We start from the raw sequence: 57,060 nt of genomic DNA, 5'->3' as shown, positions 1-57,060 counted from the left end.
CGAGACCTACGGAGTAGAGATCGTCACGCTTGATCAGTTGTGTGAACGAGGACCGGGCATGCAGGCGGCCGACGTCTTGCGGGCGATTCCTGCCGACGCCTATATCCTCGTCCACTTTGACGTCGACGTGATGCACAAGGAGGCAATGGCGGCCGCCTATTCGCCGAGTGAAACCGGCCTGTCGCTGGCGCAGACGGAGGAACTGCTGACCGCTGTCCTGGCCGATCCACGCGTCGTCGGGGCGAACGTGACGGAATTTTCCGCATTGCGGGACGTGACAGGCGAGCAGGCCAGCCGACTGGTTCGGCTGCTCGGCCGCGCACTGGCTGCTCGCACAACCCCCTCTGGATCTGATACAATACAGATATAAACGTTTGCTTATATGAAGGAGGAGAGGGTCTTGCTGAAAAAGTGGATGGCCAAACTGGGAGTGGGAGCGGCGACGGTCGATCTGCGGCTGGATCGCCCTGCGTACCGGTTGGGAGAGACGATCACGGGCGCGATCCGCATCGAAGGGGGCAGCGTGGAACAGCGCATCTCCGAGCTGAGTGTCCTGTTGATGATGAAGGTGTACGTGCAGGGGCAGGAGGTAACGCGTCCGGTGCAAACGTACCCGGTCAGCCGCAATTTCACCGTGCAGCCGAAACCGTTTGTGCAGGAGATTCCGTTTGCCTTTGAACTGCCGGCAGGGCTGGCCGTGTCGACGCCGTCCGTTCAGTACTACCTGCACACCAAGCTGGATGTGGAAAGGGCGCTCGACCCGACCGACCTGGATGCGGTGCAGGTGCTTCCGCCGGAACCGGTGGAACGGGTGCTGGACGCACTGGCCCGCCTCGATCTGCGGCAAAAGCCCGACTCCGGCAAGCTCACGCCGTACGGTCAGGAGTTTTCGTTCTTCATGGGACGGCCGCTGGGCATTCCGCTCAAGGAACTGGAGGTCATCTTCTTCTCCATGCCGGGCGAGCTGCGTATGCTGACGGAACTGGATTTGGCCGTACCCGGCATGTTTGGCGGCGAGATGGAGCGCAAGGCGGAGATCGTCGTACCGCAGGACCTGCTGGCCGCCGGCCGGGAAGAGGAGCTTTCCCGCTTCCTTCTGGATACGCTTCGCACCTACGCGGAAAATCCGCAGGCGATCCCGTACGTGTCGATGGCGTCCTACGGCCAGCCGCTGCACGGTCATCAGGGCCACTACGGTCACCGCGGCCACGGCATGGGCGGCATGATCGGCGGCATGGCGGCCGGCTTCCTGGGCGGCATGCTGCTGGGCGAGGTCATGTCGGAAATCGGAGAGTCGGCCGAGGACCTGTTCGAAGAAGCGGGCGGCGGATTGGATTTCGATGTTGACGGCTTTGACGAACTGTAATCACAGGCGCGGATACGGCCACCGTTCCCCTTCCCGGGGGAGGCGGTGGCTTTTTCGTGTTGACGTGCGTGGCGGCCATCCAGTACCACCCCCACCCGATTCCCCGGCGGAGAGCGGAATCACGGACGGCGCGGCCGATGCGCATAACGGTTCAGGCGAGAGCACCGGTTTTTTGTGCGCGTGTCCGCCCGGAAGGAGTCCGGGCCCGCCTGGAGTAATATGTAACCGGGGGGAAGATGCATGTACACACTGCTGCTGATTGACGACGAAGAAGACGTAAGGGAAGGCGTTGTCCGCGAGATTGACTGGCAGGCGTACGGGTTCGCGGTCGTCGGGACGGCGGAAAACGGCCAGGAGGCGCTGGAGAAGATGGAACGAAGCGTACCGGACATCGTCGTCACCGACATCAAGATGCCGTTTATGGACGGGCTGGAGCTGGCCGCCGTCGTCAAAGAGCGGTATCCCACCGTCAAAATCGTGATTCTGACGGGCTTCGACGAGTTTGAATACGCGCGGAAAGCGGTCAAGCTGCAGATCGACGAATACGTGCTCAAGCCGTTTTCTGCGGGTGAACTGATCGATGCCCTCTTGAAAGTGCGGGCGCGGCTTGACGAAGAAGCCGCCGAGAAGAAAAACATCCGCCTGTTGAAGGAGCACTATCAAAAAAGTTTGCCCGTGCTGCGGGAAGTGTTCCTCACGTCGCTGATTACCCGCAGGCTGCCCGAGGCCGACATCCGGGAAAAGGCGCACGCGTACCAGATCGATTTGGAGGGAAATGGCTTTGTGGTCGGCGCCGTCAGCATCGACCGCCCCTGCGTCGGAGAAGATCCGGCGAATCGCTCTGCGCCGCCGCCCATCCGTCAGGCGTGGGGAGAGGATCGGGAACTGCTGCTGTTTGCCGTCCGCAACATCGTGCAGGAAGTGGTCGACAAGCACCGTCTGGGCATCGTCTTCACCAACAACGACCACGTGGTGCTGATTGCCGTCCACCAGGACCGGGAGCGGGAGGCGGTCCTCCGGAAAACGGCGGCCGTGCTGGAAGAAGCACGGCAATTCGTTGAAAAATTTTGCGAATTCACCGTGACGGCGGGGATCGGGACGGTCACCGGCGAGCTGGCGGACCTTTCCTTTTCCTACGAGGACGCGGTCGCCGCGCTCGACTACAGGGTGGTGCTCGGAAACAACCGGGTGATCTGCGTCGATGACGTGGAAAAGCGCTGCGTGGAAAAGGTCCGCTTCGACGAGCGAAAAGAACATGCGCTGATCCGCTGTCTGAAGGTGGGAACGCCGCAGGAACTGAAGGACATCGTGGACGAGCTGTTTGCCGAGATCGCCGATGCCCGCGTGTCCATCAAGGATTATCACATCTACCTGCTGGAGATCCTGACCGCCATCCTGAAGGCGGCCAAGGGGGCCAATCTGGACCCGGAGCGCGTCTTTGGCGAAAACCTTCAATGGTTCACGGACATCCACAAGTCCCAAACGCTGCAGGAGACGAAGGACAGGCTGCTGCACATCTGCTCGGGCATGATGAACAGCATCGCCAGCGACAGACAGTCCTCCTACAAACGGCTCGTCGCCCAGGCCGTCGAATACGTCAAAAACCACTACCACGAAAGCGACATCTCGATCCACAAAGTGTGCAGGCAGCTTCACATCAGCGCGGGGTATTTCAGCAGCATTTTCAAAAAGGAGATGAATACGACATTCGTCAACTTTCTGCTGCAGGTCAGGATGGAAGCGGCCCAGGAACTGCTGCTGACGACCGACCTGAAAACCTTTGAGATCGCGGAACGGGTCGGGTATGCCGACCCCAACTACTTCAGCTTTTGCTTCCGCAAGAAGTGGGGCATGTCTCCCAAGGAGTACAAAAACATGGCCAGAGGGGTACGATGAAAAATCCGGTTATCGCGCTGGTTCACACGTTGAAGATGAAGAGCATCCAGTTTATCATCACGGCCTCGTTTACGCTGGTGACCGTCGCGGTCATGCTCTTTGTCGGCGTCATGCTGTACAGCAAGTTTTCCGAAACGGCGGAACAAAACGCCTTTCTGCACACCCAGCAAATCATCGACCAGGTCAGCTTCAACCTGAACAGCTACCTCGACGGCATGACGGACATCTTTGAACTGGCCGCGGAGAAAATCCGCCGAAGCGAGAACGTGCCGGACGACAAGCTGACGGAACAGTTGGGGACGATTCTGGAAACCCGGGAGGATCTCGTCTCGGTGGCGGTGTTTTCGCGGGAGGGCGAACTGATCGCCGGGTTTCCGCAGACGGCGATGCGGAAAAACACGAGACTGCGGGAACAGAGCTGGTTCCAGGCGGCGTTGAACAACCCCAGCCACATCTCCTTTTCGCTTCCGCACATTCAGAACCTGTTTCAAGGCGAGTACAAGTGGGTGGTCTCCATGAGCAGAGGCATCTCGGTCGCCCAGAACGGCGAAAGAGAAGACGCGATCCTGCTCGTGGACGTCAATTTCAAGACCATTGACGACCTCTGCCAGCGGGTGGGCCTGGGCAAAAAAGGGTATGTGTACATCATCGACCTGGCCGGCAACATCGTCTACCATCCGCAGCAGCAGTTGATCTACGTCGGATTGAAAAACGAGAATCGGGCGATTGCCCTGAAAAACTCGTACGGCAGCTACGTGGACGAGTCCGGCGGGGAGCGGCGGCTGGTCACGATCAAGACGCTGGATGACATCGGCTGGAAAATAGTCGGCGTCTCGTACATGGACGAGATCGCCACCACGAAAAAGGAGATCAGCGGGTTTATCTTCTGGCTGCTGTTTGTCGTCATCGCCGTGGTGCTGTTTGTCCTGACCTATATCTCCGCCGCAATCTCCCGGCCGATCCGCAATCTGGAACGCTCCATGGAGCAGGTGGAGAAGGGGGATTTTACGGTCAACCTGGCCGTTCGGGGTAGTCACGAAGTGGAGCAGCTCTCGCGCCGTTTCAACCACATGGTGATCCGCATCAGGCAGCTCATGGATCAAATCATCCGGGAGCAGGAAGCCAAGCGGAAAAGCGAGCTGGAAGTGCTGCAGGCGCAGATCAACCCGCATTTTTTGTACAACACGCTCAACTCGGTCGTGCGCATGGTGGGGATCGGCAAAAACGAAGACGTCATCACCACCATTACCGCCCTCTCCAAACTGTTCCGGATCAGCCTCAGCAAGGGGAAAAACATCATCACCGTACAGGAAGAACTGGAGCACGTGCGGAACTATCTGGTCATCCAGAAAATGCGGTACAAAAACAAATTCACCTACGAAATCACAGCCCAGGAAGAGGTGCTTCCCTGCAGGACGCTGAAGCTCCTGCTGCAGCCGATCGTGGAAAACGCGATCTACCACGGCATCGAACCGATGGCGGAGCAGGGGAAGATCACCGTGACGGCGGAAATGGCGGACGGCAGCGTGCTGTTCCGGGTGCGCGACAACGGGCTGGGCATCCCGCCCCACGTGCTGGAGCAGATCGGCTCCGGCCAGATCAAAAGCAAGGATGGGTCGGGCGTCGGCATCAAGAACGTGCACGAGCGCATCCGGCTGTTTTTTGGCGAAGCGTACGGTCTTTCCATCGAAAGCGACGAGGAGACCGGCACCACCGTGACCATACGAATACCGATGATGACGGAAGAGACGTGAAGAGGGACGCAATGAACCAGTCAAGCAAACAAGGATGGCGTACGCTTCTGTTCCTGCTCCTGGCGGCGGCCGCCGTCCTGGGTGCCTGCGCCGGTCCGGCCGACGACCATGTCAAACAGAAGAACGTGGCGCTCATCGTCAGGATGAAGCACGGGGATTACTGGCGGACGGTAAAATTGGGGGCGGAGATGGCCGCCAGGGAGTTTGGCGTCAACGTCAATTTCTACGCCCCCGACTACGAAGAAGACGTGAAGGGGCAATTGGCGCTGGTCCGGCAGGCGTTTGCGGACGGAACGGATGCCGTGGTCATCGCCCCCGACGGCCAACAGGTCCTGGACGAAGCCGCGGCGCGGGCGAAGGAGCAGCGCATCCCCGTTTTGACCATCGACTCCGAACTGACGGGGCCGGGGGTGGCAAGCTGCATCGGCACCGATCATTACGACTCGGGCAAAAAAGCGGGAGAGAAGCTGATCGAACTGGTCGGGCCGTACGGCAGGATTGCCGTCCTGGGAGCGGGCGGGGGAAACGGCGGGCAGCGGGAAAAGGGACTGCTGGATGCGATCGCCCGCTATCCGGGGGTAACCATCGCGGCCAGGGAGTACGCCGTCTCCGATCAAAACCAGGCCAGTGAGCTGGCTGCAGGGATCATCGCCGCCCAGCCGATCGACGGCATCGCGGCGCTCAACGCCGTCTCCGCGCTCGGCGCCGCCCACGAGATCGAAAAAAGAGGGCTGGCGGGAAAGGTGAAAGTGGTGGCCATCGACAGCCCGCCGGACGTGCTGGCGTACATTCAGGAGGGCGTGATCCAGGCCACGATCATGCAGAAGCCGTTCAGCATGGGCTACCTGGGCGTCAAGCACGCGGTGGAGGCGATAAACGGCCTGCCCGTCCCGGCCCGCGTCGATACGGGAACGAAAATCATCGACATGGACAACATGTTCTGGTCGGAAAATCAAAAGCTGCTGTTTCCGTTTGTCAAGTGAGGGACTGCGATCCGCAGGCGGGAAGATGGCGGAACGAGCCGATCCCCGTGCCGGACGGCGCAAAGGGGAGACGGGAGAGAAGGACTTTGCGCAGGCGGGCGAAATCGGATGTAATAGAGAGAGAGATAAAAGGTCGCCGCAAGAGCATAAGGAGGCAGCAGATGATCAAGAGGTACACGGATATTTACGAAGACATCAAAAAACAGATACTGGACGGGACCTACCCGCCCGGGGAAAAGCTGCCTTCGGAAAACGAGTTTTGCCGGATGTACCGGACAAGCCGGGGCACCGTAAGGCGTGCGCTCGATTTGCTGGCGAAGGAAGGACTCGTCAACAGCGTCCACGGCAAGGGCGTGTTTGTGCTGGACGCGAATTTGATCACGTTCTCGTTTGGCGGTCTGGTCAGCTTCAAGGAGGCCAGTGAAACCAGCGGACAAGCCTTTGTCACGACGGTTCCGCTGTTTGAGGTCATCACCATTGACAAGCCGCTGCAGGCGAAAACCAAACTGCCCCTTGGACAGGAAGCGTACCGATTGTTTCGCGTGCGCAGCTTGAAAGGCGAGCGCATTATTTTTGACATCAACTACTTCCGGAAAGATATCGTCCGCGATCTGACACGGGAGATCGCGGAACAGTCCATTTACGAATACCTGGAAGACACGCTGGGCGCAAAGATCGGGTTTGCCAGGCGGATCATTCACGTGGAGCCGGTGACCGCCCTGGACAAAGCCCATTTGGATGTAAAAGCGTACAACCTGGTGGCGGTGGTCAAAAACTTTGTCCATCTGCACGACGGTACGCTGTTTGAATACACCGAATCCCGGCACAGGCCGGACCGGTTTGAATTCACGGATTTTGCCCGACGCCGATAAGGCGTTATTTTTTTTGCTCACGCTTACTTGTTTAAACAAGTATTGACTTACTTGTCTAAACAAGTGTATGATTCTGAATGAAAACGATTACAGGAGGGGAAACCATGGAGCTCAACAAGCGGGAAGTAGAGCAGATACTCCAAGCCGTAGGCGGCCGGGACAACATCGCGGCCGTATCCCACTGCGTCACCCGGCTGCGGTTTGCCTTGAAGGATGAGCGTCAAGTCGACAAGACGCTGCTGGAATCGATCGGGATCGTCAAAGGTTCGTTTTCTTCGAACGGTGAATTCCAGGTGGTCATCGGCCAGGGATTGGTCAACAAGGTGTACGACGCGTTGCTCCACATCGCCGACATCACAGGCGCCACCAGGCAGGAGACCAAGGAAGCGGCCGTGAAAAATCTCAATCCGTTCCAGCGCGCCGTGAAAACGCTGGGAGACATCTTCATTCCCCTCCTGCCCGCCATTGTCACGGCGGGGCTGCTGATGGGCATCAACAACGTGCTGACCGGGAAGGGAATCTTCTACCCCGACGCGTCCCTCGTGGACGTTCACCAGCAGTGGAAAGACTTTGCGGGCATCATCAATCTTATTGCGAATACGGCGTTTGTATTCCTGCCGGGCCTCATCGGCTGGTCTGCCGTCAAGCGCTTCGGCGGAAGCGAACTGCTGGGAATGGTCCTCGGCCTGATGCTGATTCATCCCGATCTGTTGAACGCGTGGGGCTACGCCCAGGCTGTCGCGGAAGGAAAAGTGCCGTACTGGCATTTGTTTGGCTGGGATATCGCCAAAATCGGCTACCAGGGACAGGTGCTGCCGGTGCTGATCTCTTCCTACGTGCTGGCCAAAGTGGAAACGTATTTGGCCAAGCGGATTCCCGACATGTTTCGCCTGCTGCTGGTTGCCCCCATCAGCCTGCTCGTGACCGGCTTCCTGTCCTTCACCGTGATCGGTCCGCTGACGTTTGGGGTGGCCAATGCGCTCACATCGGGGTTCGTCACCCTGTTTGACACATTCAGCATCCTCGGTGGACTGCTTTACGGCGGGCTCTATGCGCTGCTGGTCGTAACCGGCATGCACCATACCTTCCTGGCCGTGGATCTGCAGCTCATCGCCAGCACCGGCGGCACCTTCCTGTGGCCGATGCTCGCGCTGTCCAACATCTCCCAAGGGTCTGCGGCCCTGGCGATGATGTTCGTCACCCGGGAGGAAAAGCTGAGAGGCATGTCGCTGACCTCCGCCGTCTCCGCCTTCCTGGGCATTACGGAACCGGCCATGTTTGGCGTCAACATTCGATATCGCTACCCCTTTGTGTCCGCGATGATCGGATCGGCCATCGGGGCGGTCATTCTCACGATGAGCAAGGTAAAAGCCGCGTCGATCGGCGTGGGCGGGCTTCCCGGTTTTCTCTCCATCTTTCCCGAACACTGGGGGCCGTTCTTCATCGGCATGGCAGTCGCGCTGCTGGTGCCCTTCCTGCTGACGTTCCTGTTGGGGAAAACGAGGAAAGCACAATAAAAAGAGAGACAGTGAGCATAGCAACCGATCATCGGGCGGTTTCCGCGGATTGGTTGCTATTGTCCATTATGGAAAAGGAGTGGATCAACAATGGAGAAACCATGGTGGAAAAAGGCGGTCGTGTATCAGATCTACCCGAAGAGTTTCAAGGATACCACCGGCAGCGGAACCGGCGATCTGCAGGGAGTCATGGAAAAACTGGATTACCTGCGGGAACTGGGCGTCGACGTGATCTGGCTGACCCCCATCTACCCGTCGCCGCAACGAGACAACGGGTACGACATCAGCGATTACTGCGGGATTGATCCCGCGTACGGTACGATGGAAACGTTCGAGCGGCTGCTGCAGGAGGCCCATGCCCGGGGCATCCGGGTCATCATGGACATCGTCGTGAACCACACCTCGACCGAACACCCGTGGTTTCGCGAAGCGTCCCGCTCCAAACAGAGCCCGTACCGCGACTTCTACATCTGGAAGGACGGGAAAAACGGCGGTACGCCCAACAACTGGCGCTCCAAGTTCGGCGGCAGCGCCTGGCAGTACGACGAGACCACGGGGCAGTACTATCTGCATCTGTTCGACGTCACCCAGGCGGATTTGAACTGGGAGAACCCGGAACTGCGCCAGCGGATCTACGATATGATGAACTTCTGGCTGGACAAAGGGGTGGACGGGTTTCGCCTGGATGTGATCAACCTGATCTCCAAAGACCAGCGCTTTCCCGACGACACGTTGGAGACGCCGACGGACGACGGGCGCAGGTATTACACGGACGGCCCGCGGATTCACGAGTTTTTGCAAGAGATGAATCGCCGCGTGTTCGCCAGGAATCCTGACCTCCTCACCGTGGGCGAGATGTCGTCCACCTCGATCGAAAACTGCGTGAAGTATACCCGGCCGGAAGAACACGAGCTGAACATGACTTTCAGCTTTCACCACCTCAAGGTGGATTATCCCAACGGAGAGAAGTGGGCTCTGGCCAACTTCGATTTTCTCCAACTGAAAAAAATCCTCAGCGAGTGGCAGTACGGAATGCAGAGCGGCGGGGGCTGGAATGCGCTGTTCTGGTGCAATCACGACCAGCCGCGGGCGGTCTCCCGTTTTGGAAACGACCGGGAGTATCACCGGGAATCGGCGAAAATGCTGGCGACCACGATTCACCTCATGCAGGGCACCCCGTACATCTACCAGGGGGAGGAAATCGGCATGACCAACCCCTATTTTGACGAGATTGCCGCGTACCGGGATGTCGAGTCGCTCAACGCCTACCGCCTGCTTCGGGCGCAGGGGAAACCGGAGCAGGAAATCCTGGCCATTCTGCAGCAAAAATCGCGGGACAACGGGCGCACGCCCATGCAGTGGGACGACAGTCCGCACGCCGGTTTCACGACGGGAACCCCCTGGATCAACGTGGCGCCGAACTACAAGGAGATCAACGTGAAGCGCGCGCTCGAAGACGAGGACTCCATTTTTTACCACTACAAAAAACTGATCCAACTGCGGAAGGCATACGATGTCATCGCCTACGGCGACTTTCGGTTGATTCTGGACGATCATCCGCAGATCTTTGCGTATCTGCGGACGTACGGGAACGAAACCCTCCTGGTGGTGAACAATTTCTACGGCAGCGAAACGTTCTTCGCGCTTCCCGGCGATATTCGCCTGGCGGGGGCGCCGAACCTGCTTTTGTCCAACTACCGGGACACGGGGCTTGACGTCCGTTCCCTGCCCCTGCGTCCGTACGAATCGGCTGTCTTTTACTTCGCCGGTTGAGGGGGGACGACTTGTGACGAATACGGAGAAACGCTGCCGGGTAAAGATGATCGCGATCGACATGGACGGGACTCTGCTGAACCGGCATGGCCAAGTCAGTGCGGAAAACGCCTGGGCGGTTAAGGAAGCCCAGGCGAGCGGCATAACGGTGGTCGTAGCGACCGGCCGATCGTACAAAGAAGCCCTGCCGCCGCTTATGGCCGCCGGCATCACCTGTCCGCTCATCTGCGTGAACGGGGCGGAGGTACGCGCGGAAACCGGGGAGATCGTCCGGAGTGTGCCCATCCCCCCGCAGACGTATGAGGAAGCGGAGGCCATCCTGCGGCAGGAAGACCTGTATTACGAACTGTACACGAATCGGGGGACGTTTACGAACGACCGCGAAAAGGCGTTTGGCGTCCTGCGGGATTTTATCCAAAGCGCTTTTCCCGGCACGGATGAACAGGCGATCCGGGAAGCGGATGAGCGCCGTTTTTCCACCGGGGAAATCTCCCCTGTGGACACGTATGCGGCAGTGCTCGGCCGCTCCGGTGAACATCTCTATAAATTGCTGGTCTTCTCCAGGGACGGGCAAAAGCTGGCCCGCGCGTCCCGCAGGCTGGCGGCCGTAAACGAGCTGTCCGTCAGTTCGTCGGCGAATCACAATCTGGAAGTCACGCACAGGCATGCGCAAAAAGGAATCGCGCTGCAGGAACTTGCGGACAGGCTCGGCGTCGCCCTGGAGGAGACGATGGCCATCGGCGACAACTTCAACGACTTGTCGATGCTGCGCATGGTCGGCCTAAGCGTCGCGATGGGAAATGCCGAAGACGAGATCAAGCGGGCCTGCGCCGTTGTGACCGGGAACAACGATCAGCACGGGGTCGCTCGTGCGATCCGGGAATGGGCGCTTTCACAGAACTGTTCCAAACTACAATGACATACCAGTACAGTGGATTCAATCGGTCCATGGTTTTTTGGAAAAGTGTCGAGAGGAAGGAAGAAGCCAGATTGCTGCATTAGAGGTAGCTAATTTTATTGCTCATGAATTTGGTTACGAGCAGGATCGTTATCTGATTGGTAAACCAAGAACCTATTTCTTGGTAGCAAGATACATGGACAGTATTTCATCAGAGAAAGGTGACCTTCGCCTGATTGAAGCTGGCGCCGAGAATAGATGGTATTGGTTACATTACAAAATCCGCGTTTTGTTGGCTATACCCCAGATTCAGCCTAAAACAACGAAAGTCTTTTTACAAATCAGCAGCAGCGTGTCAGGGGCGGTGAGGAATAGTGGAGCGCGGAGCGTGAGCATATGCCGCAACCGGCGAAGCGCACCCTTGACCTCGCGGATCCCGCCCCGTACCCTCTGGTTCCCCTGGCAACCTAGTTGCCGGGGGTGCCTCCCGGCGAGGGAATTGCGGTCCAGCGTGCTACGCTGGGCGCCCGCCCTTGGGGGCGAAGGCGAAAGGGGGGGCTTTTGTAGGGATACTATTTGGGGGTTCCGCCAGCAAAACTCGGATTTACAACGCTAAAGGATGTCCAATGTCAAAAAGCCGATTTTCTCATTTTGACATATGTCCATTCCTTAATGCGCCTTATGACACGGCTATTCCAAATGCTTAACGTGGATTTTTTGCGTTTCGCTGGTGCTACCCCAAATAAAGGTTAATTAAGTTTAGACAAACTTGTTGACAGACCCGCGTGATGCCGTTTTCGATCAGATGTTGCTCGAACATCTTGGTTTGCTCCATGTTTTTCCTCCCTTCCGAACACAATGCAAAAATGCCCTCCATCCATTCAGGGACGAGGGCTGCGGGTTTTAACCGCGTAGGTAATCAAGAGTCTAAAGCGTTATTCACCCTATCAATAAATTCTTGTCCTCTTTTGAATTCGAGATCTCTCATGCTTAGCTCATATATGTATTTCTGAACTTCAACCCATCGTTTTTGGTCACCATTGTTGATTAACTCTTGTAATTTACTTAGCGACCGTTTTAATTGAATCGTATATTCTGGTTTTTCATCGTCACGAAATGCAATCGTTCTTTCTTCAAGCTCGCTCCAAGAGTAACCCGTATTAAAATACCCTGTAACGAAATACTTGAGCATCTCAAATTCTTTTAATTTGGTATCTTCCGGTTTCAGAGCATTCGTCCATTTATTCAACACATTAATCCCTCCATCTCAGTGCAGGATATGATGTTAATATGCTAAAACCTTCAGGAGCATTACGATCTCTCATTAGTATGGTAATAGCCATATTGACATTTTTTTCTACCGTCGTTTTTCCCTTGTATACTCCTTTTCCTAAACTATAATCGGAATCATATCTGATTGCAAAAATATCACTGCTATCTCCTAGTAACCACTCTGCAATCTCATCAGAGTGTTGCCTAAGTGATTTTTGAATCGTATTAATAGCCGTACTTTTATTTGTGTATGACGTTACATCTGTATTTTCCTTGATCGCTCTTCTGATTAATTCGTTATCAGTTAGACCAACATGTTTTTGTAAGGTGTGACCTACCTTTCCACCAACTTTTCTCCCTTCGGAAAAATCCAACAGCTTTCCTGCATCTATCTTTGAAATACGCTCTGCTAATATCCGTTCCGCCGCTCTATCCAATTTTCTGGATTGTTTAGAAGATATTCGATACACATCCGCTATCGCATCTTTTAACTTTGATATTTTCTTAAGATCACCCAATCCCGGAACAAATCCAAGGATAGCGGTCGCAACCTCACCAGCACTAGAATCTGGATTTTTCAGTACTTTGTATAAATTGTACGCATCTTTTACCGTACCCACCACGGGAATAAAATCAGTGACAACATCAATTAACTCCTTTGCTAGCTCCCTTCCTTCATCCTCCTGTTCTTTTGTCGTTATTGAAACCGTCCTCGTGTTATTATTCCATTTGACTTCTGCATTCATCGCTTTCTCAAAAAATCGGGATGTAATCATTGTCTTACCATTTTTCAACTCGACTTCATCAGATAAATAAATTCTCTCTCCATTTTTTAGAACATAATCCCGCCCGATTCGTACGTCAATTTTATCGCCGTCATTCGTTAAAGTTGCAGTTTGAGTCCTTGAACTCCAAGAGACATCCCATCCCAGCGCCCGTGCAATGTCACCTAACGGAACCATGGCTCTACCATTTTCATTAATATAGGCTCGTTCAGATAATGAGAGTCTCCGGCCATTTACCTCTACCGTGACACTGTTATTCGCTGCACGAATTGCAGCGGAACTAATCTCAACAGTATCCTGATTAGTCCGAGTCTTTGACACGTTGTTCTGGGACTTAGCAACCTCTTTGTTGACACTTATTTGGCTACTTTGTATCTGACTGTAGTTATTATAACGTACGGATGATAGTTGCATGATTCTTCCTCCCTAAAAATGTATGTATTGTTATTCATTGATTGTATCGTCTTATTCCAGGGATTTTTTTACACTTTATACCTACTTTGTTTTTCAGAGAATACTCCTGCAAAGCGTCAGTTTATGTCCTCAACCATTTTTCATCGGAGTGGACACGCTGAACTTGATCCTATCCTATTGGCAGAGTGGCTCTTGCTCACAACGCTGAATCGCGCTAGATCAGTTTCGTTCTCCACACTGATCTGAGGATGGGACTCGTAGAATTTTTTGACGTTTCGTACATAAGATTCGATCATTTTCGGCGAGATGCCGTTTTCAATCAGCTGTTGTTCGAATAGCTTGGTTTGCTCCATTTTTTCCTGCAACGCAAAATACCCAACATCCACTCAGGGACGTAGGGCTGTGGAACCGTCTCTATACATAACCGGTAGCCCTAGCCACATTAGCGCTCATTAAAATATGTTTTTGGACAAATTCATGACCCCGTTTAGCGGACATTCTTAGCGTACGCAAAAACCACGCTTTTCAATGGTTTGCGTCCTTAGCGTATAAAACCGTCAAAATGTTGGCGCTACCCCTAATAGAAGTTCTGATGGCTATGTCCAAAAAGTAGGTAGGGAAACATTGATTTGCAAAGCGTTCGCTTTTCAGCTTCCTGGAGAGCCTTTTTTACTTCTCGAAGCTCTCGGACAGTCATCTCATCGATCGTTTTGGTTTCTCCGGTGGAAGGGATGAAGTGTGGTTGAGTTAACAGATTGTTTCTTATGTCGTTATCAATTCTGGCGAGCAAAAGAGACTTCGAATGACCGAGTTGACGGTACGTACCGTCAAAATCTTTTTCAGACCCAAATGCTTCAGCGATCATAATCCTTTCATTCATGTAGTCGCGGTCAACGCACCAAGATGCTTTACAGTAGTCATCAAAGTTTGCAAATCCGAGTTGCTTATACAGCCTTTCATCACGGATTTTTTAACTTCCATGATGAATTTGTACCCGTACTCTTCGGCCACTCGGAAATAACTCACAGCTCTTTCGTGCGTTTCCTTTGCAAGGACTTCCAGCGTCAGTTCATTCATTTGCTACACCGCCATTCACAGATAGCATTAATTCAATTGCGTCCTTAACAGCAGGAGGAACGGCTCCTCCTTTTTTCGTTGGGACGTTTGCTGAGAATTTTGATAGAAAATCATATGATTTTTCATTAATTTTTGGGTTGGAATCGCTTACATTGGAATGGTGAGCACCACCATACAGATCGAAAAGGGGGATTTCAGGGTGAACAAGCTTGTTTCCACAGCGACAGCGGCCGTACTGGCCCTTTCCATTGCCGGATGTTCGGGATCGGGCGGCTCCCAGCCGACAGCGGGCGAGGGAGGAGGCGGAGGTGCTTCCACCACTCCCAAAATCGGTGTCGCCATCTACAAATTTGACGACACGTTCATGACGGGCGTGCGCAACGCCATCTCCCAAAGCGCGGAGGGGAAGGCCGAGGTTGACATCGTCGACAGCCAAAACTCCCAGCCGACGCAAAACGACAAGGTGGATCTGTTCATCACGAAAAAGGTCAACGCGCTGGCCATCAACCCGGTTGACCGCACTGCGGCCGGCGTCATCATCGACAAAGCGAAGCAGGCCAACATCCCGGTGGTCTTTTTCAACCGGGAGCCGATGCCGGAGGACATGCAGAAATGGGATAAGGTGTACTACGTCGGGGCCAAGGCGGAAGAGTCCGGCACCATCTCCGGCCAGTTGATCGCCGACTACTGGAAAGCCCATCCCGAGGCGGACAAGAACAAGGACGGTGTCCTGCAGTACGTCATGCTGAAGGGGGAACCGGGTCACCAGGACGCCGAACTGCGCACCAAGTACTCGGTGAAGGCGATCGAGGACGCCGGGATCAAAGTGGAGAAAGTGGCGGAAGACACGGCGATGTGGGACCGGGTGAAAGGGCAGGAAAAAATGGCGGCGTTCCTCGCTTCCGCGGGGGACAAGATTGAAGCCGTGCTGGCGAACAACGACGACATGGCGCTCGGCGCGATCGAGGCGTTGAAGGCGGCCGGGTACTTCAAGGACAACAAGTACATCCCCGTCGTGGGCGTGGATGCGACGGCACCGGCCTTAAAGGAGCTGGAAAACGGCACGCTGCTGGGCACCGTCCTGAACGACGCCAAAAACCAGGGGAAAGCCACCCTCAATATCGCCGCCGTGCTGGCGCAAGGACAAACGCCGACCAAGGAAAACACCGGGTACGAAATCACCGACGGCAAGTACGTCTGGATTCCGTACAAGAAAATCACCAAGGAAAACATGAACGAGGCGAAATAAGGCTCTCTGCCGGCGCCCGAAGGCTTGGCAATCGCCAAGTCTTCTTTACATTCCATGCAGACAAGCGGGGGAGGGGTTTGCCATGACTGATAACGGTTTTGTACTGGAAATGAGGAACATCTCCAAGGAATTCCCCGGTGTCAAGGCGCTCGACGGCGTCACGCTGAAGGTGAGGCCCGGCACCGTTCACGCGCTGATGGGGGAAAACGGTGCGGGAAAATCGACGCTGATGAAGTGCTTGTTCGGCATCTACAGGCCGGACGCGGGCGAGATTCTGCTCGACGGCCAAAAGAAGGTGATCAACCACGCCAAGGACGCGCTGGCGAACGGCATCGCGATGATTCATCAGGAGCTTCACCCCGTTCCGTTTCGCAGCGTGATGGAAAACATCTGGCTCGGTCGGTTTCCGGTCAAACAATTCGGCCCGTTCGCGTTTGTCGATGAAAAAAAGATGTACCGGGACACACAGGCGCTGTTTGCCGATCTGGGCCTGGAACTGGATCCCCGCGAGATTGTGAAAAACCTGTCCGTCTCCAAGGTGCAGTCCCTGGAGATTGCCAAAGCGGTCTCCTACCGCTCCCGCGTGATCGTGATGGATGAGCCGACCTCATCGCTCACGGGCAACGAAGTGGAGCAGTTGTTCCGGATCATCGCCGAACTGAAGAGCCGGGGCGTGGCGATCATCTACATCTCCCACAAGATGGAGGAAATCCTGCGCATCTCCGACGAGGTGACGATCATGCGGGACGGCAGGCTCGTCGGCACATGGCCGGCTGCGGAGCTGACCACCGACCTGATCATTTCGCGCATGGTCGGCCGCGACCTCACCCAGCGTTTTCCCAAGCGGGAGAATGTGCCGGGAGAAGTGGTGCTGAAGGTGGAGGGGCTGTCATCGCCGCATTCCCATTCCTTCCAGAACGTTTCCTTTGAGCTGCGGCAAGGGGAGATTTTGGGCATCGGCGGGCTGGTCGGCTCCCAGCGGACGGAGCTGGTCGAGGCGCTGTTCGGGCTGCGGGCGGTGGCGTCGGGACGGATGTTCATCCACGGCAAAGAGGTGAAAATCAAATCGCCGATCGATGCCAAAAAACACAAGATGGCGCTGCTGACGGAGGAGCGGCGCGTCACCGGCATTTTTCCGGTGCTGTCCATCCTGGAAAACACGCTGATCGCCAACCTGTCCCGTTATGAGAAGCCCTATCTGCTGCTCGACGAGAAAAAGCGGAAGGAGGAAGCGGGCAGAAGCATCGACCTGCTCCGGGTGAAAACGCCCTCCCTGAAGACGCTGATCAAGAATCTGTCCGGCGGGAACCAGCAGAAGGTGCTGCTGGCCCGCTGGCTGCTGACCGAGCCGGACATTCTGCTGCTCGACGAACCGACGCGGGGGATCGACGTCGGAGCCAAATACGAAATCTACTCCATTATTGCGGATTTGGCCAAAGCAGGAAAAAGCATCATCATGATCTCTTCCGAAATGCCCGAACTCCTGGGCATGTCGGATCGGATCATGGTCATGTGCGAAGGGCGCCTCTCCGGCTTTCTCGACGGGAAAGAGGCGTCGGAGGAACAGGTGATGCGCCTCGCCACAGCGTACGCGGCGGGGTAGAGGAGGAGAAACCATGAGAAACCTGAATGCGACATCCATACGTGAATTTTGCGCGCAAAACGCCATCTACATCGTGCTGGTGGCGCTAATCGTGGGGATTGCCATCTACGACAGCCAATTTTTATCGGTGACCACCATTCGCGACATTTTGCTGCAGTCCTCCACCCGGGCGATCATCGCCCTTGGCGCGGCGTTCGTGCTGATCACGGGGGGCGTCGATCTCTCGGCGGGCCGCGTGGTGGGACTGACGGCGGTGCTGTCGGCCTCCATGCTGCAAATGCAGGATTATCCGCGCCGCTTCTTTCCGGATCTGCCTGATCTGCCGCTGCTGGTGCCTGTGCTCCTGGCCATTTTGGCGGGTCTTATCGTGGGGCTAATCAACGGGGTGATCGTCGCCAAGTTCAGCGTCCCGCCGTTTATCGCCACCTTGGGCACCATGGTCATCGTCTATGGGGCAAACTCCATCTACTTTGACATGGAGCCGAACGAATCGCAGCCGATTGGCGGCCTGCGGCAGGATTTCAGCCATCTGGGCACCGGGTACATCGGTCCCGGCGGCCCCTACTCGATTCCCTACATCGTCATTATCGCGATCGTCGTGTCCGTCGTGGTGTGGGTGATTTTCAACAAGACCCGGCTGGGCAAAAACATGTACGCGATCGGCGGCAACATGCAGGCGGCCGCCGTATCGGGGATCAACGTGGGGCTGAACCTGATCGTCATCTACGCCATCGCCGGGGCGCTGTACGGTCTGGCAGGGGTGCTGGAAGCGGCGAGAACCGGCGGGGCCACCAACAACTACGGCAACATGTACGAGCTGGACGCGATTGCCGCCTGCGTCGTCGGGGGCGTCTCCACGTCGGGCGGCATCGGGACCGTGCCGGGCATTCTGGCCGGGGTGCTCATCTTCGGGGTGATCAACTACGGCCTCACCTTCATCGGCGTCAATCCGTACTGGCAGTTGATCATCAAGGGATTGATCATCGTGGCCGCCGTCGCCGTTGACATCCGCAAGTACCTGGCGAAACGGTGACCGGTCGTGCGGAATCGGAAGGGGGAACAGGGCGGAGCCGCGCACAATGGATAAGCCTTCGGCGTATATCTAGAAGGCAACGGGAAAAGAGGTGACTCCATTGAGCGGCTGGTTTTCGCTCCTTCTCGTCTCCCTGGCGATCAGCATGGACAGCGTCAGCGTCGGGTTGACGTACGGGCTCAGGAACATGCGGATGCCGTTTCTCTCGCTTGCCGTCGTGGCAGGCTGCTCGTTTTCCGTGGTCTACGCGGTGATGGCGGTCGGTTCCACCCTCACGTTCTGGCTGTCTCCGGAGTGGGGCAAACGGGTGGGGGCGGCCGTGTTGGTGGGGCTGGGGCTGTTCACGCTGTGGCGGCTGTTTTCTCCACGTGCCGACAGCGGCGGTCGGGACGAAGACGGCCATCGCCCGGAGGAAGCCGGAGAGGCGCTGGTTTCCCAGTTTCGCGCGTTTGGGCTGATCGTCCAGATCCTGCGGGATCCGTCCCGGGCGGACGCAGACCGCTCCGGCCACATCATGGGCTGGGAGGCGGTCATGCTGGGACTGGCGCTGTCGCTGGACGCCTTTGGCGCTGGCATCAGCCTGACGTTTTTCGGCTATCCGCCGCTGTCGGTCGCCCTGTGCATCGCCGTCATGAGCGCCGCGCTGCTCGCCTTGGGCATCGCCCTGGGCCGCCGCGCTGGTCAATCCCGCTGGCTGTCCCGCCTGACCTGGCTGCCGCCGATCCTTTTGATTTGTATCGGACTGGCCAAGAGCATCACGTAGTCCGGGGAGATACGCCCCGTCCTTCGCAAGCGGAGGACGGGGATTTTTTTTCGGCGAAAACGGGGTCGGAATTCGGGGACCGGCCGAGGCGGGGCGCCTGCCGTCAGAACATCCGCCTGCGGGGCGCGATCAGGCCGACGATGGACGAGTGGGTTATTTTGAGGCTCGTCAGCATACATATGAGATGAAAGCGAAGGGGATGGAGGAGATTCAGGTGGACACACAGCCGAATCAAAAGTGGTACATGCTGGCGTCAGCGGACGTGGCAGATGTGCTCGACAGCGACGCGGACCGCGGGCTGTCGCAGGAGGAGGCGGAGCGGCGGCTGTCCCGCTTTGGCCCCAACCAGTTGGCGGAAACCAAGCGAAAGCCGCTGTTCACCGTCCTGATCGACCAGTTCAAAGACTTCATGGTGCTGATCCTGTTCGTCGCCACGCTGATTTCGTACGCGCTGGGCGAGTACCTCGACGCCATCACGATCATCGCCATCATCTTCATCAACGGGGTGCTGGGCTTCATCCAGGAAGCCAAGGCGGAGCGCTCGCTGCAGGCGCTCAAAGAGCTGGCCTCCCCGATGGCGCGGGTGGTGCGCGACGGCCAGGTGCACATGATTCCCGCGTCCCGGCTGGTTCCGGGCGACCTGGTGATGCTGGAGGCGGGGGATCGCGTGCCGGCAGACATGCGTCTGTTTGCCGCCAGCCGACTGGAGATCGAAGAGTCCGCGCTGACCGGGGAATCGGTGCCGGCCGGCAAGACGGCGAAAACGCTGTCCCCGGCGGGCGGGGAGAACATTCCGCTGGGCGACCAGAAAAACCTGGCGTTCATGGGCACGATGGTGACGGGAGGGACCGGACGGGGACTGGTCGTCTCCACCGGGATGGGAACGGAAATCGGCAAGATCGCCCATCTGATGAATGCGGCGGAGGAGATGGCGACCCCGCTGCAGCACCGCCTGGAACAAATGGGAAAAATCCTCGTGGTCGTCGCCGTTCTGTTGACGTTGGTCGTCATCGGCGCAGGCGTATGGCACGGGCACGAACTGTTTACCATGTTTCTCGCCGGGGTCAGCCTGGCGGTCGCGGCGATTCCCGAAGGACTGCCGGCCATCGTCACGATCGCGCTGGCGTTGGGCGTACAGCGGATGATCAGGCGCAATGCCATCGTCCGCAAGCTGCCGTCGGTGGAAACGCTGGGCTGCGCCTCCGTCATCTGCTCCGACAAAACCGGGACGCTGACGCAGAATAAAATGACCGTCACCCGGGTGTGGCACAGCAATACGGCCTACGAGGTGACAGGCAGCGGCTACGAACCGGAGGGAGCGTTTCTCCTGGGGGGGCGTCAGGTGTCTCCTGCCCGCGACGGGGGGCTGTCCCAAATCCTGCGCATCGCCGAGCGCTGCAACAACGCCCGGCTGTCCTGCGAGGAAGAGACCGCGCGCAAACTGCTCGGCATCGGCAAAACGGTGCGCCGGTGGCAGGTCGTGGGGGATCCCACGGAGGGAGCGCTCAAGGTGCTGGCCGCCAAAGGGCAGGGAGGCGGCGCGGAGCGCGTGAAAGGCGGACAGCAGGAGACGCGTGTGGAGGAACTGCCGTTTGACTCCGAGCGCAAAATGATGTCGGTGGTGGAAAAAGGCGCGGACGGCGGATACTCGCTTTTGACCAAGGGAGCGGCGGAAGCGGTGCTGGCCCGCTGCAGCCACATCCTCTGGAACGGAGAGGTGCAGCCGCTGAGCGCGTCGCTCCGCCATCAGGTGCTGAACCAGACGGAAGAGATGGCGTCGCAGGCGCTGCGCGTGCTGGCCTTCGCCTACAAAACACTGCAGGGGTACCGGCCCGGCCATCCGTCGGGGGCGTTGGAGAGCGGGCTCGTCTTTGTCGGGCTGGCGGGCATGATCGACCCGCCGCGCGAAGAGGTGAAGCCGGCCATCGACCTGTGCCATCAGGCTGGAATCAAGACGGTGATGATCACCGGCGACCACAAGGTGACGGCGGAAGCGATCGCCCGGCAGATCGGTCTCATGCGCGGGTACGGCCAGGTGATGGAAGGGCGCGAACTGGACGGCATGAGCGACGAGGAGCTGGCCGAGATCGTGGAACGGGTCGCCGTGTACGCGCGCGTCTCGCCGGAGCACAAGCTGCGGATCGTCCGCGCCCTGCAGAGCAAAGGCCACGTCGTCGCGATGACCGGGGACGGGGTAAACGACGCGCCGGCCGTCAAAACGGCCGACATCGGCATCGCCATGGGCCTCACCGGCACGGATGTGACCAAGGAAGCGGCCGATCTGGTGCTAAGAGACGACAATTTTGCCACCATCGTCGCCGCCGTGGAGGAAGGGCGCAATATCTACGACAACATCCGTAAATTTATCCGCTATCTGCTGGCCTCCAACGTCGGGGAGATCCTCGTCATGTTCTTTGCCATGCTGCTCGGACTGCCCCTGCCGCTGGTGCCGATTCAGATATTGTGGGTCAACCTCGTCACGGACGGTCTGCCGGCCATGGCGCTGGGCGTCGATCCGCCGGAAGCGGACACGATGTACCAGCGGCCGCGCCACAAGCAGGAGAACATTTTCGGCCGGGGACTCGGGTGGAAGATCATCAGCCGCGGTTTCCTGATCGGGGGGATGACGCTGCTGTCCTTCTGGCTGACGCTCCGGGAAAACGCCAACGATCTGGCGCACGCGCAGACGGTCGCGTTCGTCACCCTGGTGATGGCCCAACTGATTCACGTGTTTGACTGCCGCAGCCAATACAGCGTGTTTCACCGCAACATCTTTGAAAACAAGTACCTCGTCTGGGCGGTCCTCTCATCCGTGCTGCTGGTGTTGGGCGTGGTCTACATCGATGCGCTCCAGCCGGTCTTTAAAACCACGGACCTGTCCTTCCGCGATTGGGCGCTGATCCTCGTGGCCGCAGGGGTGCCGACGTTTGTCGCGGGCATTGGCGGGGCGCTGCGGAGCGGACGGCCGCGGGGCACGGCAGAGCGGTCGTCGATGAGGGCGGTCCGTTCCTGAGGAGCATGTCGGATAGCGGGAGAGAACGACGTGTGGGGCTACAGGAGAGGCGGTTGGCGCCGGCGGGGCCGGCGTCTGCTCGCGCTGCTTTTGGCCGTGATGGCCGGACTGCTGGCGCTGTTTGTGATCGTCGAGCGGCGGATTGAGCCGACCCTGATGCTGATTGCCGCGCAAAAAACGGATCAGATGGCGAAGCTGGCCATAAGCGATGCGGTCACCAAGCGGCTGACACAGCAAGGGGTCGATTTCAACGACATTGTCGTTCTGGAAAAGGACCAGGACGGCAACATCATGGCCGTCAATTTCAACTTCAAGCAGTATGCGCGGATTGTGGGGGAGACCACCTCCCGGATTCAAACCCGGCTGAAAGAATTTGAGGAAGAAAACGTCGTGGTGACGGTGCCGCTGGGGCTGGCCACGAAAAACGTTTTTTTGGAGCACTACGGCCCGGAGATCCCCGTTTCGTTCGTGCCGGTCGGATCGGTCAAAACCCGGCTGGAGACCGGGCTGAAACAGGCGGGGATCAACATGGTGCTGGTCACCGTCTACATTTGGGTGGAGGTGGACCTACGGATCGTCATCCCGTTTGCCACGGAGCAGCGGACCGTGACCACGCAAATCCCGATTACGGAAGCGCTGATTGTCGGCAAGGTGCCGGATTACCTCTACAACAATCCCGCCGGCAAACCGGACGTTCCGCTGCCGCGAAACGCCCCCAACGTCACCCAGCCGTGAAACGTTTGGCGGATGCCGTCGTCCCATAAACAGGAAAGACAACACCACATCATCAGAAGGATGGGAGACATGAACAAGATCCAAACCCTGACCATGACGTTTTTGACCGTGGCCGTCCTGACGGCAAACGGAGCGGGCGCAGCGGCGGCACCGGAACCGGTCCGCGCACTGTCCGTCCAGGTAAACGGCAAGGCGATTCAGCAGCAGGCGATGTTTGATCACCAGCAGCAAACCGTGCTCGTCCCGCTTCGCCCGGTGGCGGAATCGCTGGGCTTTGCGGTGACGTGGAACGAATCGCGAAACGTGGCGGAAATCCAAAAAGGGACGATCTGGAGCTATGCCAAGGCAGGCGAAGACGGCTATCCCGATGCCAATGTGATGAAGAAACTGGGGGCGAAACCGCGCCTGTTGAACGGAAGTACCTACGTGCCCATCGCCTTTGTGCGGGACATCATGAAAACGCCGGTAGCCGTCTCGGGCGATGACGTAACCGTAGGCGGTGCAGCGGCGGACGATCCCCTGAAAAAAGCGGGGACGATCACCGGGGTGCGCAGCGACAACGGGAACGTGTCCATCCACGTGAACGGGATTTGGCGCGGCGTGGTGCTGTACGTCTCGGCTGACACCGAGATTGTGACGGAGGACGGCAAGGTGCTAAAACCGGAGGACTTGAAGCTGGGCATGGAGGTGGAGGCCACCCATGCCGAAGTGATGACAATGAGCCTCCCGCCGCAGACGGCGGCGAAGCGCATCGTGGTCAAAAACAGCCTGCCGGATCGCGTGCTGGGTACGGCGGGCGAACTGCAAAGCGTCACGGCCGATTCCGACGGCACGCTGCGCGTCGAGCTGAAGGGAGAGCGGCTTTCGGAACACGCATTTGACACCGTCGTGCTGAGGGTCACCGACCAGACCGAAATCGTCAGCACCGACGGCAACACGCTGCTCTCGCCCAAAGACCTGAAACAGGGGTCGCGGGTATACGCGTTCTACAGCCCCATGCTGACAAAAAGCCTCCCGCCGATCGGCGCGGCGGAAAAAATCGTGGTGGAACCGAGCGAATAGGGAGGTTGTCCCGAGGAACATCTCCGCCGAAGCGGAGTGTGCAGCAGAGACGGTGCGGCGAAGGCCGCCCCGTCTCTTTTTGTTTGCCGGGCAGGGCCGAAAAAAACTCCACCGAAAAGACCAGGGAAAACATTACCTTTCACACATTCACACCATCTTGGAAATGATGTAAAAATAAGGGGAATGTTCGGTGATGGAGAGTGAATCGAATGGGACTGGTACGGCAAGGCAGACAGGTGGGCCGGGCGTGGAAATGGACGAGCCTGCTGGCGCTTGCCCTGGTTGGCGCGGGTCCGCTGGCGTGGAGCGGTCAGGCGTCGGCCGGCGAAGCGAACGAAGGACCGGTGGTGAAGTGGGAAAAAACCCATCCGTACACGTACGGCGACTTTTACGGAAACGTGCAGCGCGGCCCGGATGGCGGGATATTCTTCTCGCGCCAAGCGGCTGACGACCGTGCGCACGAAATCGTCCGGGTGGAGCATTCGGGAACGCTGAAGGTGGCACAGACGGTGACCGACGAGGAATTGGGCCGTCTGTCCCACTTTATTCATACGAAAGACGGCGGCTTTCTCTTGGCCGGGCCAACCAGGTCGAATGGACCGGAGGGGAACCTCCGCCTGATCAAGGTGAACGACGACGGCGAAATCGTGTGGGCGAAAACCTTCCGCAAGAACGTCGGCCTGGACACCCGCCTCCTGCAGGCTGACGACGGCGGCTATGTGCTGGCTGCGATGCTCAATCGGCCGGACCGCAGCACCGAGCTGTATCTCGCCAAGCTGGAACCGGACGGGAATCCGGAATGGGAGACGACGTTTGAAGGAGCGGAGTATGATGCGGTCACTGCGGTGCGCCAGACCGTAGACGGCGGCATCGTGCTGCTCGGGGCGGTCGGTCAGGAAGACGCTTCGTACCGCCTCAACCGGGATCTCTTCCTCGTGAAAGTGGACAAGTCCGGAGAAACCGTCTGGGAACGCAGGCATGAGACCGGCCGGGACACCGTTCCCCGCGCCTTTGCGGAAACGCCGGACGGCGGTCTGGTCATCGCCGGGACGGACCGGACGATCAGCGACTACCGGGCCGGCTCCGGTCTGGGGTATCTGCTCAAGGTGGACAAAGACGGCAAAAACGTGTGGGAGAAGAGGTTTGCGGAGGGGACCGAGACCAGCGCACTCAACGATATCCAGGTGACGGACGACGGTAACCTGCTCGTCAGCGGCTGCGTGAAGTACGAAGAGCTCAACATGAACGACGCCAGCTCGGACGGATACGCCGCCAAGCTGGGCGAAGACGGTGAAACGGTATGGGAAAAGGTGTTTCCCAACAGCACCGAGCAGCGGGAACAGCATCTGCTGCTGCCGATCTCCGACGAGGCGTTCCTCACGATTGGAACGGGGAAAAAGTACGAAGGCGGCGATTACGTGTTCTACGTCACCCAGCTGCAGGCCGAACGAGACCGCCACGGTGGACAGGCCGGCCGCCGGCCATGAACAGGCAGATCGCCCTGCGGGAAAGTGCTCCTTTGAGGGAGAAGAGCAGGGAGGTAGGGGAATTCCCCGATACACTTTCCCCCGTCCGCGTTCTACAATAACGGTAAGGATGTTTGTCTTGAGGAGGAGCGCATGAACGCGTGGATGGAAGAACTGGGCTCGTCGGAGGAAGCCTTCACCCTGCTTTCGTCCGTCTTTGCCAACGTCAGCGACGCGATTCTGGTGGTGGACAAAGAGGGCGTGATCGTGACGGCCAACCCCGCGCTGGAGAAGATGTCCGGCTGGGCAACCGAAGAACTGATCGGGAAGCGGCACATTTGCGAGCTTTGCCTGGGCATGGCCACCTGCCGGGAGGAAGCGACCTGTGCCGATTGCTTTTTCAAGCAGGAACAGATGCCCTCGTTTGAGATGCGGCTGAAAACAAAGGACGGGCGGGACTACCCCGTGGCCGCCAGCTCGGCCCGGCTGCCGGAGAGAGACGGCGGCAAGCTGGTGCTGATCCTGCGGGACATGTCGGACCAGCAGCGGGCTGAAAAGGAGCGGTATCAGCACAAGCTGACGAATTACGTCATCCAGGCCCAGGAGGAGGAGCGCAAGCGCATCTCCCGCGAGCTGCACGACGGTGTGGGACAGGCGCTGTACAGCATCCTCGTCGGTCTCAACGTCGTCGGCCAGAGCACGCTGAGCGAACCGCTGCGGCAGCACGTGACCGACATTCAGCAGATGACGGCCAAGGCGATGGAGGAAGTAAAGCGCATGGCGCTGGAGCTTCGCCCGTCCGCCCTGGACGATTTGGGACTGCTGCCCGCCCTCCGCTCGCTGATCAAGCGGTTTGAAAAGAGCTTCGGCCTCTTGATCGACCTGCACGTGCAGGGGGAGCGCCGCCGCTATCCCGCCGCGGTGGAGACCGCCCTCTACCGGATCGTGCAGGAGGCGATGACCAATGCGGCCAAATACGCCCAGGCGGCCAAGCTGGGGATCGTGTTTGAGGACCGGGACAAAGAGCTGGTGGTGACGGTTGTGGATGACGGGATCGGATTTGACGTGGAACGGGCGCAGACCAAGGGCACCGGGCTGGGGCTGTTCGGCATGAAGGAGCGGGCCCAACTGCTGGGAGGAACGGTCGACATCCGCTCGGCCCCCGGCGAGGGGACGACGGTGATCGTGCGCATACCGCTCTCAAAGGAGGAAACGGAAGATGGCCATTCGCGTCCTGATCGCTGACGACCACGCCATTGTCCGCTCCGGGTTGGGCATGCTGCTCAACGCCCACGCGGACATCGAAGTGGTCGGCTACGCCGCCGACGGAAAAGAAGCGGTTGAAAAAGCGCTGGAGATACGGCCCGACGTCGTCCTGATGGACCTGAGCATGCCGCCGGGGGAAAACGGCCTGTCGGCCACCGCCCGGTTGAAAGAAGCGGCTCCCGACATCCAGGTGCTGGTCTTGACCATGCACGACGACGAGGAGTACCTGTTTCGCGTGCTGCAGGCGGGGGCGTCCGGCTACATTTTGAAAAGCGCGCCCGACCTGGACCTGATCGCCGCCATCCGGACCGTGCACCAGGGCATGGCCTACCTCTACCCGTCCGCGACCAAGTCCTTGATCGAGGAATTTTTGCAGATGGTGAAAAACGGCGAGGAGCAGAACAAATACGAGATACTGACGGATCGGGAAAAGGAAGTGCTCATCCTGATCGCCAAGGGATTCAGCAACAAGGAGATCGCGGAACAGCTCACCGTTTCGGTCAAGACGGTCGAGTCGCACAAGGCGCACATCATGGAAAAGCTCCATCTCCGCACCCGGCCGGATCTGGTCCGCTACGCGATCAAAAAAGGATGGCTCGATTTTGAATAGGAGAACGGCACAGACGGCGATAATCAGCCGTCTTTCTTTTTGGCCAAAATGTGACAAAAATCGGGGAAAATCGGGAGGTTCCTGGATCATTTTAGGGGTTTTCCCTGACTTACTTCCCCCATACCGGGGGATAGAATGAAAGCGTAAAAAGCAGCCGGTACGGCATGGGAAAGGAGGAGCGAGCCGTGGAGACGCGTACGGAATCGCAGCACCAGGCCAAGCAGACGCAGCCGGAGCAGGAAAACCTGAAGGGCACGTTTGCCGCCGTGCTGTTGGTGGGGGCGTTCATTCTCCTCAGTTGGTTTGGCGTATTTGGCCTGTTTTTGAATCGGGCGTAGCAAGGCGAAAGGCAGGAGGGAGAGGATACGATGCATCTGCACCGTTACGAGAAAATCTGGCTCATGCTGGGAGCGGGAGGGTTGGCGCTGTTTATCGCGCTCTTGTGCGTCAACGCGTTCGCCATGGGGATGGCTCCGCCGAGCAGCATGGACATGATCGATCCGGCCCAGGTGACCAAAACGCCTCCGTTTGACAAACCGGGGCTGAAAAAGGTGGGAGAGAATGAATACGACGCGTACATGACGGCGTTTGCCTTCGGGTTTGCGCCGGGCAACATGGAGGTGCCGCTGGGCGCCACGGTCAACTTCCACGTCACCAGCCCGGACGTGGTGCACGGTTTCCAGATTCCCGGGACCAACGTCAACTTCATGGTGATGCCGGGACACATCAACTCCGCGTCGTACACCTTTGACAAACCGGGCGAATACCTGATTCTGTGCAACGAATACTGCGGCGCCGGCCATCAGGTCATGGCGACCACAATCACGGTGAAGTAAAGGCAGGTGACGGAACATGAAAATCGCTTCATTCAGTCAGACGCCGGTAGACCGCTCGACGGCCCGCCTCAGTCTGGCGTACATCTGGGTGGCGTATGCCGCGTTTGGACTGGCGGCGCTGGCCGGAATGCTGCAGGGGATGGTGCGCGGCGGCCTCATCGAGCTGCCGAGCTGGACCAACTACTATCAGATTCTGACCGCGCACGGCGTGTTGATGGCACTCATCTTTACCACGTACTTCATCATCGGCTTTCTGCTTTCGGGGGTAGCGCGTACCACCGGCGGGGCCCTGCACGCCGCCGCCTTGAGATGGGGCTGGGCCGGCTGGGTGCTGATGACGGTCGGAACGGTCATGGCGCTCGTGACGATCATCACCAACGACGCGTCCGTTCTCTACACCTTTTACGCGCCGCTGAAGGCATCGCCGTACTTTTACATCGGGACGGCCCTGCTGGTGGTCGGGAGCTGGCTGGGCGGATTCGCGATCTTCAGCCGCTATCGCAGATGGAAACGGGAAAACGGCGGAAGCATGTCGCCCCTGTTCGTGTTCATGTCGGTCACGACCTTCGTGCTGTGGATCATCGCGACGCTGCCCGTGGCGGTGGAGGTGCTGTTCCAACTGATTCCCTGGTCGTTCGGCTGGACCTCGACAATCAACATCATGCTCAGCCGGACCCTGTTCTGGTTCTTCGGCCACCCGCTGGTCTACTTCTGGCTGATGCCGGCTTACATTGCCTGGTACGTCTGCGTGCCGCGGGTCATCGGCGGCCACGTGTTCAGCGACTCGCTGGCCCGGCTCGCGTTCATCTGCCTGCTGCTGTTCTCCATCCCCGTCGGCTTCCACCACCAACTGATGGAGCCGGGCATTTCGCCGGGCTGGAAGATGATCCACGTCATCCTGACGCTGATCGTCGTGATTCCGTCGCTGATGACCGCGTTCTCCATGTTTGCCACGTTTGAAACGACCGGACGGAAAAAAGGCGGAACAGGGCTGTTTGGCTGGCTGAAAAAAATGCCGTGGTCGGACGTTCGCTTCTTCGCGCCCTTTGTGGGCATGCTGTTCTTCATTCCGGCCGGCGCCGGAGGGATTATCAACGCCAGCAACCAGATGAACGCCGTCGTCCACAACACCGTCTGGGTAACCGGCCACTTCCACATCACCGTGGGAACGGCGGTCGCGCTCACCTTCTTCGGCGTCAGCTACTGGCTGATTCCGTCGCTGACGGGACGCACGCTCACCCGTACGGCCAACCGCATGGGAATGGTGCAGACGGTCTTCTGGGCAGTCGGCATGTTCCTGATGTCGTTTGCGATGCACTACCTGGGCCTGCAGGGGACGCCCCGGCGCACCGCCTACACCACCTACATGGATCACCCGGTCGCGCTCGGCTGGATGGATTTTCAGCGCGTCATGGCCTTTGGCGGGGGCCTGCTGTTTACGGCGGCGGTTCTGCTGCTGCTGATTCTCGGTTATCTGGCGTTCTTTGCGCCCAAAGGAAAAACGGAGTATCCGATTGCGGAAACGGAGACGGAACAACAGACACCGCGCATTCTGGAGCGCTGGCCGGTCTGGGTGGGCGTGCTGGCCTTCCTGATCGTGATGGCGTACGGCTACCCGATCATGGAGCAGCTTCACCACCATCCGCCCGGCTCGCCGCCGATCCGCACCTGGTAGCAACGGAACATGGGCAATACGGAAAAGGGACGGTTCCACGCAGCATGATCTGCTCGGAACCGTCCCTTTTTTTGCCCGACGAGCCTTTCGCGGGCGGCGGTGCGGCTTAGGGAACGTAAATCATCTTCCGCGTCATGCCGCCGTCGATCACCAGCTCCGCACCTGTGACGAAATCGCTGCCGTCACCGGTCAAAAACAGGCAGGCGCGGGCGATGTCTTCCGGTTTGCCGACGCGTCCGGCCGGGTGCTGGTGGTGGTCCTCCGGCCGCAGCGCGGCATAATCGCCCGTCTCGATCCAGCCGGGCGAGATGGCGTTGACGCGGATGCCGTCCGGTCCCAAGGAAACCGCCAGGGCGTGCGTCAGGGCGAGAATGCCCCCTTTGGAGGCGGCGTATGCCTCCGAGTGCGGTTCGGACATGTGCGCCCGCGTGGAGGCGATGTTGATGATCGAGCCGCCCCCGGATTGGCGCATCAGCTTGGCCGCTTCCCGGGAGCAGAGGAAGACGCTGCGCAGATTCGTGTTCAGAATGCGGTCCCACTCCTCGACCGAAAGCTCGTACGGCGAGGCCCACTGCGAGATGCCGGCGTTGTTCACGAGAATGTCCAGCCTGTTCCAGCGGGACTGAACCATGCGCATCAGATCCTCGATCTCGGCCGGGACGCTGACGTCGACCGGGTGGAAAACCGCGGTTCCGCCCGCGGCGGCGATGGCTCGAACGGCCGCTTCTCCCGCTTCCCGGTTTTGTTCGGCGACAACGACGTGGGCGCCGTGGGCGGCGTACAGGGAGGCGACGGCAAAGCCGATCCCCCGCCCGGCTCCGGTGACGACGACAATTTTGTTGGCAAACGACATGATCAATTCCTCCTGTCAACGAAAATGGGCCGGCCCGGGGAATGAAATCGGACCGGGTTTCGAACACTGGGAAAGGAGCGAAGCCGGTGTCCCGGCATACTGCACTGTTGCGAAACGTAACCAACTATTATAATGTAAGAGTGTTCGCACATGAGAGAAAAAGGAGGCTTCCCGTATGCAAGCAGACGTAAAACTGACGGCCGAACAGGTCATGGAAGCGCGCCACAGCGTGCGCAAATACGATCCCAACGCAGAGATTCCGCGCGAGGAACTAAACGAAATCCTGCGCTTGGCTGCGACTGCGCCGTCTTCTTGGAACCTGCAGCACTGGCGTTTCATCGTGGTGACGGACAGGGCCAAAAAAGAGCAGCTTCTGCCGATCGCCTACGGCCAGCAGCAGGTGGTGGACGCCTTCGCCACTATTATTGTACTCGGCGATCTGGAGGCCGACAAATCGGCTCGTCCGGTGTATGACGAAGCGCTGGCCAAGGGGTACGTCACCGAACAGGTGCGGGAAACGCTGATCGGCCAAATCGAAGGGGCGTATCGCAACAATCCGCAATTTGCCCGCGACGAGGCCATCCGCAACGCTTCGCTCGCGTCCATGCAGTTGATGCTGGCCGCCAAGGCAAAAGGCTACGACACCTGCCCGATGGGCGGCTTTGACAGGGACGCGCTCATCCAGGCGCTCAACATCCCGCCGCGCTACGTCCCGGTGATGATGATTACGGTGGGCAAGGCCAGTGTGCCCGCATACCCGACCGCCCGCTTTGGCCTGGACCAACTGGTGATCGAAAACAGCTTCTAACGAAACCTGGCGAAAATGAACAAAGCCGGCAGCCCGCTCCAAACGGACGGGCTGTCGGCTTTTTGCCGGACGTCTCCTGTTTTCGTGATGGTCACCCCAAGAGTTTGCCGTCATTCCTTTGCCAGCGGCAGTTCGACCGATACCGTGGTTCCGCTGCCGAGCCTGCTGACGGCGCGGAAACGGCCGCCGTGGAGCTGGACGATCTCCCGGCAGATGGCGAGGCCCAAGCCGCTGCCGGCCTGTTTGGACCGCCCCTTGAAAAACTTTTGCGTGATGTGCGGCAGGTCTGCCGGATCGATGCCTTCGCCTGTGTCCGCTACGGCGACGGCCGCCCATCCCCCGGTCTCCTCCGCCGTTACGGTGATCGCCCCGCCCCTGGGGGTAAACTTGAAGGCGTTGTCCAGCAAATTGACAAAGACCTGCTTCAGCCGGTTGGCGTCACCTGCGACCGGCAGGGGAGCATCCGGCACGACAACCTGAAGCGCCACGCCCTTGTCGTGCGAGCGGACGGCGAACTGCACCCGGACGTCTTCCAGCACGTCGCGCAGATCCAGCCGCTCCCGCGACAGCTTCATCTCGCCGGACTGAAACTTCGAGAAATCCAGCAGTTCTTCCACCAGGCCGATCAGCCGATCCGTTTCCTTGGCGATCACTTCCAGGCCGAGCCTTGTCTCTTCCGGATCGTTCAGCCCGCCGGAAAGGAGCGTCTCTCCCCAGCCCTTGATCGAGGTGAGCGGCGTCCGCAGTTCGTGGGAGACGGAGGAGATGAAGTCGTTTTTCAGTTTTTCGTTCTTGCCGATCTCCTCGGCCATGTAGTTGAACGTCTCCGCCAGCGTGCCCACCTCGTCGTCGTAGCGCTTGGCCGCCCGGACGGAGAAATTGCCCGTCGCCATCTGTGTGGCCGCTCTGGTCAGCTCCAGTATCGGGTCGACCATGCGCTTGGCGATCACCAGGCTCAAGCCAAAGGCAAACAGCACGACGACGGCGCCGACGCCCGCGCCGTACATCGCAATCCGGTAGACGGCTGCGTACAGCGGTTCGGCGGAGATGGTGTAGCGCAGAACGCCGACCGTCTCGCCTAGGTAGGCAAGCCGGTTGGAGACGGCGATGACCCGCTCCGGCGTCTGCGGCGACTTGCCGACGTAGATGCCCGTCGTGTTTTTCAAGGCTTCTTTCACATCGGGCGTGTCAATCACTTCGGCGGTTTGAAACCCGTAGGAGTTGAGCAGCACTTTTCCCCCGGTGTCCAGTACTTCCACCTTGGCGTATTCCTCGTTCGAGACGTTCTCCAGAATGTAGCGGGCCTTGTCTTTCAGCCGGTACGTGCCCGCGTACTTGTTGATAAAGGTGGTGAACGTGGTGGCCCGCGTGACCAGCGTCTCGGTGGCGGTGCCGAAGTAATAGGTATGCACCGCCCAGTAGAACAACCCTTCCAACACCAGCACGATCAACAGCAGGATCAAGCCGAAGTGGATGATCAGTCTGGCCCTAATCCCTCTCATCGTCCGTTTCCTTTCGCCATAAATAACCGTAGCCCCAAACCGTTTCCACGTATTTGGGGTGGGCGGGGTCTTCTTCTATCTTTTGGCGGATGCGGCGAATGTTCACGTCGACCACCTTCAGGTCGCCGACGAAAAACTGGCCCCAGACCTCGGTCAGAATGTCGTCGCGGCTGATCGCCTTGTTCGCGTTTTCCGCAAGCAGCTTGATAATGGCAAATTCTTTCGGGGTCAGCACGATCTCCTGCCTGCCTTTCAAGAGCTTCCGCTCGTCCAAGAGCAGCGTGAACGGATGGATGTCGATGAGGCGTTTTGCCTCGTCGGGAGCGGGGAGGGAGGAGAGCCGGCGGTGCAGCGCCTTGACGCGCGCCAGCAGCTCCGCCGGACTGAACGGTTTCACCACGTAATCGTCCGCCCCAAACTCCAGGCCCATCACCTTGTCCCGTTCCTGGCTCTTGGCCGTCAGCATGATGATGCCGAGCCGGGGGAACTTCTGGCGCAGGCGTCCGCATACCGCAAAACCGTCGATCCCCGGCAGCATCACGTCGAGGATCGCGATCTCGATGTCCGGCTGGCTTTCGGCGATGTCCAGCGCTTCCTCCCCGCTGGCCGCTTCCACCACCTCGCAGCCTTCCCGCTTCAGGTTAATGCGGACAAAGTCGCGAATCGACTTTTCGTCTTCCAGCAACAACACTTTCATCGTCTCTTCTCCTTGCTCCTGCGGTAAGATGATCGGTCACACCGGCATTTTCAGCGGACGGAACAACTGGCGGATTTCGTCCGCCGTCAGCAGCATGGCATTGTACTCACGCAGGGCGCCGCCGCTCAACCCGTTGGCTTCCTGCGGCTGGATCGCCACCACCACCTGTTTTCCCTGCTCCGTCAGCACGATATAGGGCGTCTGCTTCTCCTTCAGGGAAGCTTCGACCTTCGTCCAATCCTTCTGCGGGACAGCCTGCAGGGTGAGCAGCGTCGCCTTTTCTTTGCCCCCCTGGCCGTAATAGAGCAGGCGGACGGAGGGAGAGGCGGGGTCGCGGTCTTCCTCAATGGTGTACTTGTCGTTCCACTTGGCGGGAATGCGAAAATCCGTGCCCATGTCGTACGCCTGATAGTGGTCCTCGACGTGGCGCAGGCCGGCCGCTCCGTCCCACTGGTAATAGGATGCGATCCACGGGATTTCCGCCATGGGCAGCTCGTCGGTGCCCGGCGGCTGGGCGTGGATGCCGATTTCGACGATGCCGTCGTCGTTGATGTCTTCGCTGGGCAGGACATAGGGTTTAAAGGTCAGGTCGATGTCACCGTTCGCCTTGGCCAGCGGACGGACCAGCTTGCCGTTTTGCCAGACCAAAAACTCGGTCATGCCGGAATGCGCCCCCATGCCTGCCTCGACAAAGATCGCGGATTGGGTGGGCGTCGCCCTGCCAATCGTCGCCTGTTCGTACCCGTTTACGGCCCCCTCCAGGGGCAGTTCGGTCAGCTTGCCCAACTGTCCGTCCTTCAAACCGTACACCTCTGCTTTGGACGTCAGCGCGTTGTGGTCGTGAGAGACCAGCGCCAGCTCCACCTGGTTGTCACCGGTGAGATCGCCGACCGCCATGACCGCGTACGGCTGCTTCAGCAGCTCACGCATCTGTTCCTGCTGCCAGGAGTAGACGGACAGTTCCTTGTTCAATCCTTCGCCGCCGCCCCAGCCGATCAGCATCTCGGGGACGCTGTCGCCCGTCACGTCGACGAACTGGACGTAGTCCAATTCGCTGCCGATTCCGGTGAAGGACGCGGTTTTCTTCCACTTTCCCCCCTTTTGGCTGAGGACTAGCACGCCAATTTCGTAATCGGTTTTTTCCGTTTTGTAAAACGCGACCACCTCGGGAGTGCCGTCTCCGGTCAGATCCTGCAGGCTGACCGCGCTGGCCTCTTCGGGGTGAAGCGGCACCGTCAACTGCGAGCCGGGCGGCAGAAACTGCATGACCGCCTGGTTGATCGATTGCTGGTTGGCATCGGCCAACGGTGCCCGCATCAATTCGTTGGGAGTGTCGTACAGACCGCAGCCGCTGGTGAAAACGGCGAGAGCGGCCGGCAACAGCCACGTTTTTTTCATGGTGGTTCCGTTCCTTTCTGTGTGGTGCTCAAAAATCTGACTCTATTGTAGCCGGACTGGAAGGAAAAAGGGTTGCAAACCGGTGACATCGATCCGCTGCCGAGGGCGAAAAAAGGGAAAAGCCGTTTTGCAACAATTTGGCACGTTCCACCGTTTATGTAAACAGAGTCACAGCGTATTGACAGAATATAGAAATGAACGGCTGGCCGTTCTGCAACCTGTTTCCTGAGACTGCAGGATGTGCAAACACGAGATCAGGGAAAACAAAGGGAGGAAGAAACGATGAAAGCGTGGTGCAAGACCGTATCGGCCGTGCTCTGCGGCGGCGCGATTCTCTTGACGGCGGGACCGAATGTGGAGCCGGTCCATGCGAAGGCGGTGAATCCGCAAGCGTTTGCCACCGTGGTGCGCATTCAGCCTCAGCAATCGATTACGTTCCAGATAACATTTGTAGACGGATTTCGGGCACAGGTGACCAGCAGCCACTTCAAGGGGGTCACCACCGTTGACGTGAGTCCCAACAAGGACGGATACGTGAAGTACGGCGTCTACCAGGCCAACGGCAAGCTGCGCAAACCGATCAAAGGCTTTGCCGAAAAGCTGGTCCAACTGGTCCCGTACTACGAAGTGGACGGGAGCATCCGGTACCTCGGCCGCCAGACCTTGTGGGGCGTGGACGGGTACGACCGGATCGCCGTGGCCACCAGCGTCTGGACACTGGTCAACCAAAAGCCCCAGCTCGTCGGGCTTACCATCGACAAAGGCGATTGGGACAACATGCCGTCCCCCGATGTGGACGTCAACACCGGGTTCAGCATGGACAAAGACAGCACCTTTGTGCTGGACACCAGGTACGCCGACGTGACGGGGGACGGGGTGCGCGACCATGTGCTGCTGGTGGGCCACAAAATGGGCGCGTCCATGAACCTGCTGGCCGACGATCTGCGCCTTGTCGTCCGCGAGGGAAAAACCAACCAGCAGACGTATGCCTCGGTGGGCCAATGGGATCAGGCCTATCTGCCGAAACTGCACATCGGCCGCTATAACCAGGACAGCGTAAACGACATTTTGATCACCATGCCCACGGAAACCGGAAAGGTCTACAGCCTGATGACGTGGAAAGGCAACCGCCCGGCGGCGCTGATCGACCAGAAGACGGTGAACAACCCGGCCGTCTACCAGCCGGTCATCGGCCGACACGGAGAAGCGGTCGGCCTCCACAAGGTGACGCCGAAGCCGAAACAGAAATGACAGCAGGCGCACCCTGATGCGTGCCCGCAAACGAACATCCCTCTCTTCGCAGCGGAGAAGAGAGGGATGTTTGTCTTGGCGAGGGTTACAGGAATAGGAATCCCAGGATGGACACCACCACGATGCCGACCAAGCCTTGAACCAGCGTGGCCAGCGTTTGGGCGCGGTAGGCGGTGGGCAGGCTCATTTTGGAGAACTGGGTGACGACCCAGAAATAGGAGTCGTTCACGTGGCTGACCACCATGGCGCCGCAGCCGATGGCCATGACCGTCAGCATCTGTCCGATGGGAACGGTGCCCAGCATCGCATCCAGGCCGAGGGACGGCAGGAGCGGCATCATGATCGTTGAGGTGATGACCAACGAAGCGGTGGAGCTGCCCTGAGCCGTTTTGAGGACGGCAGCGATCAGGAAGGTGATGATCAGCGCGCCCACGCCGACAAAGGCGACATTGCCGTCGATCAGCGTCTTCACGTAATCGGCGATGGGGGTGGCCTTGATGACCGCGCCGAGCGAGCCGCCCGCACCGGTAATCATGATGATGACGGCAGCGTCCAGCAGGCCTTCGCTCATCCACTTGGTCAGCGTTTCCTCATTACGCTGCCGCAATAATCCGAAAATGGCGAAGAGCAAACCGATAAACAGCGCGTTCACGGGCGTCCCCAGGAAGGTGAAGAGCGTGTTGGCAAAGCCGGTCATCAGCACTTCCTTGTTGCCCTGCGCATCGACCCCTACCGGGAAGTTGGCGAACGAACCGAGGGCCAGCAGGATAATCGGGACCACGATCGGCGCAAACGAGGCGAAGGCGGACGGCAGTTGTCCGAAACGGGCCTTGAACTCCTCAAAGGTTTCCACCGCCTCATCCAGTTCCACCGGGAGCTTGTCCGCCACTTTGCGGGCCCAGACGTGTCCGGCCAGCGCGACCGGGATGGAAACGACGAGACCGATGACGATCACCCAGAACAGGCCGTCCGGTCCAATGCCGACGTTGGACGCGGCGGCGATGGGACCCGGCGTCGGCGGCACCAGTGTATGGGTGGCGTACAGGCCGGTGGAGAGAGCGACTGCCAGGGTGACGACGCTGACGCCGGTCTTTTTCGCCAGCGATTTTTTCAGGGAAGACAAAATGACGTAGCCGGAATCGCAAAAGACCGGGATGGAGACGATCCAGCCGATGATCGTCATGGCCAGTGCGGGATGGCGGTCGCCCAGGATGCGCAGCACCACTTCCGCCATTTTGACGGCGGCGCCGGAGTTTTCCAGGATTTTGCCGATCATCGTTCCGAAGATGATGACCAGACCGATGCTGGTGATGATGCCGCCGAATCCGCCGGCAATCTCTTTGCCGATGTCGGCGATGATCGGTTTCTCGACACCGCTGAGGGAGCCGACAAGGTTGGTCGCCAACGCAAATAGATACGTGCTGGAAATGATGGATAAGAACGGGTGGAGCTTCCACTTGGCTGTCGCGTAGATGATGAAGAGAATCGACAGCAGCAGCAGAAGCAAAATGATCGGCCCCAACTGAATCACTGCAGGACTCATGACAATCCTCCCTTGCTTGCGAAAATGCGCGTGAGTTGTTCGGCCGCCTGTTCCAGCAGTCCGGTGGTGTGCGCCATCGCCTGGTCCAGCGTCATCGGCTTGTTGATGATGCTGGCCACCGCAGTGACGCCGTGTTCGTACAGCGCTTCGATGCCGGTGCCGATGGAGCCCGCCAGGACGACGACGGGAATCCCGCGCTGCTGCGCCAGCCTTGCCACCCCGCAGGGCGTTTTGCCCTGAGCGGTCTGGTAGTCGACCTGCCCTTCGCCGGTAAACACCAGATCGGCGCCTTCCATCGCTTCGGCCAGCCGGGTGGTTTCGCTGACGATCTGGATGCCGGACTTCAGCTCGCCGTTCAAAAAGGCGAGGAGGGCGCCCGCTACGCCGCCGGCCGCACCGGTCCCCGGCAGGTCGTGGATCGCGATGCCCCTGGTCTGTTCAATCACATCGGCAAAATGGCGCAGATTGTCGTCCAAAAGTTTGACCATCTCGGGCGTGGCCCCCTTTTGCGGGCCGAACACATGGGAAGCGCCGTTCGGTCCGACAAACGGGTTGTCCACGTCGCAGGCGATGGTAAACCGGCACTCTGCCAGCCGCGGATCGGCACTGCTCGCATCGATTCGCTCCAGTTTTCCGAGCTCACCTCCTCCAAAAGCAATCGGCTGGCCGGCCGCGTCCAACAGGGCGAACCCGAGCGCCTGCAGCATGCCGGCCCCGCCGTCATTGGTAGCACTTCCGCCGATCCCCAGAATAAAGCGGCGGCAGCCCAGGTCCAATCCGGCCTTGATCAATTGGCCGAACCCGTAGGTGGTGGTCACGAGCGGATTGCGCTCGCCCGCCTCGATCAGGTAGAGGCCCGAAGCGGCAGCCATCTCGATGACGCACGTTTCCCCGTCTCCCAGGATCCCGAACTCCGCCGTGATCTCCCGGCCGAGGGGATTTTTGACGGCTGCCTGCAAAATCTTGCCGCCGGTCGCGTCCACCAGGCACTGGAGGGTGCCTTCACCACCGTCGGCCATCGGCTTGACGACGATTTCGCTGTCCGGCAGCGCTCTGCGCACGCCTGCCGCGATGGCTTCTCCCGCCTGTTTGGCGGTAAGGCTTCCTTTAAACGAATCAGGTGCGATGACAATCTTCATGCTGCCCCTCCCTTGGCCAGGGTTTCCATCATCTGTTCAATGTCGTCCACGTATTTGACCAGCGCCTGCAGCGCGGTGGATTGTTCCTGCGCCTTGTCGTCGTTTGCTTTGGCCTGTTCGCTGATGCTGCCGAACGTGACGTGCACCTGGCGGAGAATCTCCTGAATCTGCTTGATGGTGTTTTGGCAGACGGACGCCAGTTTGCGGACCTCGGAGGCGACGACCTGAAAGCCTCTGCCCGCTTCGCCGGCCCGCGCCGCTTCGATGGCGGCGTTTAAGCCGATCAGGTTGCTGTGGTCGGCGATTTCCTTGATCATCTTGAGCGCGTCCGTGATCTGCTTGATTTGTTCTTCGCCGTTTTTCACGACCTGCAGGGCGTTTCGGCTGGCTGCGGCAAAGTCTTCGGAACTGGCGGAAATCTGTTGAATGGTGGCCGCCATGTTGTGCAGTTGTTCGTACACTTGTTTGGAGGCCTGCTGCTGTTCCATGACCTGTTCGCGGTTTTTCAGCCACAGAACGACGGTACGGACGGCGACACGGACGATCGGCAGCATCTCGTCCGGGTTGCCGGACATGCCGATGACGCCGATGCGCTGGCCGTTGTACACGATCGGCAGGTTGGAGCCCGGACGTACGCCCTCCAGTTCCCGTGCCTGCTCCTCCGTCACCAGGGCTTCGTCAATCAATCCGAGCATGATCTTTTTGGCTGCCTCGTGCACGGTGCCGATGCGTTCCGGGCGGGTGGAGGAGAGGATCACACCGCCCTCGCCCATGATGTTGATGTGCTGACCGGTCTCTTCATGCAAAATTTGTACAATTTCGTCGAAAAAACCATCCTGCAAAAACGAAAGCGTATTCATAGCCATTCCTCTCATGTTCTTCTGTCGTTACCATTAATATACAAGACTTGGATGGCGATTACATTTTGCAAAACCACCAAAAAAGCGTGTCGAATCCTGTCTGGTTTCTGTGAGGATTATCCAGTTTGGGAGAGGCGGTGCAGTTCCAGCGCCAGCTTGATTTTGGCCGCCTCGGCAAAGCGGCGCGGATTGCGCCCCAGCATCTCCTCAATCCGGTCCAGCCTGTACAGGAGCGTGTTGCGATGGATGTTGAGCGCTTGAGCCGCCGCCGTCAGGTTGAGATCGGCGGAAAACAGAGCGTTCAGCGTCTCCAGCAGTTCGTCGTGCTTGACGAGTTCCTTGAGAATGTCGCGGACCACCACTTGTCGGGTGGCGGGGGGTGTTTCGAGAAGCAGCAGCTCCAGCGACATGTCGTCAATATGGCCGATAGCCCCCTTGTCGGGGAAGCGCTCCAGCACCTGCAGTGTCTGCATGGCCTCCTTGAACGACAGTTCCAGATCGTAGACGTCTTCATAGCCGCGCCCCATTGCGATCAGAAGGTGGTCGCGGAGGCCGGCGGGGGCTGCGTTCAGCAGTTTGTGGGCGGCTTCGTGCAAATACGGCTTGATCTGCTCCCTGCCGCGGAGGCCGCTCAAGTCGGTGACGACGATCCAGCAGTTCCGTTTTGTCACGGAGACGCAGACCTGATCGGAATGGCGGAAGCAGGCGGCAACCTTGCGGGGGAAGCGGCGGTCGGCATGCCATTCCTCCCAGTCCTCCGCGCCGGTCGCCTGGATGATCACGACCGAGCGGGGACGGGACAAATCCAGACCGAGCAGGGCACCGCGGGACATCACCACGTCGCGCGAAGGGTCCAGCGTTCCGGAAATCATCTCCTGCACCAGAAAATTGACCGAGCGCTCCGCCAGTTCCATCTGCTCCGTCAGATACGCCTGCTGCAGCATCATTTCCGTCATCATCTTGACCGCTTTGCCGAACGGAACCACTTCCTGCGGAGCGCCGGATATGCCGATCACGCCGACAATCTGCTGCTGAAAGCGGATGGGCATGTTGATGCCGGGCTTCGTTCCCGTCCATTTTTGGCAATCTTCTTCGCCGAGGAGCATTTCCTCCCCGGTGGCAATCACCTGGCGGGCCGCCTGGTGAAAGCTCTGGATGCGTGCAGGATCGCTGGAACTGATAATGACGCCGTCCTTATCCATGACATTGATGTTCAGGTTGGTCACTTCCATTGTGCGTTTGACAATCCGGTCAGCGAGGGATTGAGTCAACTTCATTACCGCAGGCTCCTTCCGCTGGACATAGAGTATGGGTCTATTCATTGTATCGGGTAAACATTCCCACATCCTTGAAATCGGAATGATTACGTTTTATCTTGACGAGCCGTTCGTCCTTGGGGTAGGATAAAAGTCAAATCGTATTTATTACGATTTATCAACGTACAAGGGAGCTGCAAGGCATGGATGATCAAGGAAAGCCGGACAAACGAATACCGGTGACGGTCCTCAGCGGATACCTGGGAGCGGGCAAGACGACGCTGCTCAACCACGTGCTGAACAATCGCGAGGGTATGCGCGTCGCCGTCATCGTCAACGACCTCAGCGAGGTGAACGTGGACGGAACGCTGGTTGCCCAAGGGGGCGGCGTCTCCCGGGTGGAGGATAAAGTGGTGGAGATGTCCAACGGCTGCATCTGCTGCACGCTGCGGGAGGATTTGCTGACGGAAGTGGAGCGGCTCGCCCGGGAAGGCAAGTACGACTATATCCTGATCGAATCCACCGGCATCGGCGAGCCGGTACCGATCGCCCAGACGTTTACATATGTGGACGAAGAAAACGGGATCGACCTTTCCGCCGTGTGCCGGCTGGACACGATGGTGACCGTGGTGGACGCCTGCCGGTTCTGGCACGACTTTTCCTCGGGGGAGAGTCTGCTGGAACGGGGCCAGGCGACCGGCGAGGACGACCAGCGCGACGTCGTGGAACTGTTGATCAACCAGATCGAGTTTTGCGACGTGCTGATCCTCAACAAGTGCGACCTGGTGGAGGAGGCGGAGCTGGAGAAGCTGGAAGCCGTCCTGCGCAAACTGCAGCCGCACGCCAAGCTGATCCGGACCAGCCGCGGCCGGGTCAATCCCCGGGAGATCCTGCACACCGGCCTGTTCGACCTGGAAAAAGCGAGCCAATCGGCCGGCTGGCTGCAGGAACTGCAGAAGGGGGAGCATACGCCGGAGACGGACGAATACGGCATCTCTTCCTTTGTCTACCGACGCCGCCGCCCGTTTCACGCGGAGCGCTTTGCGAACTGGCTGGAACAGTGGCCGGAACAGGTGGTGCGGGCCAAGGGCTTTTTCTGGCTGGCGACGCGAAACGATCTGGCGATGTCGGTAAGCCAGGCGGGCCCGTCGATCGAAGTGGGCGCGGTCGGGTATTGGGCAGCCGCCCTGCCGGAAGCGGAACAGCAGATGCTCCGGGCGGAAGACCCTGACTGGGCCGCCACGTGGGACCCGCGGCATGGCGACCGGTTGACCGAACTGGTCTTCATCGGGATTGGCATGGATCAGGCCGCCATCGAGCGCGGGCTGGACGCCTGCCTGCTGACGGACGAGGAGTACGAAGCGGACTGGAGTGCTCTGCCGGACCCGCTGCCGACGGCGGATACGGTTGTCGAGACGATCATGTGAGCAAAAGGAGGAAAAACCAATGCGCGTAACGGTGACGCTGCAGTGCACGGAGACGGGAGATCGCAACTACATCACGACGAAAAACAAGAAAAACACCCCGGAGCGGCTGGAACTGATGAAGTATTCGCCGCGGCTGAAGCGGCGGACGCTGCACCGGGAAACGAAGTAGAACGAACCACGTCATCGACTGTCAAAAAAAAAACGGCCGGGACCGCTGTCCCGGCAGCCGGCGGCGGATTACGCTTCCTGTTTCAACACGGGGCGTTCCGCCTCTTTCTTTTGTTGGGCGAAAAACAGCTTCATCAGCGGCGGCGTCACCAGTGTCGTCACCAGAACGACGACGACGACGGCGGCAAACATGTCCTCGGTCAGCAGCCGGGTATCCAGTCCGATGGAGGCGATGATCAGCGCCACTTCCCCGCGGGACACCATCGCCGCGCCGATGCCCAGGGAGCTGCCCCAGGTAAAACCGGACAGCTTCGCACCGAGCGCGCCGCCGACCAGTTTGGTCAGGATCGCCAGGATGCTGAGGCCCACAATCAGGCCGAGATGTTCGCCAATGCCCGCAAACGACGCCGTGACCCCGATGGAGGTGAAGAACACCGGCACAAACACGGAATAGCTGAGCGTTTCCACCTTTTCACACACCTCGTGCTTGTACGGGGTCAGGCTGATGGCCACTCCGGCTATATAGGAGCCGATGATGGCGGCTACTCCCGCATAGTCGGCCAGGTAGGCGAACGTGAAACAGATGATCAGTCCGGCGGATACGACGGACTCGGTCACCTGCAGCGGAGCAAACCGCTTCAGCACCCAGGGCACCACTTTCCAGGAGAGCAGCAGGGCGACGGCGAAGAACACCGCTTTTTTCACGATCACCATGCCGAGATTGACATCACCGCCGGCAAAGCTCATCACAAAAGCCAGGGCGAGGATGACCAGCACGTCGTCGATGACCGCCGCGCCTAGGATGGTTGCCCCTTCTTTTGACTTCAGCCTGCCCAGCTCTTTGAGCGCCTGCACGGAAATGCTGACGCTGGTGGCGGAAAGCAGCAGGCCGAGAAAGACTGCTTCCATCGGAGACATGCCGATGGCGGTGCCCGCCAGATACCCCAGCGTCAACGGCGCCAGGATGCCGGCCACGCCGACGAACGTGGAGGCTTTTCCCGACCGCTTGAACTCGTCGAGATCGGTTTCCAGTCCCGCGATGAACATCAGCAGAATGACGCCAATCTGGCTGATTTCCTTGAGGATTTCCGTATCGGTTACCAACCCCAGCACCGTAGGGCCGAGCACGATGCCGATCAGCAGCTTGCCCAGTACGGAGGGCTGCCCCAAGCGGACGCTGATGTCCCCCGCAATCTTGGAAGCGAGCAGAATCAGCGCGAGTTGAAAGACAATCATGGACCACTCCCCCTTTGATCTGATGTGAAGGATGAGAATGAAAAAGGAGCCTGCCCCTCGGTTTCCCCTACCTTCTTAAAAAAGGCAATAGGAAACCTATGGTGACAGGCTCCTCCATTCATCCTACATATTCACGTTTACGCATATCCATCGTAACCGATTTTTCCTGAAAAGTCAATAAAGAATGACTGCGGCCTGTTCTGACTCGGCAGCCGGACGGGCAGCCTGTTCCGCAGGGGAAGAACATCCCCCGTTGATCCCGCGGCCCTCCTGTCTGTTCGTGTGCGGCTTTCCAGAAACGCTTCGTACCGAACAAAAGGAGTGAACCCCCATGAATGGACCAATGCCAATGACGAGAGAAGAGCGGGCGCGCCTGGCGCACGAGATCGCCGAACGGGCGCTGTCCGTCCACGGAGAGAACATCAAGGCGATCGGCATCTACGGCTCAGCGGCACGGGAAACGGACGGCCCGTCCCCTCGTGCACAGCAAACCAAATAGAACAAAAGAACAAGTAAGGAGGAAACACAGTCTAATCTGAGAAACAACTACGATACGCAATGCTCAAAAAATGACCAGGTGTTTCTTCGGCATTCTACGCGGTAACCAAGTGGAATTGGAATCAATATGGCAACATTGGCGAAATCGTTTCCCACAATACGACCTGACGTACATTTACGCAGTAATGTGAGCGGTCCAGCGCGAAGCACCAAACAAGAAATAGGTTACCGACTTCACGTCTCTCCCGTTTTCTTTATTTGTCAGTGATCCAAGACCAATCAACCATGAGAATATCGCCTTTCACGTATCTCCCCGAAATGACTTTGCCCTGGTAACCACAACACTCGGAAAATCAACGATCGGAATTTTGATCCACTCCAACCAAGGATTCTGTAAATGTCGAAACCGTAAAACAAGTGATTGGAACAACTCGGAATGGTAGGCAACCACTCTCGCAAAGGCAACTGCCTGGACAATGATTGCATCCAATCGTTCTTCTCGCATTTAAAAATTAAGATATTGTACATCGCTGATATATAAAACAATTGAAGAAGTCAATCAAGCGATTGACAAATACATTACGTTCTACAACATCAAACGGTTAGAAGCGACTTGGCGACCGCTCCCCGGTCGAATACGGGAAAGCGATCGCCGCATGAAGATCTTAAGGCATTTTAACATTGTCTACTTGACAGGGGTAAAGTCCAGAGCGAAAGCTATTTCATAGAACGATTCTCTTTAATAATCGGTGTAGACGAAGACATAGTAGCCATCAGCCTCACCGTTACTCGTCTTTTTCGGTGACAGTCCCCAGGCATTCTTACTAATTCCAAGGTATCCATCCCAGTTAGAATACTTCTTCAAAACACCAGAAGAGCGATTAAATCGAGGTTTGAAGCCAATGTATCCTGAGTCACCTTGGTTCAAGTTAAACTGATATGTGCTTTGGTCTGTAAGTTGATATTGCCATGTAAAAGAGGCTCCAGCTGCTATTGCGTCTTGCTCAATAGTTGCCGATGTACTGAAGGATGCACTTACTGTTGCTGTCACTGCTTTGGAAATGCTACAAGTTGGTGTCGTACACGTAATCCCTGAAGATACCTGTTGGATCGTACCGTACTCAGTGGACGTCAATGTTTCGGTATAGAGCCAATATTCACGATAATCAGCTGTTGGACTAATGATATCTAATTGAGATTTCCCATGGGTGTTACTACCTTGGTCTTTTGTTACGATCGGCTTTTGGGTGCTATCGAGATACTCACGTTTCGATACAGGAACAAGTTTATCTTTTTCCTTCTTGAACGGAATAATAAGCAGTCCACTAGATGGGTCAACAAAAGCATCTTTCTTGTTAAGAGTAACGAACCTATTGTTGGAGTCAGCTGCGGTTGCAGAGCCAGATAACGCGACCAATCCTAGAGTGAGGCACAGGCCTAGTGACATAAGTTTCTTAATTACCTTTTTCAAACGGAACTCCCCTATCTAGACATTTGGATTATACCAACATATATAAAATGCTATTTATTCCAAAATTAGTAAATAGATCATTCGATATAGTACAAAAGACCTTCATTCTTGTTGATGGTTGGTGAAACTGTTCCTTTATCCGTATTAATTGTTTTGTTTGGATCCTTTGTTGATCCGAGGTAGATGGTAAAACTTTTCTTCGTGAACGTACTTATAACAATTTTAATAACAGGTGTATTTTCTGTACTGGAATACTGAACTAACACAGGTTGATCGGCCCTATACCAAGCGTATTTCCCATTTTCTCTAGCGAGACTTGCAACCCCAAGCCCAGTTCCTTCGGATAATTTAATTTTGTAGATGATCAGCGATTCACCGTCTCTTTCTTCCCTCGCCAAAATGTCACTTACGGTTATACCTTCTTGTTGAACACCATATTGAATTGCATCATCTGGGGTATCAAACCAAATGAGCTCCTGATCATTTTTGTCAGAACATCCAACAACTAGTAGCAAAAAAATCAACATTGATATAAATCTCCGCATAAGTACCCCCCCTTTTATCACTGGGTTAACCAATATTTATAGTATAAGAAAAAATAGGGATTAATACCGGAAAAAGTTATTAAAGTGTGGCTCTCTTGCAGGAGTGAAAAAATTATGAATATATAGTTTACATCGTGCTCCGTTCGTTTGCAAGCACACTGGGAGACGATTGTAAAGCTGGGACGCATGAGCCGTTGAGGAGCCATCGACGCAGTATAGAACTTTGTGGATAAGGAATTGCTACGTAAAGAAATGCGCTTTGACGTAAGAAAAAATCGAAAATTAACAATATATCCAACCTTTACACGGTTGGTGATGGCCGGGGATTTATCGAAGCCCGACGCGATCCTGTGCGCCTGCGAAAGCTTCTGGGACGGGGGCATCGAGTGGGCCGTCCGAAACGGGTATGACTGCATGGAGAACAGGCGGATTCCCTTCTGAATCGCGGGAATGATCGAAACATTTGCTTCCCCCCGGCGTATAACAGGGTAGCGTGATGGACAGGAGGGAAGAGCGTGTTTTTCGATGCGAGTTATCCCGGCATGCTGGGAGAACCCTGGTGGTTTACGCTGGCGCCCGGCTTGATCTTTGGGGTGATCATTGTGGTAATGGGGACGGCTCTGGTCAGAGGCGTGGGCACGTGGATGTCCAACAACACCGCGCCGATCCGCAGCGTTCCGGCCAGGGTGTTGGGGAAGCGGACGAATACGTGGGGAGGCGCCGGGGATTCAAGCGTTCATACTTCGTATTACGTGGCGTTTGAACTGGACAGCGGGGAACGGCTGGAGTTTCGCGTAAACGGGCCGGAGTACGGGCTGATTGCCCAAAACGAAGACGGCATCCTCACGTATCAGGGCACGCGGTTCAAAGGATTTCAGCCCCAGTCCCGTCCGAAGGCGACCCCCCGTCTCGGGCGGTCGGACGGCATGCCGCTGGGGAAAATCTCCAAGGAGAGCGCGGAGCACTACGTCTGGGGGGAGCGCTGTGACGGCTGGCATCTGGTCAAGGGGAGCGACCTGAGCGTCATCCACGAACGGATGCCGGCGGGAACGGCGGAAGTCCGTCATTACCACGAGCGGTCGCGGCAGTTTTTCTTTGTGCTGTCCGGGACAGCAGTGCTGGAAGTGGACGGCGTCTCGTGGGAGCTGCATCCCCACGAAGGCATGGAAGTGCCGCCGGGCGTGCCGCACCAGATGAAAAATGAAAGCGGGGCGGAGACGGAATTTCTCGTCATCTCCCAGCCGACGTCGCGAGGAGACCGCGTGCAGGCGGATTGACTGCGTGCGGAACATGGGAACCGGCCGGCATCGATCACGCGTGCCGCCAGCGCACGGAAGACCTGCACCCGTTTACCGCGACAGCAAGAAAAACCCTGGCCGATTACCGTTCGGCCAGGGTTTTGTCATGCACGTTGCACTTGTCACTTCCACGGCAGGTACTCGGACATCTGCGCAAACGCGTCCGCCAGCGCGTGGAGGCTCTCCGCGGTCTGATAGGCAAACAGCGGCAGACTGAAGCAAACCAACAGAGCTTCTCCGATGTACTTGGCGATCATGCCCCGTCACGCTCCTTTTTCCATTCTGATTCTTCTGATCAGAGCGAAAAGCGGAGTGCGGAAGCATCCGAGTCGCCGTCTTCGCGCTGTACGCGCCGATGCAGCCGGATGCGCTGCGGCTGCCTTGCCGCCATCGGATACGTCTCGACCAAGCAAGGATTAATGGAAGGTTCGTAGCTGTCGTCTTGGCGCCAGCCAATGGTCACGGTCTGCGGGCCCTGCAAACGCCGTATGTACAGGACGGACGGGAAGCATCCCGCAAACAGGGCAAGCAAGGCGAAGAAATCATCCAGCGAAAGCAGCAAAAGCGCGTCTTCCATCGGCGATTTCCCCCCTTTCTTGACGTCTGCAAGAACCTGGGTTCTTGGTATCCCTCATTGTAAACCCGTTGGGCGGAAGAGGGCAACCGGTAATATTTTGTGGAGAGCGTTCCCGGTACCAAGCTGGAGTAAAGGCTCAGGCCGCACGCGATCGATGTCGCCATCGCCATGGGGATGATCGGTCGGTTCAGAAATGATCGGCTGTTGGGATGGACGTGCCTATTTCAGCCGGCCGATCGACAGGCTCAGCCGGTAGTTGCCGTACGCCAGGATGGCGTCCAACAGCGCGTTGAGGGCCGTCTGATCGGGGACGCGGACGAGCAGCGAATAACAGCCTTCCCCGCTGACGCGATGGGCTTCGACGATCTCGGGGCGCCTGCTGACGAAGCGTTCGAACCGTCCGTGATCCGTCGTTTTCATCAGGATCGTGACGATTGCGGTGAGGGAGGGGCCCAGTTTGGCGGGATCGACAACGGCCGTATATCCGCGAATGACGCCCATGTCCTCCATCCGCCGAATGCGATTGCCCACGGCCTGGCCGGTCAGATGCACCTGTTCGCCGATTTCTTTCCACGACAAGCGGGCGTTTTCGCGCAGCAGGGCGAGGATGCGCAGGTCGGTTTGATCCAGCATGAGGCAGACTCCTTTCAACCTGAAAGAGCAGAAGGATGAATCCTTTCACAGCGTCAACGATTACCCGATTATAATGGACTCACCTGTATCCATTATAAAGGCAAAGGAGCGAACCTGTATGGAAATCCAGCTTGTCCGACACGCCACGCTGCGCGTGACATACGCCAACCGGACGCTGCTTGTCGATCCGATGCTGAGCCGGGCGGGCGAACTCCCGGCCACTCCCGACACGCCCAACCAGCGGCCCAATCCGCTCGTGGATCTGCCCGTGACGGCGGAGCGCGTGATTGCCGGGATCGATGCCGTCCTGGTGACACACACCCATCGCGATCATTTTGACCAAGCGGCCGCCGAGGCGCTGCCCAAGGAGATCCCGGTTTTTTGCCAGCCGCAGGATCGGGATCGGCTGGCGGCATGCGGATTTTCGAATGTCACGCCGGTGGCGGATGAGAGCGTCTGGGAAGGGATGCGCCTCGTGCGGACGGGCGGCCGGCACGGCACCGGGGACATCGGTGCGAAGATGGGGCCTGTCTCCGGGTTTGTGCTGCGGGCGGAGGGGGAACCGTGCCTCTACCTGGCCGGCGACACGATCTGGTGCGAAGAGGTGGAGCGGGCCGCCGCCGTCCATCGGCCGGAAGTGGCGGTAGTATTTGCCGGAGCCGCCCAATTTGTAACCGGCGATCCCATCACCATGACCGCCGAGGACGTCGTTCGCCTGGCCGCCGCCTGCCCGTCCGCCCGGATCGTCGTCGCCCATATGGAAGCGTGGAACCACTGTCTGCTGAGCCGCGCCGAACTGCGCGCGCACCTGCGGGAGCGAAAGCTGGACGGCCGGGTGCTGGTGCCGGAAGACGGCGAAGCGATACGGTTTTGACAAAACACTCCCCTGAAGAGGGGAGTGTTTTGTTTTGGCTGACGGTTTTTCGGAGGGGACAGAACTTTTTGGAAGAAAAAGAAAAAATATCTAAAATTACTAATTGATATAAATTTTAGAATTGTTTATAATTGAGTCAGCAGTAAACCAAATTTATCCATTTAAAGGAGGTATTGGCATGAAGGGGCGCAGGAAGAAGTTGTTGGGAGGCATGGTGCTGTCAGCAGCATTGGTACTGTCCGTGTTTTCTGGAGGTGCGGGGGCTGTTGATGAGAGCAAGAGCACAAGTTCGGACAAGCTTCGGGTGCTGATTCAGCCGGAGAAGAGCGTCAAGTCGCTGAAAGCCAGCCTGAAGCAGCAGCTTGGAGAGCGGCACGACTTTGACGACCTGGGCTTTACCACCGAAGTGACGGAAGAAGAGCTGAAGCAGTTGACGGCGGACAAGTCCTTGAAAGTCACGCTGGTCAACACGCTGTCGATTGCCGAGTTCGAGGAGGAGGAGGGGCGCATCGAGGCATTGGCGACTCCTTCCGATCGAACGCCTTGGGGGATCGAAGCGATTTATCGGAATCCGTCGATCCAATCCACCAGCGGCGGCAAGGGGATTCGCGTAGCCGTCCTGGATACCGGCACCTATACCGCGCATCCTGATCTGTCCGCCAATGTGGAGCAGTGCTACAACTTCACCACGAGTTCGCCTGTCGTGAGCGGTTGCGCGGACGGCAACGGACATGGGACCCACGTAGCCGGCACCATCCTCGCCAACGGAGGAGGCGGCAGCGGGATTTGGGGCGTCGCTCCGGAAGCCAAGCTGTGGTCGTATAAAGTGCTGAGCGACGGAGGCAGCGGGTATGCGGATGACATCGCCTACGCGATCCGCTACGCCGCTGATCAGGGCGCCAGCAACGGGGTAAAAGTGGTGATTTCCATGTCGCTCGGCTCCTCCGTCAAGGATTCGTTGATTTCCAATGCCGTGACCTATGCCCAACAGCGAGGAGCGCTCGTGGTAGCGGCTGCCGGCAATTCCGGCCCTTCGGCCAATACGATCGGCTATCCGGGAGCGTTGAAGGACGCAGTAGCGGTCGCCGCTCTGGAAAATGTTCAGCAAAACGGAACGTACCGCGTGGCTGACTTCTCCTCCCGGGGGAACCCGGCAACGGCCGGCGATTACGTGATTCAGGAGCGGGACGTGGAAGTATCCGCGCCAGGACGGGCGGTCGAATCGACGTGGAACAACGGCGGGTACAATTCCATCAGCGGCACGTCCATGGCGACTCCGCATATCTCCGGGTTGGCAGCCAAAATCTGGGCATCGCATCCGACATGGAGCAATAACGATGTCCGTACCGAGCTGCAAAACCGCGCGAAAGCGAATGACATCCTGGGAGGCATCAGCGCTGCGGGAGGCGATGATATCGCTTCCGGCTTCGGATTCCCGACCGTCCAAGCGGGCGACCAATAAGTGGAGGAAAACATCTGCCTGATCTGATGCGGCGAAAGCCTGCACAGCATGGATCAACAGGCAGGGAGACCCCCGGCACAGCGCCAGTCCGTGCCGGGGGTTTTTTTGTTCAGCGGCCGATGTGTTCCGTGTTTCGAAACGGCTGATGCCGCGCGCTGCAGCGCCCGACAACGGGCGTTTTTTGTTTGGGGGCAATTCCACCATTTGACATTGGGGGCGCTGACGTAATAAAATGTTTTTACGTGAAGGAATCCTTTTCTGAGGTGTTCAATGTGGAACAGGAAGTGTTGGAAACATACGTGGTCGAGACGCCGGAGCAGGCGATCGCCCTGCTCAACCCGCTTCGCGCGGAAATCCTGAGCCGGCTTGCCGAGCCTGCCTCCGCCGCCGAGGTGGCCCGCGGCATCAACGAAATCCCGCAGCGGGTCAACTACCATCTCAAGGCGCTGGAAAAAGTGGGCCTGGTGCGCCGGGTCGGCACCCGCCATGTCCGCAATCTGGTCGAAGTGCTGTACCAGGCGATCGCGCGGACGTACGTCCTGTCGGAGACGCTGAACTGGCCGAAGGAAACGGTTCAGCGCATCAAGGACCAGGGCTCCTTGTCGCACCTGGTCACCATGGCGGAGCGGATCAAGCGGGACGCGCTGCTCTTGATGGAGCGGTCCGACCGGGATGAAGAGATTCCCAGCGCCACGCTGGACACCAGTATCCGGCTGGCCAGCCCGGAACAGCGGAGCGCCTTTGTCCGCGAATACGTGGAACTGGTCAACCGGCTGGTGGAGAAGTACCAGTCAGCGGACGGGGACGACAGCTACCAGGTGGTGCTGGCCGTCTACCCGCACCTTTCGCAAGGAGGAGAAGAAGCATGAGACCGCAGGAAAAACCGCAATCTGTCGTCGTGTGGGAAACGGGCGCCGGACGGAACGGCAGTGTCGTTTCCCTGCCCGCGTACAAAGCGGGGGAGGCAGGCAGGACCCGGGAGGCCACGGTCACCCGATGGACGGTGGGACCGGAAGAACGGCCGGCCACCGTGACCGTCGTCTCATCCGGCTTCGGCGGGGAAAAAGCAGCCGCGCCGCAAGCCGTCCACATGCGTTTGGCGGCATAGCGGAGGCTTGCCCGGTCCGCCTGGGGAAAACGCATCTGCCGTCTGTCGCCGCAGCCCATTGCCATCCATTCAAGTCCGTAAAGGAGGCATTCTGATGAATCTCGTACCGGTTGTCGTGGAACAGACGAGTTACGGAGAGAGATCGTATGACATTTACTCCCGTCTTTTGAAGGACCGGATCATTTTTCTCGGCAGCGCCATTGACGATCAAGTGGCGAACGCCGTCGTCGCCCAGATGCTGTTTCTCGCCGCGGAGGACCCGGACAAGGACATCCACCTCTACATCAACTCTCCGGGCGGTTCGATCACGGCCGGGATGGCCATCTTCGACACGATGCAGTTCATCAAGCCGGACGTTTCCACCATCTGCATCGGTCTGGCCGCTTCCATGGGCGCTCTGCTGCTGGTGGCCGGAGCCCCGGGCAAACGCTACGCCCTGCCCAACGCGGAGGTGATGATTCACCAGCCGTGGGGCGGCAGCCAGGGGCAGGCGAGCGACATCAAGATCCAGGCGGAGCGCATTTTGCAGCACCGCCGCATGCTGTACCGCATCATCGCCGAACGCACCGGACAGCCGCTGGAAAAAATCGAGCGCGACGCCGACCGCGACTTTTTCCTGTCTGCCGAAGAGGCCAAGGCGTACGGCCTGATCGACAAGGTCATCGAACGGCTGTAACGGAGGGGGAACCGGAATGAACGTGCTGGTGTTGGGCGGAACGCGGTTTATCGGTCCGCATGTGGTGCGGCAGTTGGTCGCGGCGGGACACGAGACGGCACTGTTTAACCGCGGCCAGTCCCGGCCGGACATTTCCCTGCCGCAGGGGGTCCGGATCATCCGGGGCGACAGGAGGCGGCTGGCTGACTACCGCGAATCGTTTCGGTCCTTTGCCCCCGATGTGGTGATCGACCTGTTTCCGTACACGGAAGCGGAAGCGCAGGCGGTCATGACGGTCTTTGACGGCATCGCCGGCCGGCTGGTGGCCGTCAGCAGTTGTGACGTGTACCGGGCGTTTGGACGGGTCAACGGGCTGGAGGACGGCCCGGTGGAAGAAGGGCCGATTCGCGAGGATTCGCCGCTTCGAACCAGGCTGTACCCTTATCGCGGCATCCGCGAAGACCTTCCCGATTACGAGAAAATTCTCGTCGAACGGGTCGTCACGGGCCATCCGCATCTGCCTGGAACGATGCTGCGCCTGCCGATGGTGTACGGACCGGGCGATTATCGGCATCGGCTGTACCCCTATCTCAAACGCATGCTGGACGGCCGGCGGAAGCGATACGCCGGACCGTCGCCTGGGAATCGGTCCATCCCCCGGCCGACGTGCCGCCGGGCATGTTTGACTACGCGGCAGAAGATGAGCTGCTGGCCAGGATGGGGATGCGGTAGAAACATGGAGAGCCTGCCATCTGCGCGGCACAGGTTATGTCCTGATCCAGGTCTGCCCGCATGGCTGATCGGCGCAGTCATGCGGGGAGCGAAGCCATCCCTCGCAGCCTTCCCCCGTGCGTGACGGTACGGGGGTTTTTGTCCGTCACAGGTTTGCGGGAACGGAATCGCGGGAAATAGACGTGGTGAAATGATTCGACATGATTCAACATGGGGTGACGTTGTGAGAATCAGGACAAAATTTGTGCTGGCTTTTGGATTGCTGCTGGCGATCATGATCGGCTCGGAATCGTACAGCTATGTTCAGGAGGGGCGCATCAAGGCGGCCTACGCCAAAATGCTGGGCGACGCGGAACTGTTGACGCATCTGCGGGAGATCCAGTTCGTCCTGACCGGACGAAACAACGACGAACGCGGCTACCTGTTGAGCCAGGACAATACATTTGCGGAGGAGATGCGGGAAAGGGCGCAGAAGCTGGACGCGCTTTTCGCGCAGGCAAAGGAGATGGCGGGCAGCCGCGAAGAGCTGCGTCGGCTGTTGGACCGCATGGAAGCGCTGTTCCGGACGTACCAGCGGGAAAGCGACAAGATGATGGAAGCGATCCGCTCCGGACAGCGGGAGGAGGCGGTTCGGCTTCACTTTGGCGAGGAACGGCAGGCGCGCAAGGAACTGGACCGCGTCGTCGAAGAACTGGTGACGCTGGTGCAGCAGGAGAAAGAGCAGGATGAGGTCCTGCTTGCCCGGCAGGCGCGGACGGCGGAGTCGGTACGGCTGTTCGTGGCGATGACGGCCGTGCTGCTTGCCGTGCTGATCGGCGGGTACCTGGTCCGCTCCATCGTGATCCCGCTCAACCGGGTAAACGCTCAGTTGAGGGCCATCGCGGAGGGAGAGGGCGATCTTACCCGCGAGCTGACCGTTGCGTCCAGGGACGAGATCGGCATGCTGGGGCAGTCGTTTAACCGGATGCTGCGCAATCTGCGGGAGATCATCCTCCAGGTGCGCAGCCACGCCGAACAGGTGGCGGCTTCGGCGGAAGAGTTGAACGCCAGCTCCGAACAAACCAGCCAGGCCGCGAAGCAAATCGCCGAGACGGTTCAGGGAGTGGTACTGGGAACGGACAAGCAGGTGCAGGGCGTGGAAGAAGGCTCTCGCGAGGTGCAGGAGATGGCTGCCGGCATCAGACAGATTTCCAGCCGCGCGGAGCGTGTGACGGCAGCGGCCGTCGATACGTCTGAACTGGCCACCAACGGCAACCGCACCATCCAGGAGGCTGTTGCCCGCATGAACGGGATGAGCGAAACCATCGACCATTTGTCCCGCCTGGTGCGAGGGCTGGGAGAGCGCTCCCGGCAGATCGGTCAGATCGTCGACGCGATCACGGACATCGCCGGCCAAACCAACCTGTTGGCCCTGAATGCGGCGATCGAAGCGGCGCGGGCAGGAGAACACGGACGAGGGTTTGCGGTTGTGGCCGATGAGGTGAGGAAACTGGCGGAACAGGCGTCCGCATCGGCCGGACAAATCACGCAGCTCGTCGGGATGATCCAAAGCGAGATCGAAGAGGCGGTTGTCTCCATGCAGCGGGGAACGGAAGAAGTCGCGGCCGGCATGGCCGGCGTGTCGGAAGCGGGAGAAGCGTTCGCCCGCATACGCGCGGCTGTTCTTGACGTGACGGGACAAATCCAGGAGGTTTCGGCGGCTTCCCGTTCGCTGACCGCCAGTACGGAGAAGGTGGCGCAGGCGATGCGGGAAATCGCCGGCGTCACCGAAACGACCGCCGCCCGGACCCTGGACGTGTCGGCGGCGACCGAGGAGCAGTTGGCGTCCATGGAGGAGATTCACGCTTCGGCCGCTTCGCTGGCCGGTCTGGCGGAGGAACTGGAGAAGCTGATGGGCCGGTTCAAGGTATAGCGCTGCGTCAGAAAGCCGCAGGCGTGGCGGCTCTGGGCGCAGCCGAAAAAAACGGGCATCCTGGATGCCGGGAAGCCAAAGGAGGGCATGCGATGAAACTGTTTCGATTTGATCAAGGCGTCGGACGGACGATTGATCGTTACGGGTCGGTCCATGCCGCGATTTCCCGGATATTGCGTACGCCGGGAGCGGTGTCGATCGGCTGTATCCATCTGGGGCCGGGCGGTGTGCTCGGTTATCATCCGGCCGTCGTCCACCAGCTCTTTCTCGTCGTCCAGGGCGAGGGCTGGGTGCGCGGCGAAGAGGAGAGCCGCACGCCCATCCGCGCCGGCCAGGCAGCCTTCTGGACGGCGGGAGAAGGGCACGAGTCGGGCAGCGACAGCGGCTTGGTCGCCATTGTCATCGAAGGAGAAGGGCTGGACCCGGACGCGTTTATGACCGCCATGTAGCATTGTTTTCGGCCGCCCTGCGGCCTGAATCAGAGGTGTGTCGCAAGGGGGCGCTCCAGCCGCACTTCCACTTTGCTTCCCTTTACTTCCACGTACCCGTTCGGGAGAAGAATCCGGCGGTTCACTTTTTGCCTGATCAGCTCCTGGATGGACGAGACCGCTTGGGCGGACGGGGCGAACGCATTCACGGCCTCATAGACGGTCTGCACGCTTTGGGGGTAGCCGATTTCGGCCGACAGAAACACGGTCGCGCGCTGCTCCTCGAATTGAACATACCCCGAGACCGCCTTGTCCTTGGAAAAGAGAATGCGGTTATCCCTGTAATCCAGGTCAAAATCGGAAGCGAGCATGAATTGCTGGAAGGGAGACGGAGTGAGACGCAGCAGTGTCTGCACGTCATCTCCGCCCCCGAGCAAGAGCGTCCCGATCAGCAGCGCCTTTCCGCTGATCAGGCCGGCGAAATACCGTTTTCGCAGCGCCTTTTTCGCTTTTTTGAACAAGGCGCGGGCGGAGAAGACGATCAAGCCGACTGCGATCAACAGCAGGACCATGGATGTAGTGTCTTGTGGCAGAAACATGAACGACCTCTCCCTGTTTTTTGATTCAGCAAAACATACGTTCCTATTTTACCGGGTTTGCGATGCCATTGGAATACCGTCATGCGCGGCATGCGAAATGAAAAAAGGGACCGCCCCTTCGTCCCGTGGTCATATCCCCGTCAAGTAGACAGTAAAAAAAGAGGAATCACCTAAGCGGCGATCGCTTCTCGATATTCAACCGGGGAGAGGTC

Annotated in this window: 55 protein-coding genes and 2 pseudogenes (1 of these 57 only partly in view); 39 read left to right on the top strand and 18 right to left on the bottom strand. The window is 58.5% G+C overall.

Annotated elements, in window-relative coordinates; translation table 11 throughout:
* The 9 genes from FOI68_RS18280 to FOI68_RS18240 all read left to right on the top strand — a co-directional run.
* Nucleotides 1–370, top strand: partial view of an arginase family protein gene (locus FOI68_RS18280; protein WP_143863971.1) — the final stretch only. It extends 515 nt beyond the left edge of the window; the window shows 370 of its 885 coding nt (coding positions 516–885); the start codon falls outside the window, past its left edge; the stop codon is at nt 368–370.
* Between the two features lie 30 nt (nt 371–400).
* Nucleotides 401–1,366 (top strand): sporulation protein, encoded by a 966-nt coding sequence (locus tag FOI68_RS18275; RefSeq protein WP_029100896.1) that lies wholly within the window; start codon nt 401–403, stop codon nt 1,364–1,366.
* Between the two features lie 240 nt (nt 1,367–1,606).
* A complete protein-coding gene (locus tag FOI68_RS18270) occupies nt 1,607–3,262 on the top strand; it encodes a response regulator transcription factor (protein WP_143863970.1) in 1,656 nt (551 codons plus the stop codon).
* A complete protein-coding gene (locus FOI68_RS18265; protein WP_143863969.1) occupies nt 3,259–5,016 on the top strand; it encodes a cache domain-containing sensor histidine kinase in 1,758 nt (585 codons plus the stop codon). Before FOI68_RS18270 ends, FOI68_RS18265 begins: the two co-directional genes overlap by 4 nt.
* An 11-nt stretch (nt 5,017–5,027) precedes the next feature.
* Nucleotides 5,028–5,999 carry a substrate-binding domain-containing protein gene (locus FOI68_RS18260; RefSeq protein ID WP_035299165.1) on the top strand — a complete coding sequence of 324 codons (972 nt, stop codon included), beginning with the start codon at nt 5,028–5,030 and terminating at the stop codon, nt 5,997–5,999.
* A gap of 161 nt (nt 6,000–6,160) precedes the next feature.
* On the top strand, nt 6,161–6,871 hold the full coding sequence (gene treR, locus FOI68_RS18255; RefSeq protein WP_044900042.1) for a trehalose operon repressor: 711 nt from the start codon (nt 6,161–6,163) through the stop codon (nt 6,869–6,871).
* Nucleotides 6,872–6,975: 104 nt separating this feature from the next.
* A complete protein-coding gene (gene treP / locus FOI68_RS18250) occupies nt 6,976–8,388 on the top strand; it encodes a PTS system trehalose-specific EIIBC component (protein ID WP_035299167.1) in 1,413 nt (470 codons plus the stop codon).
* A gap of 90 nt (nt 8,389–8,478) precedes the next feature.
* The gene (treC, locus tag FOI68_RS18245) at nt 8,479–10,161 is read left to right on the top strand and encodes an alpha,alpha-phosphotrehalase (protein WP_143863968.1); all 1,683 of its coding nucleotides are present in this window, start codon (nt 8,479–8,481) and stop codon (nt 10,159–10,161) included.
* Nucleotides 10,162–10,174: 13 nt separating this feature from the next.
* Nucleotides 10,175–11,080: a Cof-type HAD-IIB family hydrolase gene (locus FOI68_RS18240; RefSeq protein ID WP_143863967.1), complete on the top strand. Its 906-nt coding sequence runs from the start codon at nt 10,175–10,177 to the stop codon at nt 11,078–11,080.
* Nucleotides 11,081–11,978: 898 nt separating this feature from the next.
* Here the strand turns inward: FOI68_RS18240 and FOI68_RS18235 are convergent.
* The 3 genes from FOI68_RS18235 to FOI68_RS18220 form a co-directional block, all read right to left on the bottom strand.
* Nucleotides 11,979–12,311 (bottom strand): hypothetical protein, encoded by a 333-nt coding sequence (locus FOI68_RS18235; protein WP_143863966.1) that lies wholly within the window; start codon nt 12,309–12,311, stop codon nt 11,979–11,981.
* A gap of 1 nt (nt 12,312) precedes the next feature.
* Nucleotides 12,313–13,530, bottom strand: coding sequence for a stalk domain-containing protein (locus FOI68_RS18230; RefSeq protein WP_143863965.1), 1,218 nt, complete (start codon nt 13,528–13,530; stop codon nt 12,313–12,315).
* A gap of 876 nt (nt 13,531–14,406) precedes the next feature.
* Nucleotides 14,407–14,607 carry a hypothetical protein gene (locus tag FOI68_RS18220; protein WP_143863963.1) on the bottom strand — a complete coding sequence of 67 codons (201 nt, stop codon included), beginning with the start codon at nt 14,605–14,607 and terminating at the stop codon, nt 14,407–14,409.
* 199 nt (nt 14,608–14,806) lie between these two features.
* Between FOI68_RS18220 and FOI68_RS18215 the strand changes: the two genes are divergently transcribed.
* The 13 genes from FOI68_RS18215 to FOI68_RS18155 all read left to right on the top strand — a co-directional run bounded on the left by FOI68_RS18215 (nt 14,807) and on the right by FOI68_RS18155 (nt 29,918).
* Nucleotides 14,807–15,856, top strand: a complete 1,050-nt coding sequence (locus FOI68_RS18215; protein ID WP_029100905.1) for a galactose ABC transporter substrate-binding protein — start codon at nt 14,807–14,809, stop codon at nt 15,854–15,856.
* Between the two features lie 82 nt (nt 15,857–15,938).
* A complete protein-coding gene (locus FOI68_RS18210) occupies nt 15,939–17,459 on the top strand; it encodes a sugar ABC transporter ATP-binding protein (RefSeq protein ID WP_143863962.1) in 1,521 nt (506 codons plus the stop codon).
* 13 nt (nt 17,460–17,472) lie between these two features.
* Nucleotides 17,473–18,492, top strand: coding sequence for a galactose/methyl galactoside ABC transporter permease MglC (gene mglC / locus FOI68_RS18205; RefSeq protein ID WP_044900037.1), 1,020 nt, complete (start codon nt 17,473–17,475; stop codon nt 18,490–18,492).
* A gap of 100 nt (nt 18,493–18,592) precedes the next feature.
* The gene (ytaF, locus tag FOI68_RS18200) at nt 18,593–19,255 is read left to right on the top strand and encodes a sporulation membrane protein YtaF (RefSeq protein WP_035299169.1); all 663 of its coding nucleotides are present in this window, start codon (nt 18,593–18,595) and stop codon (nt 19,253–19,255) included.
* Between the two features lie 214 nt (nt 19,256–19,469).
* Nucleotides 19,470–22,268, top strand: a complete 2,799-nt coding sequence (locus FOI68_RS18195) for a calcium-translocating P-type ATPase, SERCA-type (RefSeq protein WP_035299256.1) — start codon at nt 19,470–19,472, stop codon at nt 22,266–22,268.
* Between the two features lie 30 nt (nt 22,269–22,298).
* Complete coding sequence (gene yunB, locus FOI68_RS18190; protein ID WP_029100910.1) at nt 22,299–23,003, top strand: sporulation protein YunB; 705 nt, start codon at nt 22,299–22,301, stop codon at nt 23,001–23,003.
* A gap of 69 nt (nt 23,004–23,072) precedes the next feature.
* Nucleotides 23,073–24,065, top strand: coding sequence for a copper amine oxidase N-terminal domain-containing protein (locus FOI68_RS18185; protein ID WP_143863961.1), 993 nt, complete (start codon nt 23,073–23,075; stop codon nt 24,063–24,065).
* 209 nt (nt 24,066–24,274) lie between these two features.
* On the top strand, nt 24,275–25,552 hold the full coding sequence (locus FOI68_RS18180) for an outer membrane protein assembly factor BamB family protein (protein WP_143863960.1): 1,278 nt from the start codon (nt 24,275–24,277) through the stop codon (nt 25,550–25,552).
* A 132-nt stretch (nt 25,553–25,684) separates the two neighbouring features.
* Nucleotides 25,685–26,776, top strand: coding sequence for a PAS domain-containing sensor histidine kinase (locus FOI68_RS18175; protein ID WP_044900034.1), 1,092 nt, complete (start codon nt 25,685–25,687; stop codon nt 26,774–26,776).
* Nucleotides 26,751–27,407 (top strand): response regulator, encoded by a 657-nt coding sequence (locus tag FOI68_RS18170; RefSeq protein ID WP_065068299.1) that lies wholly within the window; start codon nt 26,751–26,753, stop codon nt 27,405–27,407. The genes FOI68_RS18175 and FOI68_RS18170 overlap by 26 nt, the downstream gene beginning before the upstream one ends.
* Nucleotides 27,408–27,592: 185 nt before the next feature.
* Nucleotides 27,593–27,745 carry a cytochrome c oxidase subunit 2A gene (locus FOI68_RS18165; protein WP_029100915.1) on the top strand — a complete coding sequence of 51 codons (153 nt, stop codon included), beginning with the start codon at nt 27,593–27,595 and terminating at the stop codon, nt 27,743–27,745.
* 30 nt (nt 27,746–27,775) lie between these two features.
* Entirely contained in the window at nt 27,776–28,243 is a 468-nt protein-coding gene (locus tag FOI68_RS18160) for a cytochrome c oxidase subunit II (protein WP_029100916.1), read from the top strand.
* A gap of 16 nt (nt 28,244–28,259) precedes the next feature.
* Nucleotides 28,260–29,918 carry a b(o/a)3-type cytochrome-c oxidase subunit 1 gene (locus tag FOI68_RS18155; RefSeq protein WP_143863959.1) on the top strand — a complete coding sequence of 553 codons (1,659 nt, stop codon included), beginning with the start codon at nt 28,260–28,262 and terminating at the stop codon, nt 29,916–29,918.
* A gap of 106 nt (nt 29,919–30,024) precedes the next feature.
* Here FOI68_RS18155 and FOI68_RS18150 read toward each other — a convergent pair whose 3' ends face one another.
* On the bottom strand, nt 30,025–30,771 hold the full coding sequence (locus FOI68_RS18150) for an SDR family NAD(P)-dependent oxidoreductase (protein WP_029100918.1): 747 nt from the start codon (nt 30,769–30,771) through the stop codon (nt 30,025–30,027).
* A gap of 175 nt (nt 30,772–30,946) precedes the next feature.
* Here FOI68_RS18150 and FOI68_RS18145 point away from each other — a divergent pair, with 175 nt between their 5' ends.
* Entirely contained in the window at nt 30,947–31,579 is a 633-nt protein-coding gene (locus FOI68_RS18145) for a nitroreductase family protein (RefSeq protein WP_035299176.1), read from the top strand.
* A gap of 110 nt (nt 31,580–31,689) precedes the next feature.
* Here the strand turns inward: FOI68_RS18145 and FOI68_RS18140 are convergent, their stop codons facing one another.
* Genes FOI68_RS18140 through FOI68_RS18130 form a run of 3 tightly spaced genes read right to left on the bottom strand, consistent with a single transcriptional unit; the run spans nt 31,690 to nt 35,176 of the window.
* A complete protein-coding gene (locus FOI68_RS18140) occupies nt 31,690–33,081 on the bottom strand; it encodes a sensor histidine kinase (RefSeq protein WP_143863958.1) in 1,392 nt (463 codons plus the stop codon).
* Nucleotides 33,068–33,778 (bottom strand): response regulator transcription factor, encoded by a 711-nt coding sequence (locus FOI68_RS18135; RefSeq protein ID WP_044900029.1) that lies wholly within the window; start codon nt 33,776–33,778, stop codon nt 33,068–33,070. The genes FOI68_RS18140 and FOI68_RS18135 overlap by 14 nt, the downstream gene beginning before the upstream one ends.
* A gap of 36 nt (nt 33,779–33,814) precedes the next feature.
* Nucleotides 33,815–35,176 (bottom strand): VCBS repeat-containing protein, encoded by a 1,362-nt coding sequence (locus FOI68_RS18130; protein WP_143863957.1) that lies wholly within the window; start codon nt 35,174–35,176, stop codon nt 33,815–33,817.
* A 282-nt stretch (nt 35,177–35,458) separates the two neighbouring features.
* Between FOI68_RS18130 and FOI68_RS18125 the strand changes: the two genes are divergently transcribed.
* A complete protein-coding gene (locus FOI68_RS18125; RefSeq protein WP_143863956.1) occupies nt 35,459–36,427 on the top strand; it encodes a hypothetical protein in 969 nt (322 codons plus the stop codon).
* An 85-nt stretch (nt 36,428–36,512) separates the two neighbouring features.
* Here FOI68_RS18125 and FOI68_RS18120 read toward each other — a convergent pair whose 3' ends face one another.
* The 4 genes from FOI68_RS18120 to FOI68_RS18105 form a co-directional block, all read right to left on the bottom strand.
* Nucleotides 36,513–37,940, bottom strand: a complete 1,428-nt coding sequence (locus tag FOI68_RS18120; RefSeq protein WP_221935128.1) for a GntP family permease — start codon at nt 37,938–37,940, stop codon at nt 36,513–36,515.
* Nucleotides 37,941–37,966: 26 nt separating this feature from the next.
* Nucleotides 37,967–39,109 (bottom strand): glycerate kinase, encoded by a 1,143-nt coding sequence (locus FOI68_RS18115; RefSeq protein WP_035299183.1) that lies wholly within the window; start codon nt 39,107–39,109, stop codon nt 37,967–37,969.
* Nucleotides 39,106–39,969 (bottom strand): sugar diacid recognition domain-containing protein, encoded by an 864-nt coding sequence (locus tag FOI68_RS24190; RefSeq protein ID WP_051188331.1) that lies wholly within the window; start codon nt 39,967–39,969, stop codon nt 39,106–39,108. The genes FOI68_RS18115 and FOI68_RS24190 overlap by 4 nt, the downstream gene beginning before the upstream one ends.
* A 116-nt stretch (nt 39,970–40,085) precedes the next feature.
* Nucleotides 40,086–41,246: a CdaR family transcriptional regulator gene (locus tag FOI68_RS18105; RefSeq protein WP_185973979.1), complete on the bottom strand. Its 1,161-nt coding sequence runs from the start codon at nt 41,244–41,246 to the stop codon at nt 40,086–40,088.
* A gap of 182 nt (nt 41,247–41,428) precedes the next feature.
* Between FOI68_RS18105 and FOI68_RS18100 the strand changes: the two genes are divergently transcribed.
* Nucleotides 41,429–42,652: a GTP-binding protein gene (locus FOI68_RS18100; RefSeq protein WP_143863953.1), complete on the top strand. Its 1,224-nt coding sequence runs from the start codon at nt 41,429–41,431 to the stop codon at nt 42,650–42,652.
* A gap of 19 nt (nt 42,653–42,671) precedes the next feature.
* A complete protein-coding gene (gene rpmG, locus FOI68_RS18095; protein ID WP_029100928.1) occupies nt 42,672–42,821 on the top strand; it encodes a 50S ribosomal protein L33 in 150 nt (49 codons plus the stop codon).
* Between the two features lie 68 nt (nt 42,822–42,889).
* Here the strand turns inward: rpmG and FOI68_RS18090 are convergent, their stop codons facing one another.
* The gene (locus FOI68_RS18090; protein ID WP_143863952.1) at nt 42,890–44,056 is read right to left on the bottom strand and encodes a cation:proton antiporter; all 1,167 of its coding nucleotides are present in this window, start codon (nt 44,054–44,056) and stop codon (nt 42,890–42,892) included.
* A 331-nt stretch (nt 44,057–44,387) separates the two neighbouring features.
* Here FOI68_RS18090 and FOI68_RS23600 point away from each other — a divergent pair.
* Both FOI68_RS23600 and FOI68_RS24280 read left to right on the top strand, forming a co-directional pair.
* A pseudogene (locus FOI68_RS23600) lies at nt 44,388–44,528 on the top strand (ANT(4')-I family aminoglycoside nucleotidyltransferase); the annotation flags it as partial.
* Nucleotides 44,529–45,084: 556 nt separating this feature from the next.
* A complete protein-coding gene (locus FOI68_RS24280) occupies nt 45,085–45,282 on the top strand; it encodes an IS3 family transposase (protein ID WP_143863980.1) in 198 nt (65 codons plus the stop codon).
* 11 nt (nt 45,283–45,293) lie between these two features.
* On the opposite strand, the gene FOI68_RS18080 is transcribed toward FOI68_RS24280, so the two are convergent.
* The gene (locus FOI68_RS18080) at nt 45,294–46,025 is read right to left on the bottom strand and encodes a DUF6060 domain-containing protein (protein WP_052660370.1); all 732 of its coding nucleotides are present in this window, start codon (nt 46,023–46,025) and stop codon (nt 45,294–45,296) included.
* A gap of 77 nt (nt 46,026–46,102) precedes the next feature.
* Nucleotides 46,103–46,552: a hypothetical protein gene (locus FOI68_RS18075; RefSeq protein WP_143863951.1), complete on the bottom strand. Its 450-nt coding sequence runs from the start codon at nt 46,550–46,552 to the stop codon at nt 46,103–46,105.
* A gap of 270 nt (nt 46,553–46,822) precedes the next feature.
* Between FOI68_RS18075 and FOI68_RS24275 the strand changes: the two genes are divergently transcribed.
* From FOI68_RS24275 to FOI68_RS24070, 3 genes and pseudogenes are all read left to right on the top strand, one after another.
* Nucleotides 46,823–47,011: a kanamycin nucleotidyltransferase C-terminal domain-containing protein gene (locus FOI68_RS24275; protein ID WP_370512149.1), complete on the top strand. Its 189-nt coding sequence runs from the start codon at nt 46,823–46,825 to the stop codon at nt 47,009–47,011.
* Between the two features lie 101 nt (nt 47,012–47,112).
* Nucleotides 47,113–47,436: pseudogene (locus tag FOI68_RS24075) on the top strand (DUF2500 domain-containing protein); the annotation flags it as partial.
* A gap of 60 nt (nt 47,437–47,496) precedes the next feature.
* Entirely contained in the window at nt 47,497–47,847 is a 351-nt protein-coding gene (locus FOI68_RS24070; RefSeq protein ID WP_176703384.1) for a cupin domain-containing protein, read from the top strand.
* A 143-nt stretch (nt 47,848–47,990) separates the two neighbouring features.
* Here the strand turns inward: FOI68_RS24070 and FOI68_RS24065 are convergent, their stop codons facing one another.
* The 3 genes from FOI68_RS24065 to FOI68_RS18055 form a co-directional block, all read right to left on the bottom strand.
* Complete coding sequence (locus FOI68_RS24065; protein ID WP_255309806.1) at nt 47,991–48,125, bottom strand: hypothetical protein; 135 nt, start codon at nt 48,123–48,125, stop codon at nt 47,991–47,993.
* A gap of 38 nt (nt 48,126–48,163) precedes the next feature.
* Nucleotides 48,164–48,445 carry a hypothetical protein gene (locus tag FOI68_RS18060; protein WP_044900020.1) on the bottom strand — a complete coding sequence of 94 codons (282 nt, stop codon included), beginning with the start codon at nt 48,443–48,445 and terminating at the stop codon, nt 48,164–48,166.
* 219 nt (nt 48,446–48,664) lie between these two features.
* Nucleotides 48,665–49,078, bottom strand: a complete 414-nt coding sequence (locus FOI68_RS18055; RefSeq protein ID WP_029100933.1) for an Lrp/AsnC family transcriptional regulator — start codon at nt 49,076–49,078, stop codon at nt 48,665–48,667.
* A 118-nt stretch (nt 49,079–49,196) separates the two neighbouring features.
* Between FOI68_RS18055 and FOI68_RS18050 the strand changes: the two genes are divergently transcribed.
* From FOI68_RS18050 to FOI68_RS18015, 8 genes are all read left to right on the top strand, one after another.
* A complete protein-coding gene (locus FOI68_RS18050) occupies nt 49,197–49,952 on the top strand; it encodes an MBL fold metallo-hydrolase (RefSeq protein ID WP_143863948.1) in 756 nt (251 codons plus the stop codon).
* A 178-nt stretch (nt 49,953–50,130) separates the two neighbouring features.
* Nucleotides 50,131–51,414 carry a S8 family peptidase gene (locus FOI68_RS18045; protein WP_143863947.1) on the top strand — a complete coding sequence of 428 codons (1,284 nt, stop codon included), beginning with the start codon at nt 50,131–50,133 and terminating at the stop codon, nt 51,412–51,414.
* 272 nt (nt 51,415–51,686) lie between these two features.
* The gene (locus FOI68_RS18040; protein WP_143863946.1) at nt 51,687–52,283 is read left to right on the top strand and encodes a winged helix-turn-helix domain-containing protein; all 597 of its coding nucleotides are present in this window, start codon (nt 51,687–51,689) and stop codon (nt 52,281–52,283) included.
* Nucleotides 52,280–52,522: a hypothetical protein gene (locus FOI68_RS18035; RefSeq protein WP_029100937.1), complete on the top strand. Its 243-nt coding sequence runs from the start codon at nt 52,280–52,282 to the stop codon at nt 52,520–52,522. The genes FOI68_RS18040 and FOI68_RS18035 overlap by 4 nt, the downstream gene beginning before the upstream one ends.
* 94 nt (nt 52,523–52,616) lie before the next feature.
* Nucleotides 52,617–53,198, top strand: a complete 582-nt coding sequence (gene clpP, locus FOI68_RS18030; protein WP_029100938.1) for an ATP-dependent Clp endopeptidase proteolytic subunit ClpP — start codon at nt 52,617–52,619, stop codon at nt 53,196–53,198.
* A 16-nt stretch (nt 53,199–53,214) separates the two neighbouring features.
* Nucleotides 53,215–54,033 carry an NAD-dependent epimerase/dehydratase family protein gene (locus FOI68_RS18025; RefSeq protein ID WP_143863945.1) on the top strand — a complete coding sequence of 273 codons (819 nt, stop codon included), beginning with the start codon at nt 53,215–53,217 and terminating at the stop codon, nt 54,031–54,033.
* 99 nt (nt 54,034–54,132) lie between these two features.
* On the top strand, nt 54,133–55,821 hold the full coding sequence (locus FOI68_RS18020) for a methyl-accepting chemotaxis protein (RefSeq protein WP_185973978.1): 1,689 nt from the start codon (nt 54,133–54,135) through the stop codon (nt 55,819–55,821).
* A gap of 92 nt (nt 55,822–55,913) precedes the next feature.
* A complete protein-coding gene (locus FOI68_RS18015; protein WP_065068286.1) occupies nt 55,914–56,270 on the top strand; it encodes a cupin domain-containing protein in 357 nt (118 codons plus the stop codon).
* Between the two features lie 29 nt (nt 56,271–56,299).
* On the opposite strand, the gene FOI68_RS18010 is transcribed toward FOI68_RS18015, so the two are convergent.
* Entirely contained in the window at nt 56,300–56,848 is a 549-nt protein-coding gene (locus FOI68_RS18010; protein WP_044900012.1) for a hypothetical protein, read from the bottom strand.
* Between the last annotated feature and the right edge of the window lie 212 nt (nt 56,849–57,060).

This window comes from Brevibacillus sp. LEMMJ03 (genome assembly GCF_007197875.1).
Lineage (GTDB): Bacteria > Bacillota > Bacilli > Brevibacillales > Brevibacillaceae > Brevibacillus > Brevibacillus thermoruber.
Note: the sequence above shows the minus strand (reverse complement) of the source record. Positions and strands in the feature narration are given on the sequence as shown.

Excerpts from the sequence above, each read along its gene's own strand:
- FOI68_RS18130 (WP_143863957.1), bottom strand. The coding sequence starts at position 35,176 with ATGAAAAAAACGTGGCTGTTGCCGGCCGCTCTCGCCGTTTTCACCAGC.
- FOI68_RS18010 (WP_044900012.1), bottom strand. The coding sequence starts at position 56,848 with ATGTTTCTGCCACAAGACACTACATCCATGGTCCTGCTGTTGATCGCA.
- FOI68_RS18100 (WP_143863953.1), top strand. The coding sequence starts at position 41,429 with ATGGATGATCAAGGAAAGCCGGACAAACGAATACCGGTGACGGTCCTC.
- FOI68_RS18260 (WP_035299165.1), top strand. The coding sequence starts at position 5,028 with ATGAACCAGTCAAGCAAACAAGGATGGCGTACGCTTCTGTTCCTGCTC.
- FOI68_RS18025 (WP_143863945.1), top strand. The coding sequence starts at position 53,215 with ATGAACGTGCTGGTGTTGGGCGGAACGCGGTTTATCGGTCCGCATGTG.
- FOI68_RS18175 (WP_044900034.1), top strand. The coding sequence starts at position 25,685 with ATGAACGCGTGGATGGAAGAACTGGGCTCGTCGGAGGAAGCCTTCACC.
- FOI68_RS18150 (WP_029100918.1), bottom strand. The coding sequence starts at position 30,771 with ATGTCGTTTGCCAACAAAATTGTCGTCGTCACCGGAGCCGGGCGGGGG.
- FOI68_RS18270 (WP_143863970.1), top strand. The coding sequence starts at position 1,607 with ATGTACACACTGCTGCTGATTGACGACGAAGAAGACGTAAGGGAAGGC.
- FOI68_RS18185 (WP_143863961.1), top strand. The coding sequence starts at position 23,073 with ATGAACAAGATCCAAACCCTGACCATGACGTTTTTGACCGTGGCCGTC.
- clpP (WP_029100938.1), top strand. The coding sequence starts at position 52,617 with ATGAATCTCGTACCGGTTGTCGTGGAACAGACGAGTTACGGAGAGAGA.
- FOI68_RS18135 (WP_044900029.1), bottom strand. The coding sequence starts at position 33,778 with ATGAAAGTGTTGTTGCTGGAAGACGAAAAGTCGATTCGCGACTTTGTC.
- FOI68_RS18045 (WP_143863947.1), top strand. The coding sequence starts at position 50,131 with ATGAAGGGGCGCAGGAAGAAGTTGTTGGGAGGCATGGTGCTGTCAGCA.
- FOI68_RS18015 (WP_065068286.1), top strand. The coding sequence starts at position 55,914 with ATGAAACTGTTTCGATTTGATCAAGGCGTCGGACGGACGATTGATCGT.
- FOI68_RS18115 (WP_035299183.1), bottom strand. The coding sequence starts at position 39,109 with ATGAAGATTGTCATCGCACCTGATTCGTTTAAAGGAAGCCTTACCGCC.
- FOI68_RS18155 (WP_143863959.1), top strand. The coding sequence starts at position 28,260 with ATGAAAATCGCTTCATTCAGTCAGACGCCGGTAGACCGCTCGACGGCC.
- FOI68_RS18035 (WP_029100937.1), top strand. The coding sequence starts at position 52,280 with ATGAGACCGCAGGAAAAACCGCAATCTGTCGTCGTGTGGGAAACGGGC.
- FOI68_RS18090 (WP_143863952.1), bottom strand. The coding sequence starts at position 44,056 with ATGATTGTCTTTCAACTCGCGCTGATTCTGCTCGCTTCCAAGATTGCG.
- FOI68_RS18105 (WP_185973979.1), bottom strand. The coding sequence starts at position 41,246 with ATGAAGTTGACTCAATCCCTCGCTGACCGGATTGTCAAACGCACAATG.
- FOI68_RS18145 (WP_035299176.1), top strand. The coding sequence starts at position 30,947 with ATGCAAGCAGACGTAAAACTGACGGCCGAACAGGTCATGGAAGCGCGC.
- FOI68_RS24065 (WP_255309806.1), bottom strand. The coding sequence starts at position 48,125 with ATGATCGCCAAGTACATCGGAGAAGCTCTGTTGGTTTGCTTCAGTCTG.
- FOI68_RS18180 (WP_143863960.1), top strand. The coding sequence starts at position 24,275 with ATGGGACTGGTACGGCAAGGCAGACAGGTGGGCCGGGCGTGGAAATGG.
- FOI68_RS18265 (WP_143863969.1), top strand. The coding sequence starts at position 3,259 with ATGAAAAATCCGGTTATCGCGCTGGTTCACACGTTGAAGATGAAGAGC.
- FOI68_RS18125 (WP_143863956.1), top strand. The coding sequence starts at position 35,459 with ATGAAAGCGTGGTGCAAGACCGTATCGGCCGTGCTCTGCGGCGGCGCG.
- FOI68_RS24190 (WP_051188331.1), bottom strand. The coding sequence starts at position 39,969 with ATGAATACGCTTTCGTTTTTGCAGGATGGTTTTTTCGACGAAATTGTA.
- FOI68_RS18210 (WP_143863962.1), top strand. The coding sequence starts at position 15,939 with ATGACTGATAACGGTTTTGTACTGGAAATGAGGAACATCTCCAAGGAA.
- FOI68_RS18075 (WP_143863951.1), bottom strand. The coding sequence starts at position 46,552 with ATGTTGATTTTTTTGCTACTAGTTGTTGGATGTTCTGACAAAAATGAT.
- rpmG (WP_029100928.1), top strand. The coding sequence starts at position 42,672 with ATGCGCGTAACGGTGACGCTGCAGTGCACGGAGACGGGAGATCGCAAC.
- FOI68_RS18160 (WP_029100916.1), top strand. The coding sequence starts at position 27,776 with ATGCATCTGCACCGTTACGAGAAAATCTGGCTCATGCTGGGAGCGGGA.
- FOI68_RS18060 (WP_044900020.1), bottom strand. The coding sequence starts at position 48,445 with ATGGAAGACGCGCTTTTGCTGCTTTCGCTGGATGATTTCTTCGCCTTG.
- FOI68_RS18055 (WP_029100933.1), bottom strand. The coding sequence starts at position 49,078 with ATGCTGGATCAAACCGACCTGCGCATCCTCGCCCTGCTGCGCGAAAAC.
- FOI68_RS18050 (WP_143863948.1), top strand. The coding sequence starts at position 49,197 with ATGGAAATCCAGCTTGTCCGACACGCCACGCTGCGCGTGACATACGCC.
- treC (WP_143863968.1), top strand. The coding sequence starts at position 8,479 with ATGGAGAAACCATGGTGGAAAAAGGCGGTCGTGTATCAGATCTACCCG.
- FOI68_RS18140 (WP_143863958.1), bottom strand. The coding sequence starts at position 33,081 with ATGAGAGGGATTAGGGCCAGACTGATCATCCACTTCGGCTTGATCCTG.
- FOI68_RS18220 (WP_143863963.1), bottom strand. The coding sequence starts at position 14,607 with ATGAATGAACTGACGCTGGAAGTCCTTGCAAAGGAAACGCACGAAAGA.
- treP (WP_035299167.1), top strand. The coding sequence starts at position 6,976 with ATGGAGCTCAACAAGCGGGAAGTAGAGCAGATACTCCAAGCCGTAGGC.
- FOI68_RS18230 (WP_143863965.1), bottom strand. The coding sequence starts at position 13,530 with ATGCAACTATCATCCGTACGTTATAATAACTACAGTCAGATACAAAGT.
- treR (WP_044900042.1), top strand. The coding sequence starts at position 6,161 with ATGATCAAGAGGTACACGGATATTTACGAAGACATCAAAAAACAGATA.
- FOI68_RS24275 (WP_370512149.1), top strand. The coding sequence starts at position 46,823 with ATGCGCTTTGACGTAAGAAAAAATCGAAAATTAACAATATATCCAACC.
- mglC (WP_044900037.1), top strand. The coding sequence starts at position 17,473 with ATGAGAAACCTGAATGCGACATCCATACGTGAATTTTGCGCGCAAAAC.
- FOI68_RS18170 (WP_065068299.1), top strand. The coding sequence starts at position 26,751 with ATGGCCATTCGCGTCCTGATCGCTGACGACCACGCCATTGTCCGCTCC.
- FOI68_RS24070 (WP_176703384.1), top strand. The coding sequence starts at position 47,497 with ATGCCGCTGGGGAAAATCTCCAAGGAGAGCGCGGAGCACTACGTCTGG.